Below are 57,671 nucleotides of genomic sequence, written 5' to 3'. Positions count from 1 at the left end.
CCGTTCGTGGTCAGGTCGGCGTTGGGCAGGAACTGCTCGATCTTCGAGACCGGGCCGTCCGGCCACCCCACCGTGAACGCCGCCAGGTAGTCCTGCGAGAACTCGGCGAAGAACGCCTTGTCGTCCCAGTACTCGGGGAACTTCGTGGTCGAGGCGTTGTCGGCGTCGTAGTGGTACACCGGGCCACCCATCGGCCCCTGACCACCCTGAGGGTCGAAATCGGTCAGCTCGGGCCAGGGCTGGTCGTCGGCGTCGTCCCCGTAATAGAGGTCGGCGTCCGTGGCCGGCGGCAGCGTGGCCAGGCCGGTGTTCCAGCGCGAGTTGTTCTCGGCACCGGCCGCACAGTCGAAGAACGCACCGGGCGTGGCGGTCTCGAAGTTCCACTCGTTGTAGTTCCTGCTGTCGGCCGTGCAGTACGGCCAGCCCGAGTTCATCGGCTGGTCGATACCCGTGGTGTTCCACTCGACGTAGCCCATCGGGCCCCGCTGGGCGTTGGCGACCCCGGCGTCCGGGCCGTAGTCACCCCACGAGACGCTGTTCGTGTCGGCGTCCACATCGATCCGGAACGGGTTGCGCACACCCTGCACGAAAATCTCCGGGCGGGTCTTCGCCGTCCCCTCCGGATAGAGATTGCCCTCCGGGATCGTGTACGAACCGTCGGCCGCGACCTTGATCCGCAGGATCTTGCCGCGCAGGTCGTTCGTGTTGCCCGCCCCGCGCCGGGAGTCGAAGCCCGGGTTGTATCCGGGCCGGTCGTTGTTCGGCGCGAAACCGTCGGCCCCCGGCGCGCTCGCCGGGGTGTTGTCGCCGGTGGCGAGGTAGACGTTGCCGTCACCGTCGAAGTCGACGTCACCGGCCACGTGGCAGCACTGGCCTCGCTGCGTCTCCACCTTGATGATGACCTGCTCGGACGCCAGATCCAGGGCCCCGTCGGCGTACTTGACCCGGGAGAGCTGGTTGTAGCCCTTCCACTGGTCCCAGTACGACGCGTCCTGCCCGGCCGGAACGGTGTTCGGTGACGAGCCCGTGGGGGTGGTCGCCGGGTACGGCGCGTCCATCTGCCGGGGCGCGTAGTAGAAGTAGACCCAGCCGTTCTCGGCGAAGTCCGGGTCCAGGGTGACGGTCTGGAGCCCGTCCTCGGAGTTGTTGTACACGTCGAACTTCCCGGCCTGGCTGGTCACGCCGGTCGCCGGGTCGGTCAGGCGCACCACCCCGTCGCGGGCCGTGGTCAGCACCTTTCCGTCGGGCAGCACGGCCATGTCGATCGGCTCACCCGTGTCCTTGGTCAGGGTGATCTTCTCGTAGTTGGCCCAGTTCAGCGGATCTTCGTCGCCCTCGGGCCCGGGGTGGGCGAAGGCGGCGGCCGGGGCCGCGACCAGGGCCCCGAAGGCCAGCACCAGCGCCAGGAAGAGCTTCAGCGGGCGCATCAGAGCTCCGCCAGGTGCTGCAGACCCAGCCGCGCGTGCTGCAGCGACTGCGCCGGCGCGGCGGTGCCACCGGGAGCCGTGTCCTGCTCGACCATCGGGTTACGGGTGTCGGTACGCCCGACCCGCCGGAAGAACCGCTTGTAGTCGATCTTCCCGGTGCCGAACGGCACGATGTCGTAGCCGTTCGTGACGTCCAGGTCGGGTTCGCCGTCCTTGGCGTGGAACAACGGGTACCGGGAGTTCGCCGAGAGCACCGTCGCGGCCGGGTCGAAGACGTCCTGGCGCTGCGAGCCGTCCGCCGCCGTGTAGGTCGTGAACTTGTACTGCGCCACGTGCGCCCAGAACACGTCCATCTCCAGGTGCACGTACTTCGGGTCGGTCACCTTCAGGAAGTACTCCAGGCGGCGGATCCCGCTGGAGCGCGTCGGGTTACCCGCCGCGTCGGCCGGGCCCTGGTCGAGCAGGAAGCTGTAGGCCACGTCGTGGTTGTGGGTGTAGAGCTTCAGCCCGGCCCGGCTCGCGATCTTCCCCAGGGCGTTCCACTTCTCCGCGGCCAGGTCCCAGTCGGCCTTGAAGGCGCTGTTGGTGGGGTCCGCACCGGTGCCGACGTGCTGCATGCCCAGGATGTTCGCGATCTCCAGGTGCAGCTTGAACTTCTCCTCGTCGGCCGCGGTGAGGGGCCAGGCCGGGATGAACCCGTGGTTGCCCTGCGCCCGCAGACCACTGTCGTCCAGCCATTTCCGCAGCTGCCGGGCCCCGGCGACGGACTCCAGCGAAGCGCCGCCCGGGGCGTTGGCGTGCTGCGTGTACCCGGCGAACTCGACCTGCCGGTAGCCGATCTTCGCCAGGGCCGCGAACACCTCCTGGAATCCGGACGGGCCCACGAACGCGCCCGGATCGCGGGAAATGGCGTCGCGGACCGTGTAGAGAATGATGCCGCGCTTGCCCTTCGGGATCTTGCCGGTGCTGCCCTTCACGGACGCCTCCGCGGAGCCGGTGGGTAGGGTCACGGCAGCCGCCGCGGCAGCCACGCCGGTACTCGCGGCGAAGAGCTGACGACGGTTCAGCCGCAGTGCTCTGGCCAGGGCGGATGCCTCGTTCTGCGATGGTGCGTCGAACATGCTGTTCTCCTAGACTGGAGCGGTCAGGGGGATCCTTCGGATGCGGCGGTGCTGCTTCTCCTCTCTGGCAGGGGTTCCCGCCGGTGTTCCAGCACCGGCGGGAACTCAGGCTGCGGTGCGGGCCCGGGTCGGCAGGGTCTGCCAGTGCGAGCTCGCGGCCGCCGATTCCGTCACGGCGGCCAGTACCTGCTGTACCTGGAGGCCGTCCTCGAACGACGGGGTGGGATCGGTGTCGTTCCCGAGATCGGTGAGCAGGTCGGCGATCTCGTGGGTGAAAGAGTGCTCGTAGCCGAGCAGGTGGCCGGGCGGCCACCACGCCCGCAGGTACGGATGCTCCGGCTCGGTCACGAGAATCCGGGTGAAGCCCCCGGTCTCGTTGCTGGACCGGCCGTCGTAGAGGTGCAGTTCGTTCATCGCCTCGAAGTCGAAGGCCAGGCTGCCGAGACTGCCGTTGATCTCGATCCGGATGGCGTTCTTGCGGCCACCGGCGAACCGAGTGGCCTCGAAGGACCCGAGCGCACCCCCGTGGAACCGACCGATGAACAGGGCCGCGTCGTCCACTGTTACTGCCCCCTTGCCACCCCCCGCACCGGCGGAGAGACCGGAGGACGAGGTGGGCAGCGGACGTTCCTTCACGAACGTCTCGGTGAGCCCGGAGACACCGGCCAGATGGTCACCCACGATGAACTGCGTGGCGTCGACGATGTGCGCGCCGATGTCGCCCAGCGCGCCGCTGCCGGCCCGCTCGGCCTGCAACCGCCAGACCAGCGGGAACTGCGGGTCGATGATCCAGTCCTGCAGGTACTGCGCCCGCACGTGCCGGATCTCGCCCAGGCGCCCCTCCCCCACCAGCTTGCGGGCCAGCGCGATCGCGGGCACCCGGCGGTAGTTGAAGCCCACCATCGAGCGCACGCCGTGCGTCCGGGCCTTCCGCGCCGCCCCGACCATCAGCTCGGCCTCGGCCACGGTGTTGGCCAGGGGCTTCTCGCAGAGCACGTGCTTGCCCGCAGCCAGGGCCGCGATCGCGATCTCGGCGTGGGTGTCGCCCGGTGAGCAGATGTCGATCAGCTGGATGTCGTCCCGCGCGATCAGCGCCCGCCAGTCGGTCTCCACGCCCTCCCAGCCGAGCCTGGTCGCTGCCGCCTGGGTGGCGTCCCGGTCGCGGCCGCAGATCGCGGTCATCCGGGCCTTCACCGGCAGGTCGAAGAAGTGACCGGCCGAGCGCCAGGCCTGGGAGTGCGCCGCGCCCATGAACGCGTACCCGATCATCCCGACGCCCATGGTCTTTTCCCCCATCAGGACTCGAATCCCAGCGGGAGGTAAGCGTCGACGTTCTGCTGGGTGACCGTCTCGCTGGTGAGCGTGATCGAGGCCGGCACCCCGAGCTCCACCAGGTCACTCAGCCCCTTGCCCTGCCCCACCAGCCGGGCGAGTTTCACCGCCGACGCGGCCATGCTCGGCGGGTAGGTCACGGTCGCCTTCATCACCCCGGAGTCGGCCTTGATCAGGTCCATCATGTTCTTCGACCCGGCACCCCCGACCATGATGAACTCGTCGCGCTTCGCCTGCTCGATCGCCGCCAGCACCCCCAGCCCCTGGTCGTCGTCGTGGTTCCAGAGCGCGTCGATCTTCGGTGCCGCCTGGAGCAGGTTGCTCGTGACCTGCTGCCCCGACTCCACCGTGAACTGCGCGCTGACCTGGTTCGAGACCTTGAAACCGGCAGTTCTGAGGGCCTCTTCGAAACCCTTGCTGCGGTCCTGGGTGAGCGGCAGGTCGGCGATGCCCTGCACCTCGGCGATCACCGGGTTCTTCACCCCCTTGGCCGTGAGTTGCTGGGCGACGTAGTAGCCCGCCGCCGCGCCCATGCCGTAGTTGTCGCCCCCGATCCAGGTGCGCGCACCCCGCGGCGAGGAGAACACCCGGTCCAGATTGATCACCTGGATCCCGGCCTCCATCGCCTTGATCCCCACCTCCGTCAGCGCGTTGCCGTCGAACGGAAGAATCACCAGCACATCGACTTTCCGGCTGATCAGCGTCTCCACCTGAGAGATCTGCTGATTCACGTCGTTGCTGCCCTCGACGGCCTGAAAGTCGACGTCCCGGTACTTCTTCGCCTCCTCCTCGGCCTTGGTGGTGATGGCCCCGATCCACCCGTGGTCGGCCGCGGGGGCACTGAACCCGATCACCACGTCCTTACCCGGTTCGTCGTTGCCACTACCGCTGTTGACCGGCGCCGTGGTCTTCGAGTCGGCCTCGGCGGGCTCGTTGCTCGTGCAGGCGGCCAGCAGCGCGCCCGCACCGAGCAGACCCGAGCCGACGAAGAGGCGTCTGCGGTCGAGAGCGAATCTGTCCATCGGGAACCTCCGGTTGTTTCCAATTGAGGACGAGGCCAAGAGTCGATCGGTCACGGAACTTTTCGTTTCCGCGGCAGATGTGCCGAGGCTTTTTGGCCTGTTATCGCCGCCCGGGGGCGGGTTCGCTCAGACCGTGTGCATTCCTTGCGCCCTACCCGCAACGAATGCACACGACATCTCCGATCCGAACTGGTGCGGGATCCGGGGGACACGGCCGCCTGAACCCGGGGCAGGCTGGTCTGCGTTGTGTACACCTGGTACATCCGGTACCGGATGTACCAGGTGTACACAACGCTTCGGCTGTCCTGCCGTGGCTCGCCGGGGCGAGGTCCCGAGGGATCGGGAACGGGCCGCGGAGCGGGTTGCCCGAGTCGGCGTACGTCCGTTTTCGCCGACACGGCACTAACTCTCGCGATTGGCCCGGCGCTGCAGCAGCACCGCGGCCACGATGATCAGGCCCTTGGCGATGTTCTGGGTCTCGGTCGCCAGGTTGTTGAGGATGAAGATGTTCGTGATGGTGGTGAACACCAGCACCCCGAGGACGGAGCCGATCAGCGTGCCGCGGCCCCCGCTGAGCAGTGTTCCGCCGATGATCACAGCCGCGATGGCGTCGAGCTCGTAAAGGTTCCCGTGGGTGCTGGAACCCGTGGTCGTGCGGGCCAGCAGCATGATCGCCGCTATGCCGCAGCAGGTTCCGGAGAGCACATAGAGCAGCGCGGTGTTCCGCCGGACGTCGATGCCCGCCAGCCGGGCCGCCTCGGCGTTGCCGCCGATCGCGAACACCCGCCGGCCGAACGTGGTGCGGTTCAGCAGCACCCAGCCGACGGCGGCAACGGCCGCGAGAAGGAGGACGAGGAGCGGGATACCGAGGACGTCGGTGGTCGCCAGATCCTTGATCGGCTGCTGGGTGACGATCTGGGTGCGGTTGTCGGCCAGGCGGGCCGCGAGGCCCCGGGCGGAGACCAGCATCGCCAGCGTGACGATGAAGGGCACCATCCGGCCGTAGGAGATCAGCAGGCCGTTGACCAGCCCGGCCCCGGCGCCGACCAGGATCGCGCAGAGCACCATCATTCCCGGCCCGTACGACTGGGTGGCCAGGGTGGTGGCCCAGACCGAGGCCAGGGCCACGATCGCACCGACCGAGAGGTCGATGCCCCCGCCGATGATGACGAAGGTGGCGCCGACCGTGACCACGCCGATCACCGACGAACTCACCAGGATGTTCTCGAGATTGTCGCCGGTCAGGAAGTTCTCGCTGGTGATCGCGCCGATGACCACGAGCACGGCCAGCACCGCCACCAGCCCGAGGTTGCGGATCTCGGTACCGCGCATCCGGGCCAGCACGGTCGGCCCGCCGGTCGTGACGGTCGGTGCGGCAGACTGTTCCACGCTCATCCCACGATTCCTTCCATCACCAGGTCGAGCACGCGGTGCTCGTCGAGTTCGCCGGCCGGGGCGGTGTGCACCACCCGGCCCTCCCGCATGACCAGCACCCGGTCGGCCAGACCGAGCACCTCCGGCACCTCGCTGGAGACGAGCAGCACGCCCATCCCCTGGTCCGCGAGCCGCCGGATCACGGCGTAGATCTCCGACCGGGCACCCACGTCCACGCCCCGCGTCGGTTCGTCGAGCAGCAGCAGCCGGGTGTCTCCGAGCAGCCAGCGGGCCAGCACCACCTTCTGCTGGTTACCGCCGGACAGGGTCCGCACGGTCCGGGTGACGTCACCCGGGCGCACCTCGAGCTCACCCGTGGCCTCCTGCGCCGTGGCCTTCTCACGCCGACGGTCCAGCCACCCCGGAACGACTTTCGTCATGCGCGGGAGCGAGGCCAGCGACACGTTGCGGACGATCGGCTCGCCGAGCAGCAACGCCTGGCTCTTGCGCTCCTCCGGGGCCAGACCCATTCCGGCCCTCACCGCTGCCCGCACCGAACCGGCCGGCAACGCGCGTCCACCCATCGTCACCGCACCGGACGTGCGCCGCCGGGCCCCGTAGATCGTCTCCAGCACCTCCGAGCGCCCGGCCCCGACCAGCCCGGCGATGCCGACGATCTCACCCGGCGCGACACTCAGCGAGACGCTCTCGAACTTCCCCTCCAGCGAGAGGTTCTCCACGTCGAGCAAGGCCTTTGCCGACCCGGTGCGCCGGGGCCGCGACGGGAACAGATACTCCACCGGCCGTCCCGTCATCAGCGAGACCAGCTGCTGCGTCGGGGTACCGGCGGCCGGGAGGCCACTGGCCAAGGTGCGTCCGTCCTTGAGCACCGTGACCTCGTCACCGATCTGCCGGATCTCTTCCAGGCGATGCGAGATATACACCACCGCAACCCCTTCGGCCACCAGATCGCGGATCACCCGGAACAGGTTCGCCACCTCGTCGTGGGCCAGCACGGCCGACGGCTCGTCCATCACGATGAGCCGCGCGTCCCGGGCCAGCGCCCGGGCCAGGCTGACGATCTGCTGCTGCGCGGCCGACAGCCGACCGACCTCGCGACTCACCGGAATCTCCGGATGGCCGAGCTTTTTCAGCACTTCCTGCGCCGCCTCGCCCTGGGCGGCGCGACGCACGAACCCGGCGGACGCGTTCTCGTGCCCGAGGTAGAGATTGTCGGCCACCGAGAGCCCGGGCACCAGGTCGAGCTCCTGGTAGATGGTCGCGATTCCCCGGTGGATGGCCGAGGACGGCGAGGAGAACCGCACCTCCTCCCCCTGCCAGCTCAGCGTTCCCGTATCCGGTGCGTGAGCGCCCGCGAGAACCTTGATCAGGGTTGATTTTCCGGCACCGTTCTGGCCCAGCAGGCAGTGCACCCGGCCGGCGGTGACATCGAGGTCCACACCGTCCAGGGCCCGCACACCGGGAAACTCCTTGACGATGCCACGCATCCTCAGAAGCACGTCGTCGTCCACAGTGGGGCCTCCTCGTCGAGGTCAGGTGTGGTGATGCGGCTTTCGTCCGCGATCAGGCAAAGTGTCCCCGGAGTTCTGGAACTCCGGGGAGAGACCGTCAGGTGGTGGCGAATACCGAGTCTGAGATGAGCCGCCCGGCACCGACAACTCCCGCGGTGCCGCCGAGCTCGGACAGGACGATGGGCAGATTGCCGGTGGCGAGCGGGAGTGAGCGGCGGTAGACGACGCTGCGGATCTCGGCGAGCAACGGATGACCGAGACCGGCCACGCCGCCCCCGATCACCACCAGGCCGGGGTTGAAGAAGCTGACGAGCGAGGCGAGGACTTTGCCGAGCCGGTTTCCACCGTCGCGGACCAGGCCGATACTGACCGGGTCACCCGCATCCGCGGCGGCACCGATATCCCTGGCAGACAGGACGTTCGAGGAAGCAAGGCGTTCGGCGAGCCAGTCCGAGCGACCACTGCGGGCGGCCGCCTCGGCATCCCGGGCGAGCGCCGCGCCGCCGAAGGCCGCCTCCAGGCAGCCGGTGTTGCCACAGGCGCAGACGTGCCCGTGCCCGTCCACCTGGATGTGCCCGATGTCGCCGGCCGAACCGTTGACGCCGCGGTAGATCTCACCGCCGACCACGATGCCGCAGCCGATGCCGGTGCCGATCTTGACGAAGAGCAGGTCTCGCACGCTGCGGGCGGTGCCGGAATGCAGCTCGCCGAGCGCCATCACGTTCACGTCGTTGTCCATCATGACCGGGGCGCCGAGCGCCGCACCGAGCATGTCGCGGATCGGGAAGTGACTCCAGCCGGGCATGATCGGCGGTGCGACCAGGGCTCCCTCGGCCTGGCTGACCGGGCCGGGCACGCCGACACCGACACCGGTGACGGGTTCGCCCCGGCCGACGCGCAGCTTGGCGACCAGGTCGATGACCTGCTCCAGCACCGGGCCCGGACCCCGACGCACATCGGTGTCGGCGCGGTCCTGACCGAGCAGGTTGAGTTCGCCGTCAAGTACCGCGACGTCGATGGAGGTGGCGCCGATGTCGATGCCGACGAAGCGCAGGTTACGGGAGAGGGCGACCATCTGCGAGCGCCGACCGCCGCGTGAGGCGGCCAGGCCGACGACATCGACGAATCCGAGGTCGGCGAGCCGCTCGACCTCGATGGCGACCTTGGACTTGGACAGTTCCACGGCGTCGCCGAGTTCGGCCCGGGACTGCGGGCCACTGTCGCGCAGCAGACGGAGAAGCCTTGCCTGGTGCCGGTTCTCCGGGCGGGTGCCGACGCGTGCCACGATGCCGACCTCCCCGTCCGTGTCCGGCCACTACCCCTGTGTAGTGCCTGTGAGGGACAGTAGTCAGGCTTTGTCCAGTTTGGGAAGAACTTCGGCCACAAAAAGCCAAAAGTCCGCCGAGCGGTCGTCCTCTTTTATTGGCGATCATGCGAAGCGTCCCCGGGAGTTATACAACTCCGGGGACACTTTGCCTGATCACGAAGGGTTGAGGCCTAGCGGACGCGGAACAGTCGGCGGACGTCGGCGGCCATGGTGACGGAGCCGGTCGCGAGCACTCCGCCGCCGATCATCCCGCCCTCCTCGGCCTTGCCCATGGCGTAGTCGAGGGCGTCGTCCAGGCGCTCGAAGGTGGTCACCCGGTCGTCGCCGAAGACGTCTTCGGCGATCTCGGCCAGGTCGTCCGGGGCCATGGCACGGGGCGAGGAGGTGCGGGTGATCACGACCTCCTCGAGGACCGGTTCCAGGGCACCGAGGATGGACTCGGCGTCCTTGTCCTCGAGCACGGCCACCACGCCGACCAGCCGGCTGAAACCGAAGGCCTCTTCCAGGCTGTCCGCGAGAACCTGGGCCCCGGCCGGGTTGTGGGCGGCGTCGATGAGCACGGTGGGGCTGCGGCGGACGACCTCGAGGCGGCCGGGCGAGTCGACGTCGGCGAACGCGGCACGCACCACGTCGATGTCGAGACCCGTTCCCTCGCGGGAGTTGTCGGTGGCGGACCAATCGCGGCCGTCGGAGAGCAGGAAGGCCTCGACCGCGACCAGTGCGGCCACGGCGTTCTGGGCCTGGTGGGCGCCGTGCAGGGGGATGAAGATGTCCGGGTAGACGGCGGCGGCGCCCTGGAGCGTCAGCAGCTGACCGCCGAGCGCGACCTCGCGCTGGCTCACCGAGAAGTTCTGGTTCTCGCGCAGAACGGTGGCCCCCACCTCGGCGGCGCGGGACATCAGGGGTTCCGTGGCGTCGTCGTGCTGCTCCGAGAGCACCGCGACCGCACCGGGTTTGATGATGCCCGACTTCTCGGTGGCGATCGTGGCCACGTCGTGCCCGAGCAGGCGCTCGTGGTCGATGCCGATCGGGGTGATCACGGCGACGCGGGCGTCGATGACGTTCGTCGCGTCCCACGAGCCTCCCAGCCCGACCTCGACCGCGGCGACGTCGACCGGGGTGTCGGCGAAGGCGGCGTAGGCCAGCGCGACGAGCACCTCGAAGTAGGTCATCCGCGGCTTGCCGGCCTCGGCGTTCCGGGTGTCGACCAGGTCGAGGTAGGGCTTGACCTCGTCGTAGACGTCGACGAAGCGCTGCTGGTCGATGATCTCGCCGTCGATGGCGATGCGCTCACGCACGTCTTGCAGGTGCGGGCTGGTGAACCGGCCCGTGCGCAGGTTGTGCTCGCGCAGCAGCCGTTCGATCATGCGGGTGGTGGAGCTCTTACCGTTGGTGCCGGTGACGTGCACGGCCTCGAACGCGCGCTGCGGATCGCCCAGCAGCTGCACCACGGCCTCGATGCGGTCGAGGCTCGGGATCAGGTCGTGCTCGGGCGCCCGGTCGAGAATCTCCCGGTACACCTGTGCCGCCTGCTGCGACAGCGCCCGCGCCGCCGCGATCTCCTTCTCGTCGTGCTGCGGGCCGCGACCCTCGACCCGCGCCATCAGCGCCTCACCTCGAACAGGAACATTCCCCGAGCCTATCCGCCGGGGTGGGTAAACCTCGCACCCCACCTCGCGGCTGTGCCTGGCGTGGCCGATGGCCGGTGTCGTGACATCGCTGTTCTTCACCGGAGACAGCGCGTACTGCGTGCACCACGGCGACGAGACCCGGACGCGGTCCTGGGTGTGCCGTATCGACCGGCAGACGGGGGAGCTCACCGGCGTCGTCTTCGACTGCGAGAAGAACGTGGAGGACTGCTCTTTCGACCCGTACTCCCGGCCGACCGGATGGCCCGGTACCTGGAGCGAACCCTGAAACCTGCCGTGGTCATGCAGACCTTCCCGGGGAAGGTCTGCATGACCACGGACGAAGTTACGAGGGTTCGTTACAGGCCGGCCTTCTCGTACTCCTCGTCGAGGATCTCCGAGGCCTCGGCGCTGGACAGGCCCTTCTCGATCGCCTGGTAGTAGACCTGCACCAGCTGGTCACCGCCCACCTGGGCGAAGGTCTCGTTCCAGACCTCGGCGTCCTGGCGCCAGTAGCCCACGGTCTGCACGCGGTCCAGCGGCCAGCCGTGCGTCTTGCGCATCAGCTTGCGGATCTCCCGGGACTGGGCCGCCTCGCCGGAGTACCAGACGTAACCCGGCCCCTGCGAGATCAGCTCGGGGAGCTTGGCCGCGATCAGCTCGACCAGGGCGCCGGGGGCGACCCCGTTACCGGTACCCACGCTGGCGTCCACCCCGGCGGCGTTGCCCTGGGTCTCCGGCAGGGCGGCGAGGTCGGCGACGTCGGCCGTCTCGACCATCGCGTAGACCCGCGGACCGTCGGCGGGGCACTCCTCGATGATGCGGGCCAGGGCCGGCAGGCCGGTGAGGTCGGCCGCGGCGAGGATCCACACGGCATCGGCCGGCGGCTCGTACCAGCAGCGCGGGCGGGTGATGAGGATGACGTCGCCGACGCAGGCGTTGACGGCCCACTCCCCCGCGACGCCACCCGGGTGCACGACAAAATCAATTGTCATCCGGGCGTTCTCACCGGGCTCGAAGGCACGGATGGTGTAGTTACGGCCCGGCGGGGCCACCTCCGGGTCGTGGTGACCCCAGACGCCGTCCTGCAGCGTGGTCGGGGCGGGCCGGTCCTGGCCGGGCCTCGGGAACCACAGCACCACGGCCTCGTCGGCCACACCCAGCGGCTCGTACCCGGGCATCTGCTCACCGCCGAGCACGATCCGCACCAGGTGCGGGCTCAGCCGCTGCGTAGCGACGACCTCGGCGTAGAGGGATCCGGAGGTGGCGTACGACATGGTTGTTCAGCTCCCGGCTCGGGCAAGGGGGACGGATCGCCGTCGAGGGCACCATTAATTTCTTAGGCGAGCCTTACCTTAGATGACCGGGCTGGAACGTTCCACCCTCGGTGCCGGGTTGTGACGCATCCCCCCGCACGGACGGCGCCCCGGTCTCGGGACGAGACCGGGGCGCCGCCGGAAGGACCGGGATCAGGTCAGGAGGTGACCTTGACCGTCAGCGAGGTGCCCTTGACCTTCTGCACCTCGATCTTCACCCCGGCCTTCGCGACCTTCACGCCGTGGTCCGGCACGACCGTGTCGTAGTAGTTCTTCGTGTCGTCGAAGAGCGGGTTGCCCTTCAGCCCCTTGATCGGGCTCTTCACCCCGTCGACGTGGAGCGTGAAACTGTCGGCCTTCTTCAGGCCGAACGGGGCGTCGTAGAGCTGTACCCGGGTGCGCCACGGCGTGCCCGTCACCTGGTACAGCGGCGCCGGGTGGGCGTCGACCGTCAGGTTGCGGCCCTCACCGGGGTGCACGCTGACGTTGTTGTCGGAGAACGACGTGTCCCAGTAGGTGACCAGCAGGCCTTCCTGGTACGGGAAGTGCTCCACGTAGTCGGGTTTCGTGGACGGCCAGCCGAAGTTGTACGGGCCGGTCCGGAGGTACTTGTCGTAGCTGACGTACGACCGGTGCGCCGCGATGTAGTAGTGGTCGTACTCGGCCACGTCGGTACCCGTCGTGCGCCGGAAACCGTTCGCGGTCCAGGCACTGTCGGCGGTCTCCGCGCCGTCCTCGAACACCGTCGTGCCCCCGGCGGCGACCTTGATGTCGTCGAGGAAGATGCCGGCGGGCAACGTGTCGTCGGCCCCCTGCGCCGCGGTGTCGGTGGAGTAGCGGAACCGCAGGCTCACCGTCTTGCCGGCGTAGGCCGACAGGTCGAAGGTGGCCGGCTGCCAGCCGTCACTCACCCCGTCGATGCCGTTACCCTCGGCGGCCTTGGTGATCGACCCGGCGATCGGCGTGAACCCGCTGCCGTCGTCGATGTCCACGTAGGCGTAGTCACAGGCGTCGGCACCGCAGTCCTCGATGTTCCAGTTGGCCTGGAAGGTCAGCTGGGGCGAACCGGCTGGCAGGGCCACCGAGCGGGTCAGCGTGTTGCTCAGGTCGTTACCGGTGTCGCTGTACCACTCGTACTCCCCGGACACGGGTTGCGCGAGCTCTTGCGTGACCTGTTTCTTCGGCAGCACCACCACCGTGGCCTGCGGTTTCTTGGTGTTGTACTCGGCCGGGCCGAGGTCGATGGTGCGCTTCTTCTTCTTGCCCGTGGTCGTGGCCGTCACGGCCTCGTAGTCCAGCCAGCCCAGCTGCAGCTTCTCCCAGGCGCCGATGTCACCGGGGCGGGTACCGAGCGCCTCGCCCTTGCCGTTGAGCCGGCTCTGGGCCATCAGCGACCAGTACTCGACCGGGCTGCTGCCGCCGTTGGCGATGTCGTAGTTGTCGGGCAGGCCCAGGTCGTGGCCGTACTCGTGGGCGAACACGCTCAGGCCACCGTTCTCCGGCTGCGTGGTGTAGTCACCCACCCAGAGGCCGGTGTCACCGATCTGCGTGCCGCCCAGCTTGTTGTTCGCCGGGCCGGTGGTGCCGGCACCGTTGGAGTAGGCGTACCAGCGGTGGCTCCAGATCGCGTCCTCACCCTGCTGCGGGTCACCGTCGGCCTGGTCGCCACCGGCGTGCACGATCTGGAAGTGGTCGATATAACCGTCCGGCTCGTTGAAGTTGCCGTCACCGTCGAAGTCGTACCGGTCCCACTGATCGAAACTGGCCACGGCCGACTTGATCTCGGCGGCGCTGACACCCTTGGCCTGCTGGTCGGCGACCCAGGCCTGAAGCGCGTCGGCAATCATCACCCAGGTGTTGCTGCACACGTTGCCGGCGCACGGGTAGCCGTTGGACCGGCCGTACCGGGCCTCGTTGTACGGCAGCTTCACCCAGTCGGTGACCGTGCCGTCGACGCTGTAGCGGCCCGAGCTCTGCGTCTCGTAGTAGGTCTTGAGCGACTCGACGCCCTTGCCCTCACCGAAGTACAGGTCCTCGTAGTGCTTCTTGCTGTAGTCCGCCTGCCAGACGGTGGAGTTGTCGTTCTTGGCGGGCCGGGGGATCTTGTTGTGCACCGGGCCCTCGAACGTGGTCGGGCCGGGAATGGTGGCGCTGGTGTCCTGGTCGGGATAACTCGGGTGCCGTTCGTTGCCGAACTCGGCCAGCACCACGAAGACCCGGTCGGTCTGCTCGCGGGCGAGCTCGACGTACCGGTCGTCCTTCTTCCCCTTCTTCCCCGCCAGCTTCACGACGCGGCTACCGTTCTTGGTGGTCACGGTCGCTTCGCCGTTGAGCACCTGGGTCACGGCCTCGTCGCGCAGGGCCCTGGCCTTGTCCTGCATCGGGCTGGACAGGTCGTCCGTGCCCTGAGCCGACTGATCCGCAGTCCCGATCGGGGCCTGCGTCAGCGGGGTTGATGCCACAGCCGTGCCGGGGAGCGCTAGTGCCGCGCCCGCCGCCACGGAGAGGGTCGCCAGACCCACCAGGACTTTTCGCACACAGACCTCCCAGTCCGCGGTGCCGCGGTACAGGTTGCCGCCGCACTCTGGGAGAAACCTAAGCGAATTCTGTGTCTGCGTTAAGGCCCTTTGGTCGATTTGTCTTTCTGGCAACATGAGGTTTCATGTCGGACTTACGGGGCAACGCACAACGGCCCGGCATCTGAGCGATGCCGGGCCGTTGCCGTTGTTACTCGTGTTTCTGGTGAGACGAAAGATCTTGCTCAGGAGGTGACTTTGATGGTCATCGCGTCCTTCTTCTGCTTCACGACCTCGATCTTCACCCCCGCGCCCCGCACCTTCACACCATGGTCGAGTTGAACCGGGTCGAAGTAGTTCTTGGTGTCATCGAACACCGGGTTGCCGGCCCGCTTCCCGATCTTCGTCTTCTCGCCCTCGACGTGCAGGCCGATCCCGTCCGTCTTCTTGAGGCTGAACGGAGCGTCGTAGATCTGGATCCGGGTGCGGAAGGGCTTTCCGTCACTGCGGTAGAGCGTCTCCGGATGGGCGTCGACGTTCAGGTTCAGCCCCTCCCCCGGGTGCTGACTGACATTGTTGTCGGTCTGCGAGGTATCCCAGTAGGAGACGAGAAGCCCTTCCTGGTAGGAGAAGTGCTCCACCTTGTCGGGCTGCTCGCTCTGCCACCCGAAGTTGTACGGGCCGGTCTCCAGGTAGCGGTCGTAGCTCACGTGCGAGCGGTACCCGGCGATGTAGTAGTTGTCGTACGCCTGTGTCTCCGTACCCGTCGTGCGCTGGAAACCGTAGGCCACCCAGCCGTTGTCGCCGGACTCCGCACCGTCCTCGAGAGCCTTCCCGATCGCGATGTCGTCGAGGAAGAGGCCGGCCGGGGCCTGCGGGTCGGTACCGGCCACGGCGCCGTCGGTCGAGTACCGGAACCGCAGGGCCACGTTCTTGCCGGCGTAGGCGCTCAGGTCGAACGTGGCCGGCTGCCAGCCCTTGCTGGCCCCGTCGATCGCGTTGCCCTCGGCCGCCTTCGTGATCGAGCCGGGCAGGGCCTTCCAGCCCTTGCCGTCACTCACCTCGACGTAGGCGTAGTCGCACGGGTCGTCGTCGCAGTCCTCGATGTTCCAGCTGGCCTGGAACGTCAGCTGCGGCTTGCCCGCGGGCACGGTGACCAGGCGGGCCAGGGTGTTCGTGATCGCGTCACCACTGCCGCTCCACCATTCGTACGAGCCGCTCCGGGGCTTCACCAGTTCGGTGGTGACCTGCTTCAACGGCAGGGCGACGATCGCCGCCTGGGTGCGGGCGGTGTTGTACTCCTCCGGCCCGAGCTCGACGATGCGGCTCTTGCGGCCCGTCGTCACGACCTCGTAGTCGAGCCAGCCGAGCATGAGCTTGTTCCAGGCGGCCAGGTCACCCGGCCGCTCACCGAGGGCCTCCCCGGCCGCCCCGAGCCGGCTCTGCGCCATGAGCGACCACCACTCCACGGCATTGCCCTGGCCACCGGCGGTGTCGTAGTCGTCCGGCAGGCCCAGGTCATGTCCGTACTCGTGGGCGAACACACTCAGGCCACCGTTCTCCGGCTGGATCGTGTAGTCACCCACCCAGATCCCGGTGTCACCGATCTGGGTTCCGCCGAGCGGGTTCTGCGGAGGGCCGGTGAGGCCGGCCAGGTTGTAGTTCGTGTACCAGCGGTGGCTCCAGATCGCGTCCTCACCCTGCTGCGGGTCACCGTCGGCCTGGTCGCCACCGGCGTGCACGATCTGGAAGTGGTCGATATAACCGTCCGGCTCGTTGAAGTTGCCGTCACCGTCGTGGTCGTAGCGGTCCCACTGGTCGAAACTGGCCACGTCCTGCTTGATCTGGGCATCGGTGCGGCCGGCGGCCTTTTGCTCGCCCACCCAGGACTTCAGGGCGTCGGACAGCAGCAGCCAGGTGTTGCTGCACACGTTGCCGGCGCACGGGTAACCGTTGGACCGGCCGTACCGGGCCTCGTTGTACGGCACCTTCACCCAGTCGGTGACCTCGCCGTCGACGCTGTAGCGGCCCGAGCTCTGCGTCTCGTAGTACGTCTTCAGCGACTCGGCCCCCTCACCGTCGCCGAAGTACAGGTCCTGGTAGTGCTTCCGGTCGTAGTCGGGCTGCCAGACGGTCGAGTTGTCGTCCGCCCCCGGCTCCGGGATCTGGTTGTGCTGCGGCCCCGGGAACACGGCCGGCCCGGGCGTGTCCGGGTCGGTGTCCTGGTCGGGATAGTTCGGGTGCCGCTGATCACCGAACTCGGCCAGCACCACGAAGATCCGGTCGGTCTGCTGACGGGCGAGCTCGACGTAGGTGCCGTCGTCCTTGTCCTTGGCACTGATCTTGCCACTCGTTCCGGCGGAGTCCGCCAGCTTCACCACCTTGCTGCCGTTGCGGTCCTCCACCTCGGCCTGGCCGTTCAGGACCTCGGTGAGCGCCCTCTGCCGCAAGGCGCGAGCCTTGTCCTGCATCGGGCTGCTCAGGTCGTCCTCGGAAGAGACGGCGCCGAGCGCGCCGTCGACCGGTGCCGCGGCCTGGATGCCCGGCCGCGGCTGGGCCGCGGCCACACCGGCCACTCCTGTCGCTGTCAGCGCGACGCAACCGGTGATCGAGAGGGTCGCCAGACCCATCAGGACTTTTCGCATGTATTCGGTCCCCCGTACGCGTGCCCCGTGAGCGCCTCGTCCCCAAAGTACGCAAGGCGCCCGGGCGATCATGCCCGACCACAACGTCCTCTGGTCGCCGGGAGCCGCGCATTGATACGTTCACCCGCCACCGGTCGCCGGGCAAACGACCGATGACCGGCCCGGCACCGTTTCGGCGGTGCGGACCGGTCATCGATACCTATCAGTCCGTGGTGACCTGGATCGTCATCGCGTCCTTCTTCTGCTTCAGCACCTCGATCCGCACCCCGGCGTCACGAACCGTGACACCGTGGTCGAGCTGCACCGGGTCGAAGTAGTTCTGGGTGTCGTCGAAGACCGGGTTGCCCGCGAGTTTCTTGATCTTCGTCTTCACGTCGTTGTTGTGCAGGGTGATGCTGTCGGTCTTCTCCAGGCCGAACGGTGCGTCGTAGATCTGGACGCGGGTGCGGAACGGGGTGCCGTTGCTCTGGTAGAGCGTCGCGGGATGCGCGTCGACGTAGAGGTTGCGGCCCCCTCCCGGGTGCTGGCTGACGTTGTTGTCCGAGTACGAGGTGTCCCAGTAGGAGACCAGCAGCCCCACCTGGTACGGGTAGTGCTCCACGTAATCGGGGTTGGTGGCGAGCTTGCTGAAGTTGTACGGGCCCGTCTTCAGGTACTGGTCGTAGCTGATGTACGAGCGGTGACCGGCGATGTAGTAGTTGTCGAACTCGGTGGTCACGGTGCCGTCGGTGCGGGTGAAACCGTTCGCGGCCCAAGCACTGTCGAGCGTCTCGGCACCGTCCTCGAACGCCCCGCCGACGGCGATGTCGTCGAGGAAGAGACCCGCCGGGGCGGCCGGGTCCTGGCCCTGCACCGCCGGGTCGGTGGCGTAGCGGAACCGCAGGCCCACCGTCGTCCCGGCGTAGGCCGACAGGTCGAAGGTCGCCGGCGTCCAGCCGTCGCTGACCCCGTCGATGGCGTTGCCCTCGCCGGCCGTGGTGATCGAGCCCGGAATGGCCTTCCAGCCACTGCCGTCGTCGACCTCGACGTAGGCGTAGTCACAGGCGTCCGGACCGCAGTCCTCGATGTTCCAGCTGGCCTGGAAGGTGAGCTCCGGCGATCCGGCCGGCACCGCGACGTCCCGCGACAGCGTGTACGTCTGCCCGTTGCCCGAGCCGCTCCACCACTCGTACTGCCCCGTCTTCGGCTGCACGAGCTCGTCGGTGACCTTCTTCTTCGGCAGCACCACGACCGCGGCCTGCGGCCGGCCGGTGTTGTACTCCTCCGGTCCCAGGTCGATGGTGGTGTCCGCCCCGCTGCCCGCGACCACCTCGTAGTCGAGCCAGCCGAGCTGGAGCTTCTGCCAGGCGCCGATGTCGCCCGGTCGCGTGCCGAGCGGCTCACCCTCGGCGTTCAGCCGGCTCTGGGCCATCAGCGACCAGTACTCCACCGCATTGCCCACGCCACCGGCGGTGTCGTAGTCGTCCGGCAGGCCCAGGTCATGACCGTACTCGTGGGCGAACACGCTCAGGCCGCCGTTCTCCGGCTGCATCGTGTAGTCGCCCACCCACAGGCCGGTGCTGCCGACCTGGGTACCGCCGAGCTTGTTGTCCGCCGGGCCGGTCTGGCCCGCCTGGGCCGAGTTCACGTACGAGCGGTGGCTCCAGATCGCGTCCTCGCCCTGCTGCGGGTCGCCGTCGGCCTCGTCACCGCCCGCGTGCACGATCTGGAAGTGGTCGACGTAGCCGTCCGGCTCGTTGAAGTTCCCGTCGCCGTCGAAGTCGTACCGGTCCCACTGATCGAAACTGGCAACCTCGTCCTTAATTTCGGAGTCACTGACCCCCTGGGCCTGCTGGTCGGTGATCCAGGCCCGGAGAGCGTCGCCGATCAGCACGCCGCTGTTGCTGCACACGTTGCCCGAGCACGGGTAGCCGCCCGAGCGGCCGTAGCGGGCCTCGTTGTACGGCACCTTCACCCAGTCGGTGACGGCCCCCTCGACGCTGTAGCGGCCCGAGCTCTGCGTCTCGTAGTACGTCTTCAGTGAATCGCCCTCACCGAAGTACAGGTCCTCGTAATGCTTCTGGTCGTAGTCGGCCTGCCAGACGGTCGAGTTGTCGTCCTTGGCCGGCTCCGGGATCGCGTTGTGCAGCGGGCCCTCGAAGGTCGTCGGCCCGGCGGTGTCCGGGTCGGTGTCCTGGTCGGGGTAGCTGGGGTGCCGCTGGTTGCCGAACTCGGCCAGCACCACGAAGATCCGGTCGGTCCGCTCCCGGCTCAGCTCGACGTAGGCGTCGTCCGCCGCCCCGGGCCGGCCGGTCAGCTTCACCACCTCGCTGCCGTTGCGCTTCTGAACCACCGCATCACCATTGAGGACGTCGGTGAGCGCCTCCTGTCGCAGAGCGCGCGCCTTGGTCTCGATCGGGCTGAGGAGGTCGTCCGATCCGGCGTTCTCGACCACTGCGGTACTGCTCGTTGTGGGCGCTGCGGTCGCTGTCATCGGTAGCAGGAGCCCGGCTCCCGCTGTCAGAGACAGGGTTGCCAGACCTACCAAGGCTTTTCGCACTCAGTCCTCCGGACCTTCAGGCCCGCGGTCGAACGCCACGGGATTGACAGGAAACCTAAAGGCTTGGGCGAAGCGGGCAAGCTACGCATTCATGACGTATGTGTTTCGCCATGAAAACGCCCAGCTCACCGGCCGGTGCGAGACATTTGCCATATGCGGTTCCCGCGGGCAACCTTTTGCCGACTCCCGCTGGACCGCACAAAGCGGCCGGCCCCTCGTGACGAGGGGCCGGCCGCTTGCTCGATCTTCTGCTTGACTCTTACCTGGTCAGGCCGACTTATCGCGCCGCTCACGCGGTTTGCGCACCGGCGCCTCGCGCGGCACCAGCGTCGGGATGACGTTCTCCAGCACCACCTCGCGGGTGACCACGCACCGGGCGACATCGTCGCGGCTCGGCACGTCGAACATCACCGGCAGCAGGACCTCTTCGACGATGGCCCGAAGACCTCGCGCACCGGTACCCCGCAGGATGGCCTGGTCGGCGATGGAGTCGAGAGCGTCTTCGGTGAACTCCAGCTCCACGCCGTCGATCTCGAACATGCGCTGGTACTGCTTCACCAGAGCGTTCTTCGGCCGGGTGAGGATGCGCACGAGCGCCTCCCGGTCGAGGTTCGAGACCGTGGTGATGACCGGCAGACGACCGATGAACTCCGGGATCAGCCCGAACTTCAGCAGGTCTTCCGGCATCACGTCGGCGTACGAGTCGTTGTTGGCCTTCGCCTCGTGCAGGGGGGCGCCGAACCCGATGCCCCGCTTACCGACCCGGGACTGGATGATCTGGTCCAGCCCGGCGAAGGCCCCACCGACGATGAAGAGCACGTTGGTGGTGTCGATCTGGATGAACTCCTGGTGCGGGTGCTTACGGCCACCCTGCGGCGGCACCGACGCGGTGGTGCCTTCCAGGATCTTCAGCAGCGCCTGCTGAACACCCTCGCCGGAGACGTCCCGCGTGATCGACGGGTTCTCCGACTTCCGGGCGATCTTGTCGACCTCGTCGATGTAGATGATCCCCGTCTCGGCCTTCTTGACGTCGTAGTCAGCCGCCTGGATGAGCTTCAGGAGGATGTTCTCGACGTCTTCACCGACGTAACCGGCCTCGGTGAGGGCGGTCGCGTCGGCGATGGCGAACGGGACGTTGAGCATCTTGGCCAGCGTCTGCGCCAGATAGGTCTTGCCGCAGCCGGTCGGGCCGATCAGGAGGATGTTCGACTTGGCGATCTCGACCGGCTCGTCGCCGCGCCGGCCGGGCTCGCCCGCCTGGATCCGCTTGTAGTGGTTGTACACCGCGACCGCGAGCGACTTCTTCGCCGGCGTCTGCCCGACCACGTACTGCTCCAGGAAATCAAAGATCTCCTTCGGCTTCGGCAACTCGACCAGACCGAGTTCACTGGCCTCGGCCAGCTCCTCCTCGATGATCTCATTGCACAGGTCGATGCACTCGTCGCAGATGTAGACGCCGGGCCCGGCGATGAGCTTCTTGACCTGCTTCTGGCTCTTTCCACAGAAAGAGCACTTCAGCAGGTCGCCACCGTCTCCGATGCGTGCCACGCGCAGTCCTTCCTCCGGGGGGCTTGCTGGCTCATCGACCGTCGGTTCCGACCGGCCCCAGCACCATTCAACGCCACTGGGACGCCGCTGTCAGCGGCACCCCCTGTTCGTTCGGCGTGTCAGGAGCCGGACGGGGCAGGCGCCGTGGACACCTGCGCGCCCTTACGGCTCGTGAGCACCTGGTCGATAAGCCCATATTCCAGGGCCTGCTGAGCGGTCAGGATCTTGTCCCGCTCGATGTCCTTCTGCACCTGCTCCGACGTCTTGTTGGAGTGCAGTGCGATGGTGTCTTCCAGCCAGGTGCGCATGCGCAGCACCTCGTTGGCCTGGATCTCGATGTCCGACGCCTGGCCGTAGTCGCCACCGGACATCGCGGGCTGGTGGATCAGCACCCGCGCGTTCGGCAGTGCCAGCCGCTTGCCCTTGGTACCGGCTGCGAGGAGCACGGCAGCGGCCGAGGCGGCCTGGCCGAGGCACACGGTCTGGATCTCCGGCTTCACGTACTGCATGGTGTCGTAGATTGCCGTAAGAGCCGTGAACGAGCCACCCGGGCTGTTGATGTAGAGGGTGATGTCACGATCCGGGTCCTGGCTCTCCAGCACGATCAGCTGCGACATCACGTCGTCGGCCGAGGCGTCGTCCACCTGCACGCCGAGGAAGATGATGCGGTCCTCGAACAGCTTGGTGTACGGGTCCATCCGCTTGAAGCCGTAGGCCGTGCGCTCCTCGAAGTTCGGGAGCACGTAGCGGCTGCTGGGCGCGGCGACCTGGCCGGCGCTGCGACCGGAACCCGGCAGGTGCAGACCTGCGTGGTGGTCGGGGTAGCTCATCGGGTCACTCCTGTACTTGCTGCGGGAAGACAAGGGTCGATGTCGGTCGGGACGGTTCGGGCTGCCTGACTACCTGGCTGCGTGAGCTGCACTGGCTGCAAGCGGGCGGGCCGGGGATCAGGCGCCGGTACCGCCGCCACCGCTGACGTCACGCGCGGAGCTGACCACGTGGTCGACGATGCCGTAGTCCTTGGCTTCCTGCGCGGTGAACCAGCGGTCGCGGTCGGAGTCCTTGGTGATGGTCTCGACCGTCTGACCGGTCTGCGCCGCGATCAGCTCGGCCATCTGCCGCTTGATGTGCAGGATCTGCTCGGCCTGGATCTTGATGTCCGTGGCCGAACCACCGATACCGCCCAGCGGCTGGTGCATCATCACGCGGGCGTGCGGGGTGGCGGAGCGCTTGCCCTTGGCCCCCGCCGTCAGCAGGAACTGACCCATCGAGGCCGCCAGGCCCATGGCGATGGTCGCCACGTCACAGGAGACGAACTGCATGGTGTCGTAGATCGCCATGCCGGCCGTCACCGAACCACCGGGCGAGTTGATGTAGAGGTAAATGTCTTTGTTGGGATCTTCGGCCGCCAGCAACAGCATCTGCGCGCAGATCGCGTTGGCGTTCTCGTCGCGCACCTCGGACCCGAGGAAGATGATGCGGTCCTTGAGCAGACGGTTGTAAACGTGGTCGTCATAGCCCATGCCGGGCGACGCTGAGCGGGCCACCGGCTGGTCGAACGAATTCGTAACCGGCGGGTTGTCCCCCGGAACGATCAAGTGGCTCACGATGTCGCTCCCCAAAACGTTGGCACCTGACCCCGGGTTACCGGGGCGTCCGGGTGGGCCACCCGGTGCATTGACCCTAACGCGAGCGCCTCCCGGTGATCCTCCCCTACCGACCGTTGTTCGCTGTTAGCGCACCAGAGGCCCCTGGGCATGACCCATATGGCCTCTGACCAGGCGACACGCGGGTTACCGACGGGGCAGCGCAAGGGCCGGACGGTCCAATCCGAGGGATCCGAACCGTCTTTCCTGGTCGTCCCGGCGGTATTGACCGGAGACGACACCGGGATTCGTACGCGGAAAGCAGAACCGGCACCCTGCCGGGCTCAATGCCTGCGGGGTGCCGGTTCCAGAAAATTCGATCAGAGGGTGGGCAGCGCAGCCGGGTCGCCCGACTTCTTGGCCGACTCGGTCGACTCGATCTCCTCGACCTCGTCCACCTCTTCGGCCTCGACCGCGTCGTCCTCACTGGCCGGGAAGAGAGCCGTCAGGTCGATCTCGTTGCCCGACTCGTCCTTCACCTGGGCGCGCTCGAGCACCTGGGCGAGGGCCTTGCGGCGGCCGACCTCGGCCACCATCGACGGCACCTGGCCGGCCTTGTCGACGGCCTGGATGAACTCGTTGGGCTCCATCCGGTACTGCTGGGCGCTCGCGAGGAGGTACTCGATCAGCTCCTGCTGACCGACCTGCACCTCTTCCTTCTCCGCGATCGCGTCGAGCAGGAGCTGCGCCTTGAACGCCTTGCGGGCCTCGACCTCGACCTCTTCGCCGTGCGGGTCGTCTTCGGCCTTGCCCTCCTGCTCGAGGTGCTGCTTGACCTCGGCCTTGATCACGCCGTCGGGGACGGGGATCTCAACGCCGTCGAGGAGCTTCTCCAGGAGGCGCTCGCGGGCCTGGATGCCCTGCTGGTACTTCGCCTCCTGCTCGGCCTGCTCGGAGAGGCTGGCGCGCAGCTCTTCCAGCGTGTCGAACTCGCTGGCCATCTGCGCGAACTCGTCGTCCGCCTCGGGCAGCTCGCGCTCCTTCACCGACTGCACGGTGACGGTGACGTGGGCCTCTTCACCGGCGCGCTCGCCACCGGCCAGCGGGGAGTTGAACGTGGTGGTCTCGCCGGCCGACAGGCCCGGGAGCACCTCGTCCATGCCGACGAGCATCTCGCCCGAGCCGACGCGGTAGGAGACGCCCTTGACGCTGTCGATCTCCTCGTCGGCGATCTTGGCGGCGATGTCGATGCTGAGGAAGTCGCCGTCGGCGGCCGGACGCTCGACCGTCACCAGCGAGCCGAAGCGCTCGCGCAGCGTCTCGAGGCGCTCGGCGACCTGCTCGTCGCCGACCTTCACGTCATCGACGGTGACCTCGACGGCGTCGAGGGCGGGCAGCTCGAACTCGGGCCGGACGTCGACCTCGGCGGTGAACTTCAGGTCGCCGCCCTCGGCCGGGTCGGGCACGGCAGTCACGTCGACCTCGGGCTGGCCGAGCGGACGGATCTCCGACTCCTCGACGGCCTGCGAGTAGAAACCGGGGAGCGCGTTGTTCACCGCGTCTTCGATCACGGCGCCGCGGCCGAACCGCTGGTCGATGATCCGCGGCGGAACCTTGCCCTTGCGGAAACCCGGAACGGTGACCTGGGACGCGATGTTCTTGTAGGCCGCGTCCATGCTCGGCTTGAGTTCGTCGAAGGGCACCTCGACGGTCAGCTTGACCCGGGTCGGGTTGAGGGTCTCGACGGCGCTCTTCACGAGGGGACTTCTCCTGGCCTTTGGACAACTGAGGACGATGGCCGCAATGCCGGTCCCGGTCCGGCAGCCGCGTTACGCGCGCCAGAGAGCAGATCGGCATCATGGCCCTCAGCACATCCTAGCCGCGCCAGGAAGACACGCATGACATGCCTGGCCCAGCCGCGTCACGTTTCCCCCGATCAGGGCCGTGACCGGCCCTGATCGTTCGCATATGGCCACATTTGTCGGGGTACCCGGATTCGAACCGGGGGCCTTCCGCTCCCAAAGCGGACGCGCTACCAAGCTGCGCCACACCCCGCCATCCCGCTCGGCCGGGCCGTTAGGTGTCCGGCCAACCGGGTGACAGGCAGTAGGCTACGACACGTAGGCCGAAGGGTTGGCACGGTTTCCGGTTTTCCCGGTATCGTACGGACCGCTCAGTCACTTGCGGGTGTAGCTCAATGGTAGAGCCCCAGCCTTCCAAGCTGGTCATGCCGGTTCGATCCCGGTCACCCGCTCAGAGCACGAAGGGCCAGGTCAGAGGCACATTGCCTCCGATCCTGGCCCTTCGTCGTGAGATGACAAACGGGGGCTGCGGGCCAGATGGGCCCCTTGCGGGCCATAAAGCCGACTTCACTCATCTCGTGCGATCAGACGCGCCGAGCCTGACTTCCACGAGCGATTGGTCTCGCCCGGCGCTGTCTCGCACCGGACGATTCGGTTTCGCGCTGACCGGCGGTCACGCCGTTCAGGCGCACTGACGGATACCGAGATCCCGGTCGATGGCGACCACGGCGAGCAAGTCCCGCGTTCCGCGGGATCTGGAGACAGGACCGATCGACTATTTACAGACGATTCGGTCGCGGATTTACAGCCACCACGTCCACCAGCTCTTCGCAGCCCTTGAAGTCGTCCGGATTCGCCGTGTACAGGGGTAACTCAACGCTGGCCGCCGTCGCCGCAATCATCAGGTCCGAGGATCGCTTACGCGGCCCACGTCCAGTCGCACGGACTGCTGCGCAGAGCTGGCCGTAGAGCCGGGCGGCCGCCTGATCGTACGGGAGCGGATCGAAAGTCGCCTCCACATGCTGCAATACAGCTACCCGCCCGGCCCGTTTCGCCGGATCGTCGGTGGCGTGCGGGCCGAACGACAGCTCCCCCAATGTCACCGCCGTAATCAGAATCAGGTCAGGCAGTTCCGCGGGATCGTAGAGCTTCAGGGCGGCAATGATGTTTGTGTCGACGACCGCAGACTCGTGCACAGTCACAGGCCCGTCCCCTCGTACGGATCGTCCAGGTCCTGACCGACGACGCGGTCCAGATCGGCTCGCAGTTCATCAGCGTCTACCGCAGGGGCGGTAGCAAAGACAGCGAAGACCTCTTCCCTGGGAACCGCCCGGCGCCGCCGGATCGGGACCATTCTGGCCAGCGGCTCACCATTGAGGGTCAGCGTGTAGGCATGGCCCTGCCGAAGGCCGCGCGTGATCATGCCCGAGTCCGCCACGAACTGGCGGACGCTGACATCCGTCGGTTGTTCCCTGGGAATGGCCATGACCAAATCCTACCTCGCCGTACCACGGCGTGGTACGGCGAGGTACGGCGTGGCTGACTCGGGTGCGCCGGGCCGCCCTTCAGTGCCCCCAGCCCCCACAACCACGTGCCAGATACGTGCCAGATGGGCAGGCCACCAGAGGGCACTCCAGGCCACTCGGTGCACCCGGCGAGACCGGGAATCGCCAGGTGAAGCCCCGTGGTGAGAGGGCTTCCAAGCTGGTCATGCCGGTTCGATCCCGGTCACCCGCTCAGAGCACGAAGGCCCTGGTCAGAGGCAAGTTCTCGGACCGGGGCCTTTGTCGTTCCGGTGCCGATCTCGGCCGCTGTGCGATCCGCATGCGTTTCCGGGAGTCCGGCCTGGAAAACGCCCATCAGCCACAACGCCGAGGTCAGAATCATCAGCGCGAGTACCAGGGCACCCGCCGAACGAGAACGATCCGCACGGGTCGAGCCCGGCCGGCCCCCACGAACATGCCGGCCATCGCGCCGATCACGAACATGGGGACGCCCATCACCAGCAATGGTGCCTACAGATCCTCGCTGAAACCGTTCGAAGCAGCGCAACCACGATCAGCCCGGCCAGACCGCCTCGAGCGGCTGAGCGCATCGTCAGAGGTCTCCCCATCCCACTTGGCCCGCACTCACGTCGCGATCAGTAGTGATAGCGAGCCTGCACAACCACCAAGGTCTCACCACGAACCGTGTAGACGAGCCGATGCTCATCGGTGATCCGCCGCGACCAGTACCCACTCAGGTTCTCGGTCAGCCGCTCTGGCTTCCCGATACCGTAACCAGGGTCTCGCAGCGCCTCTTCGATCATCCGGTTGATCCGCTTGTACATCTTGGGCTCGGCCGCCCACGACGTGTAGTCCTCCCAACCAGCTTTGTCGAAGGCAACTCTCACGAGGCCCGTTCCTCCGGCGAAACATCCGTTTCGCCGATCAGCGGGTACTCCTCGAAGTCGCCGGCCTCGACCCGAGCGACGCTGTCCTGCAGACGACGCGCGTTGGCAGGTGAGCGCAGCAGATAGCGCGTCTCCATCAGAGAACGCCACAGATGCTCGGGCACCAGAAATGCTGTGCCCGACTTCGACACGATCTCGACCGCTTCCTCATCGTCGTTGACCTGTTCGATCAGCGGGAAGAGACGTTTGCGGGCTTCGCTCGCAGACATAGCCATGGCATCCTCCTATAGTCGTACCGAACTATGGTACCAGTCAGGCTCCGGAGGCCTGAGCGGCGAAGGCCAACCAACGGTCTGGCGTGCCAGATACGTGCCAGATGGGGAGGCCACGCAGGGACACTCCAGGCCACTCGGGGCACCCGAAGAGGACGTGTACGCCCAGGTCGAGCCATAAAACCGAGAGCTTCCAAGCTGGTCATGCCGGTTCGATCCCGGTCACCCGCTCAAAGCGCAAAGGGCCTGGTCAGAGGAGTAACGCCCGCCAACCAGGCCCTTCCTGCCAGTGCTTGCCCGGGCCGCTCACGGGCCACCCGCCAAAACGCCCGAGCGGGGTCCGGACCAGATGAATGATCGGCCCGCGAATCAGGCGGGAGACGATCCATGCTGCTGGAAGGAGGCGCAGAGTTCGGCATCCAGCGCGGCCGCCGTACGGACCAGGAGCGGAACGGCCGGCGTCGCATCACCAGACTCCGAGCCCGAGGGTCGCGGCTACGTCAGCCCGGCGCGCCCAGTCAATTCTTTCTGGTTCATGCCAAGTTCGGGCCGACGATCGTGCACTAATCGTCCCCGCATCAGAGATGCTCGCGCCTCGTCGTCGCACTACTCGGTCGACTTAGGATGCCCCGTACCTGCGTGATATAGCCATAACGAGCGACGCTCGTCGTCAATCAGGTACCAAAGCCTTGCCCCAGAAGTAACTTCGTACTGCCAGACCTCCATCTGGACGCCCTTGTAGACGTGGGTCGCCTTGGCCCCTCGCAGTTGGTGCTGTCTCTCGGTGTGACGCCGAGGGTTCCCGGTAATCTGGACCCACGCTTCGTCCAAGGCGCTTAACGCCTCTCGCGCCAAGGCATCCCACCCCTTGCCGACACGAAGATTCGTCGTCCGCAGAACCCACGGGTTCGGGCGAGGAACCTCTTCCCCTCGCTTCATGCGCCAGGACGGCCAATCACGGAATCGACATCGTTCGAATCCTCTTCCGCCTCAGCATCACGCAACGCCTGAGCGTTATCCGGGTCAGCCCAGGCAATAGCGCTGGACTGCCATGCCGCCATGGACAGGAAGAAGGGACGCAGTTCCCCGGTATCGGCGCCTGCCCGAAGGTCGCCGAGCAACTCCTGAAGACACTTGACCTTCTCCTCGACCGGCAACCAGGCCACCCAGGGAAGCGATTCGGTCAGAGCATCGGCAGCCAGGTCGGGGCGCACAGCGGCCAACGCGGCCAGAGCTCGAGTCGCGACCTGCAGACCCCTCACTTCGCGCTCGTGCCGCTCACGGGTGGACAGATACAGATCGGCTGCGTCTCGCCGACCCAAAATCACGTCCCCCTCGGCCACGAGCTTCGTGACCTCAGTAGTTCGACGAGAGAAGTCGCTCAAGGGCACGGTAGTAACCATGGGATCCATCATCCACTGAACTACTACTGAAGTCCAGATCGGCACACGAACAGCCCACCCGTCCGTTCAAGTATCCGGCGAGCAACCTCACGATCCGGCGCCGTGCCAGATACGTGCCAGAGGTGCACCCGGCGAGACCGGGAATCGCCAGGTGAAGGCCCTGGTGAGAGGGGCTTCCACGCCGGTCATGCCGGTTCGATCCCGGCCACCCCACCGAGTGACGCTTCAGTGGCGGCCAGCGATCCCAGCTCGGCGAGGGCGCGAGTCTGAGCGGGCCGGGAAGGTTACGAGTGCAAGAGACCTGTGCGTCGATCCTGGGCAACCGGCGCCGATCGCCAGCTCCCACCTCGTCTTACGTCTCGTTGCCGCTTGGCCCGGAACCTCTCATCAGAAGCAGGGCCATCGTCCCTGGTCCACGTCGGCGCTCAGTTCGCCGGGCGCTTGACCAGCATCGACGTCGCCCGTGGGGCCCAGCATGTCGCAGCTCCTACACATCTTCCGACGGCCCCGCAGTCGCCGCGAAGTCACCCACGACAAGCCTCGGTCTACGTCGCCACCCCCAGCCGGACCGTTCGTCGATCCGGAAGAACTGTCCGATCAGGACACCATCGTCATCCACAGTGGCCTGCCACCATCTCTGATCGAGCAGCGCCAGTTCGGGGCCACGCTGCCGCTGTACCTGCTCCGGAAGCGCGCCCGCTCGATGGACGCACGGTCCTCGGGCCCCACGTAGCGCTCCACCCATCAACGATCGACCGGTGGAAGCTGCCGCCTTATCGCCAAGGCGCCGGGTCCGTCCTCGTCGTCGCGGTAGACATCGAGCCACAGGTCGCCCGGCAGGGCGGTCAGGCGCAGGAGAACGTCGCGGGTTAGCTCCGTGGCATTCTCACCGTCCCGGACATCGAGCATGCCCAGCCAATTGGCTGCGTAACCCTCGCGCTCGAGATCCCACAGCATCGCGGTGACCGGCTCGAGCTGGTGCAGTAACCGTTCCAGCATCTCCGGCAGTCGCACATCGTCCTCTGCTTCGACAGCACTGCTGAGAATCCACGCGGAATGCGTTCGCGTGCGCTCGGGGTTCCGCGATGAGATGACCGTCCCCGCCTCCAGAGGCCGGGTGGCCGGGATTCCGAGTCGCTCGGTCACCGCCGCAGCGGTGCCGCCGTGTTCATGGGTCAGTCGGAACGACACGATGCTTCTCACGCCGACGAATTCTTCTCGCCTGCCGCAATTCGCGCACTCGTGACACGAGCCCATCGAGCAACAAGCTGGGGAATCGGCCCTTGCCGCGCCTGATCCATACCGATAGTTATGAACCGTGACCGATCGGGCCCATGAGATCGAAGAAGCCCTCACATTCCTCGCCTCCGCCATACGAGAACACCTCACCCCCACCGAACGCGCCGTGGTCACCGCGGGGAACAAGGCCCTCCATGCTCTTGAACACGGCTGGGACGGGCTGAATCAGGGTTACGAGACCGCCGCCGAGTACCTCACCGAGACCGCCGGTGAACTTCAGGGCGTCCAGGACCAGATCAACAGCTGCATCGAAATCCTCCACCCGATACGCGACGACGCCGGTCTCCGTGCCGCCACCGAACGCCTCCGCACCGCAGCCGGCGCACTCGAGGCCGGCCTCGACGGCATCCTCACCCGCCTCGACGAGGCCCTTACTCTCCTCGAAACTACCGGTGAAGAACACCTCATCGGCATTCTTCAGGACCTGCTCGAACAGGTTCAGGAATCAGCCGAGGCGCTCGCCACCGTTGGGCAAGACCTCGCCGCCGAGATCGAAGAAGCGTCCGGTTCAGGGATCGAAGAGGGCCCGCTCGGCACCCGGACCTCTCCCGACCAGCGCGACGGGCCTCAAGATTTCACGTAACGGCACCAAACAGCACTATCCCCCTGAGCGGAGAACATCATGACTGACGAGCCAGGTTCCCCCTTCACGAAAATTGAACGCGAAACCCTCTGGAATGCAGTGGAAGGAACCCATCTGATCGAGATCCGCAACGATGCTCCGGATCCCGGATATTCCCTGGACACCTACCGCTCGGAAGTAGGCCGGGCCATGAAAAGGCTGGCCGACGCCGGGCTGATCACTCCCTTCCTCGGTGCCTGGGGTGAAGAGGCAACCAGGACCATCGGCATCGGTGAAGCCATGGCCAGGATCAGCGACGGAACTGCCTGGGACCCGGACCAGGCAGAGCTCATCAGTATCGAGGCAACTGAGGAGGGGCGCTCCGTGGCGATGTCGCTGTAGAGCGAGCACGGCACACCCCCAAGCAGCTCTGGACCAGGTTGCACGACCCCACCGACAGCCTGACCTGAGACCTCACCCGAACCGCCGCACCGTCGGCCACCCCGCGGCCGTAGCATCCCATCCGGGCTTGCTGTAGGTCACGAAACGGATCCAGGCACTGTGTATCTCGGCCTCCAGACGGGCCGGCCCACCTTCCGGGCCGAGCAGGCCCCGATCGCCGCGCAGGTCTTCGGCACTGGCGCGGGCGAAGGCGAACGGCAGGTCGACCCCGTGCGCCGCGCCGAGGGTTTCGCCGATCGCCGGGGACGGCCAGGTGAACTCGTACTCGAACGTGGAATTTCGGGCTGCTACGGACGCTGCACTCAAGGCCCGGGTTCCCTCCCGGAACACTGCCTCGGTGAGGATCGCCGATCTCAGCTCGTCCCAGTTCGTGTGCGGGAAGTCGGCCGGCCCGGAGCCTCCAGGTGAGGCGGCCGCGGCGACGGCCCGTGCTTCCGCCTCACCGCCGGGGACGGGCGCTGTGTAGAGATTGCCCTCGTGGGTGGTCGCTCCCAGGAGAAGCGCGGCCGGTATTCCCCTTCCGGCGCCGATGGTGACGGCGGGCTGCTCGTCCAGCACCGGCGCGAACGGGGCGATGCCGGCCAGTGGGTGACGGACGCCGGGCAGTCGCAGGTCGAGGCCGGTCAGGCAGGACAGGGAATCGACCAGGGTGGCGTCGTCGAGCATAGCGAAATCATCTGCGGTGGGCCGAATCCCGAGGTGGGACGCTACACGCTCGGTGACCATCCAGGCCTGCGCGGGCAGCAGGGCGCCCAGGCCGCTGCCGCTGGCCACGATCGCCTGTCCGAAAGTCCCGGCGAAGCTCTGGTCGGCGAGCGCTGCGGCCACGATCATCGCGCCGGCCGACTGACCGGCGAGTGTCACCCGTCCCGGATCGCCGCCGAAGGCACCGATCTCACGCTGCACCCAGTGCAGGGCGGCCAGGACGTCGAGGAGCCCTCGATTGGCCGGTGCGTCGGGAAGATGGAGCCATCCCGGTACCCCGAGCCGGTAGTTGACGGTCACGCACACGATCCCGGCGCAGGCGAAGGCCGCGCCGTCGTAGAGCGAGGCCGCGGTGGAGCCGGCGACGAATGCTCCACCGTGCACGAACACGAGCACCGGGAGTGGCTCGTGGGAGGAGACCGACGGCGTCCATACATTGACCGTCAGCGGGAGGTCCCCCGCTACCCAGCCAGGGCCGAAGAACGGGGTCAGGTCGAGGGAGTCGAAGGCACCACCCCGGTCGGGCTGGGGCGAGGTCGGGCCGAAAACCGTCGCGTCGCGCTCGCCGCTCCAGGCCGGGAACGGGATCGGTGCGGCGAACCGGTCGGCGCCGGAGCTGTTTGCCGCGTAGGGAATTCCCCGGAACGCGAGGACTCCGCCGGCGGCGGTGCCCCGGACCCGGCCGAGGGTGGTCGGTACTGAGCTCATGACGAGATCCTGTCCTGAGGGGTGGTGTCCGGCACCGAGCAGATCAGTGCCGGACACCACCGATCGCATCAGTGCCGGGCGAGGTGCGCCACGAGCAGATGGGGGTCTTTCTGCGTGGTGTAGGCGGCGCTGGGCACATAGACCGTGGCGCCACGGATGTCGGGTTGGAGAGGCCGTCGCCCTTCGTGAGCAGGGTCGTCTTCGTGCCCTGGCCGCTGACCAGCACGACCTGGTTGCCCGGGTTGATCGTGGCCAGGAACTGGTTGCCCCGGCCGAATCAATGACGAAGTGGTGGGCTCAGGCGCCGGCGAGCGGGGCCCAGTGGTCGAGGGCGAAACCGTCGCCCTCGGCCCGGACGGTGAAGGCGCCCTGGCCGGTGAAGTGGGCCGGGAACATCAGGGTTCCGTTGGCTGCGGCCTCGGTGAACACCCGTCGGCGGGTCTCGACGGCGAGGTCCGGGTCCTGGCAGAAGCAGCTGTTCACGGCCGGTTCGCCGACCTGGAGCGGGGTGTGCAGGATGTCGCCGATGAACAGCACCTCCTCGCTCCCGGCGGTCAGGCGCAGGATCGAGGAGCCGGGGGTGTGGCCGGGAGCGGCTTCCAGGACGAGGTTCTCGTCGATCCGCTCGGTGCCGCTCCACTCCTTGACCTGTCCAGCGGCCAGGATCGGGGCGATGCTGTCCTCCCACATGTTCTGCGCGGCCGGGCCGAGCACGCTGGGGTGCCCGTTGGCCGGGTTCCAGAACTCCAGGTCCTCGGAAGTCATGTAATAGGCGGCGTTCGGGAAGGTGGAGGTCCAGACCCGGTCGCGCAGCACGGTGTTCCAGCCGGTGTGGTCGGGGTGGATGTGGGTGTTCACCACCACGTCGACGTCCTCGGGCCGCACCCCGGCGGCGGCCAGCCGGTTCAGGAAGTCGCTGTCGAGGTGCGACCACATCGGCACGTAGGGGCGTTCCTTGTCGTTGCCGACGCCGGTGTCGACGAGGACGACCTTTCCGGCACTGCGGATGACCCAGGTCTGCATCGCGACCCGGTGGGTGTGCTCGTGCACCGATTCGCCACCCGGGATGAGGAACTCGGGCGCGTTCCAGATGCCCGGCTTCTCCCACATGTGCGGCTGCGAGTTGGGAAAGAACTGCGAGGGCGTCATGTACAGGTCACCGGCGCTCTCGATCACGCGGGTGACGGTGACGTCACCGAAAACTAGCTGGTGGACGTCGGTCACGGCGGGGTTGGGCACGAAAGTCTCCTGAGGGCCGGGTCAGCGGAAGTTCCGCGATGACGACTGATGACGACTCTGCGGCCCCCGGGCGGTCGGCAGCCAGACCGGCGTGTGGGTACCCCTGGCGGGGATAGGCAACCGGGCCCGGCGGGAGCGATGCTGGTGCCATGAGCCATGACTCCCAGGGATCGCTCGGCGACGCGTTGCGGGCCTGGCGCTCCCGTGTCAGCCCGGAGGACATCGGGCTGCCCACCTACGGGGAGCGCCGCCGGGTGGCCGGGCTGCGCCGTGAGGAACTGGCCCTGCTCGCCGGGGTCAGCGCGTCGTACTACACCCGTCTGGAGCAGGGGCAGTCGCGGAACGCGTCCCCGGAGGTGCTCGACGCGATCGCCGCGGCTCTACGCCTCACCGACGCCGAACGTCAGCATCTGGGCGCCCTGGCCGCGGGTACCCGGCGCCGCGCCACACCGAAGCGGCCCCCGGCCGAGCACGTGGACCCGGCCCTGGCCGACCTGCTGGCGGTGCTCGGTGACGTGCCCGCGATCGTGCTCGGCCGGCGCAGCGACGTGCTGGCGTGGAACGCGATGGGCCATGCCCTGCTGGCCGGGGACGTACCGCTGACCGCCCCGCAGACGCCCGGATCCCGCCCGAACATGGTCGAGCTGATCTTCACCGACCCGCACCACCGGGAGCTCTACACTTGCTGGCCGGCCAAGGCCCGGGCCGTGGTGGGGAACCTGCGGGTGGTGGCGGGGCAGCATCCGGACGACCCGCTGCTCGCCTCGCTGGTCGGCAACCTGTCGATGTCCAGCCCGGACTTCGCCCGGCTGTGGGCCGATCACCGCGTGCAGCCGTGCGCCACGGCCGACTACGAGCTGCAGCACCCGCTGGTCGGCGCGCTGACGGTCACCCAGCAGTCGTTGCGGTCCCTGCAGTCGCCCGACCAGGTCCTCGTCACGTGCACCGCCCCGGCCGGGTCACCCTCGGCCGAGGCCCTGACCCTCCTCGCCCAGCTGGTGCACACCGGCGGTCACCAGACGCCGGCCACCCGTCCGGCCCCGGCCCGCCCCTGACCGGGTCACCGGCCCGGCAGCATCGACAGGGCCTGCGAACGCTGAGCGACCAGGTCGGCATAGGTGCCGTCGCGCTCGGCCCAGCGGTGCCTGAGCACGCCCTTCACGAGGGCCTCGGGCGGCGTGGGCTCGGCGGCGAGCAGCTCGATCACCTCGTCCGCGAAATCGTTGACCCGCAGGGCCTGCGGCATCTGCTGCTCCTGCTCGGGCGTCGTCGTCACGAGCGGCGGGACCAGCTCGACCACGTCGACACCGGTACCGTCCAGCTGCGCCCGCAGGGCCTCGGAGTACGCGTGCACCGCGGCCTTGGAAGCCGCGTAGGTCGGCATCGGGGGGAAGGGCAGGAACCCGATCCCCGAGCTGACCGTGACGAATGTGCCCGCACCCCGACCGATCAGGTGCGGGGTGAAGGCATCGAGAACGCGGATGGTGCCGTACAGGTTGGTCTCGATGGTGGTCGTGGCCGTCTCGAAGTGGGCCGGATCGCGAAGATCCTCGATCAGCAGCACGCCCGACATCGTGACCACCACGTCGAGGTCGGGATGCCCGGCCAGCACGGCGTCGCGGGCCCGCGTGACCGACGCCGGATCGGTCACGTCGATCTCGACCGTGCCGAACCCCTCCGAGGCCAGCTCGGCCAGCCTCTGCGCGCGCCGGCCCCCGATGACCACGGTGCTGCCGGCCGCCCGGAACCGCCGGGCCAGCTCCAGGCCGATGCCAGAGGTGCCGCCCACCATGAGAACTGTGCGAGATGTGATGTCCATGCCCTGATCCTCGGTCTCCACCGCGCCGGGTGGGATGGCCCCGCTGAGACCGGGGAGTGGCAGACCCTCCCCAGTGGCTATCGCTGAGGAGGGAAGCCGTTCGCCGTCAGTCCGGCGCGCTCAATCGATCAAACTCTCCGCAGCGGCTACCCCGGAGAAACTCCCGCCAAGCCGCTTCCGAGCAGAGAATTAGGCCGCTGTTCGGAAGCTTCGAATCGCGCATCGCGAGGCGGCCAGGATCGACACGACCTATCTGAAGGCACCCGTTGAGTCCCGAAGCCGATGCTTTCTGCCAGCGCACGTTCTCTGCAGGAGAATCACACATGCGTCTACTCCATCCCGGGCCGTGACAAGTCAGGACCAGCCTCAGGGTACGAGAGGATGACGATGACGCCTATCCCTGGTTACACATGAGTACGGCGCGCTCAAGAAGCGAAGTGGTCGAATTCACCGTTGCGCACGCCGGCCAGAAATGCTCGCCATTCCTCCGAGTTGTAAAGGATATATCCCCCGTCCGGGTCTTTGGACTGACGGACCGCGATCAGGCCGTCGGGGGCCGCAGCCACCTCGAGGCAACCGTTGACAGCCGAGAAAGATGACTTCAGCCAAGACATCTCGGTTACGTTAAGTCCGGACAAGAGACTGCTCCCGCTTCCAGGTAGTGAGACCCCAGAAAGCGCGGAGGCCTCGCCAGCGCGGTCACACTACACCCGGGCCAGACTCAAACACCCACACACGGGCGCGCCATGTGGAGCGATTCATTGAACAACTCAAGAGTATTGACCCGCATGTGCCCGCAGAACCTCGATGCTCTCGGTTGCGTTCAGGGCAGCACCACGAAGGAACGCAAAAATGCGGCGATGCCTGGCTACGACCTCGTCCTCCTCAAGGATTGACTGCCCTTGAAGGGTGTCAAGATAGACCAGATCCGAGAGCTCTCCCTGCGGAAGGGTCAGAATGGTGAACGGCCCCTGCCCGCCACTAGCCCCAGCGGCGGTGGGCAGCAGCAGAATCTGCACTCGCTGCTCCTCAGCCGCTGCAACCAAGAAGACCAGTTGCTCGCGCATGACACTGGAGTCGCCGACCGGACGCCGCAGCACTGCCTCGTCGAGTATCAAGGTATGCCGTGAGCGCTCGCGCTCCCAGAGCCGGTCCCGGCGGATCCGGCGAACCTTCAGCTTCTCCCCGATGAATTGGTCATCCGGCGGATCCGGCCAGTACAACTGGACCACCTCACGGTAGTAGGCCTGCCCGTAGGCCTCCGTCTGGAAGATCGCAGGAATCGCACCGTTCTCAAATTGATGAACAGAGACGGCCGCTTCTTCGTAACCGATGTAGGAGCCGTACGTTTCATCAACACTCGCATACGACTCCCACCATCCCTGCCTGCGGGCAAGGGCCACGAGCGAGGCGAGCTCCTCGATCCTGGTCTCGTCCTGCACCCCGTAATACCGGCAGAGCTCCCTCACGTCCCGCGCCCGAGGAATTCGTACGCCGGTTTCGATACGCGAGATGGTTGCGGCGGAGACCTCCAGTACAGCGGCAGCATCTTCCAGAGTGCGCCCGGCTCCCGTTCGCAGTCGCCGCAACGTGTTCGCCAGCTCCACCTTGCTGACCAAAGGATTGGCGTGAGCACTCAAGAGTTCCAGCTCCCTACACGGAACGTAGCCAAAGCCACTCTTCGTGTGCGCAACTTGCGTTTGGTGTGTCTTCAGTCGGCAATCTTCCGGTTTGCACCTTGCTCTCCGCAAGACTACAACGCACTATGTGAATTAGCGGGGTATCGGTAGATCTGGGCCATCAGCGTCCACTGCACGATTGACTCCAGCACCCCGCCTTCGAGGGAGGTGGTGCGCGGCCCGAGCGGCCGAGATGGACTGCCCGGCGCCGGTTCACGACCGACCGACGCCTTGGGGCCCTCAAACAAAGCGCTGGGCCCGAAGGTGCTGCAACACCTGGGCCCAGCTGAACTCCACTGGGGAGCACGCAATGTCTAACTGTACTCCAGTCCTCTCAACTGAACAGAGGCTGATATCGACGAAAGGGACTGATCTTTACCGGTTCAGTTCCCGGGCCGACACGTTGAGACCGATCCGGAGGGGTGCCCGATGAGTAACCTCTTCCTGGTCTGTCTGCTGCTCGGCGGGGTCGCGTGTGTGATGTGGCGCGAATTCCTCTATCTCCTGATGGTTCTCGGTGTCGCCATGTTCTGTATGGCGTTCATCTTCATTGCCCTGGGCGTGCAGTCCGTGGCCCAGGCGTCCTGAGGGATGGCCTTCATGGGTGGGCGACCGCCCATGAAGGCGCTCACCCGCTCGGGGGCCGCTGGGCCTGGATCTTGTGTTCGGCGTCCTGGAATCCCAGGGACCGGTACATCCCGATCGCGTGGTAACCGGGATCGGCGACGATCACCAGCGTTTCGGCGTCCAGACGGGAGAGGCCCCACTCGCCCAGGCGGTGAACCAGGGTGGAGGCCAGGCCACGGCGGCGATAGGCCGGGTGGGTCTCGACGTTCTGGAAGCGGGCCACGCCGCTGCCGTCGGTGAACAATCCTGCACCACAGCGCATCTCGCCGTCGATGAAGGCGCCGAACCAGGCGCCGTGGCCGGCCTGCGTCATCTGGCGGTACTCCGCGGCCTTGCGGTGGACGAACTCGGTGTGGCCGTCGGCCGACGACTCCTCGAGCGACAGCCGCAGCAGCGCCATGCTGTGCCAGTCGTCGGAGCTCTCGAGCGGGCGGATCAGCAGATCGGCGGGTGCCGGCGGGATCAGCTCCGTGGCGGTCAGCACGGCGTCGGCCACCACCTCCAGACCGAGCGCGGCGGCTCCCTCCGGGTCCGGGACGGCGCCGTCCACCCCGTCGAGGCCGAGGGCGATGTGGTCGGCGCCGGGGAACTCCCGCTCGAACTCCGCCACCCAGCCGGGCCACTCCCCCGTCCCGGGCCGCTCCCGCAGCAGCAGGAAATTCCCCCACCAGTAGCCGGGGTTCTCCGGCGTGCGCACGACCAGGTGGGAGCCGCGGTCGGAGACCTGCGACCCACCCAGGCAGCGCAACATCAGATCGGTACGGAATCCGAGAGATGCGACGTGGTTCACGCCTCGAAGCCTAGGCGTCACCTCGTCAAGGGCCGGGGCCGGATCCTGCGCCGCCCACGACGCCAGCAGTTTCAGGCCGTCCTCCGCCTTCGTGCCCGGGATCGGTGTGTAGCTGAGAATGGACAGCTCGCCGCCGTCCGGCGGACCAGGATCTCGAGCTGACGATCGAGGACGCCGATGTGTGGAGGGCGCATTCGCTTCTCGCCCCGGAAGAGATGGACGTCCTGGGCGGCCCACGCGGTGCGGAAGTCCTGGCTGCGGGCCGGGGCAGTTCAGCGGACGACGCGCGTAGGGTCAGAACATCCCGAGGTACTCGCGCTGCTCCCAGTCCGAGACGTGCATCAGGTAGCGGTCGAACTCGCTGCGCTTGATCGCGCTGTACCAGCTGATCACGTCGGCCCCGAAGGCCTCGGCGAAGACCTCGTCCTGCTCCAGCGCGTCCACCGCCTCGCCGAGGGAACGGGGCAGGCGCGGGGCCTCGTTCTCGTACGGATTGCCGGTCGGGGCCCGCAGTTCCAGATTCCGCTCCAGTCCGTCCATCCCACTCACCAGCTGCGAGGCGATGTACAGGTAGGGGTTGGCCGAGGGCTCGCCGGAACGGTTCTCCAGCCGGGTCGCCGGATCGCCCGGCCCACCGACCGCGCGCACCATGGCGCCCTTGTTGTCGATGCCCCAGGCCACCCGGTCGGGCGCCAGCGAATAGGCCTGGTACCGCTTGTACCCGTTGACCGTCGGGGTGCTGAACGCGGCCGCCGCCCGGGCGTGGGTGAGAATGCCCTCCAGGTAGTTCTCCGCCACCGGCGACAACGTCCCCGTGCCGTTCGGCGGGACGAACACCGGTTCGCCGGAGACCGCCGAGGTCAGTGACTGGTGCAGATGCCATCCGGTGGAGGCGGTTTCCGCGCCCTGCGGCCGGGACATGAAGGTGGCCTCGTACCCGAGCCGGCGCGAGATCTGCCGGACGGCACTGCGGCACAGCACCACCGCGTCGGCGGTGAGCGCGGCGTCGGCGGCGTCCATCGTCAGTTCCAGCTGGCTCGGCCCGAACTCCAGCTCCAGGGAGCGCAGCGGCAGGTCGAGCGCCGTCAGACCGCGGTAGAGCGCCTGCACCAGGTCGTCCAGGCCGTCCAGAGCCTCCTCGTGCAGCAGCTGGGCGCCCGGGGTGGTCGGGTGCATCGTGCGCGGGTGGCCGGGAGCTCCCGGCCGGCCGATGTTCTCGGCGGCGAACGGAGCCTCGTCGGCCCGGAAGACGTGGAACTCCAGCTCGGCGCCCACCGTCATCCGGTAGCCCGCGTGCTCCAGCTTCTTCAGGGAGCGGCGCAGCAGGTCACGGGTGCTGAACGCGACCTCGGAGCCGTCCGGGAAGCGCAGGTCGCAGAGGATCCAGCCGGTGCGCGGCGCCCAGGGCAGCACCCGGAACGTGGTCGGGTCGGGCACCAGGACGATGTCACCGGCACCCGAGAAACGCTCCAGTCCCAGCCCGGCCCCCTCGGTGAAGACCGGGAACACCGACTTGCCCGAGGTGTCTTTCAGCAGCAGGGAACTGGGCGCGGTGACGCCCGAGCGCATGGCCGAGGCCACGTTCGAGCGGGTGATCGTCTTGCCACGCAGCAGACCGTGCTGGTCGACGAAGGCGAACCGGACCATCTCCAGGCCGATCTCGTCCATCACCCGGCGCATCTGGGCCGAGGCCGCGTACTGCGCGTCGGTCCACAGGTCGTGGCGGTCGATGAAACCGCCGCGGTCCTTGGCCAGCATCGGCCGGGCGTTCTGACCTCCACCGGCCTCGGCCACATCGCGCCGGTCCTGGTTGCGCAACGAGGGATCAAAAGTGAGCTGACCGGCATCCTCAAGCATCGGCGTTCTCCTGCGACGTGACCGGCGCCCGGGTGGCGGCCCACGGGGACGCCTGACGGCGCTTGTCCTCGGCGGAGAGCCAGTCGCCCTGCCAGTTCTCGTTGGTGGCGAGGGTGTCGACGGCGAGGGGGCCGGTGAAGGTGGCGGCCTCGGTCTCGTCCAGCGGGTGGGCGGGCAGCTTGCCACCCGCGGCGAACGCCTCAATCGCCTTGAGCAGCATGCGGCGATTCGCGGTGACGGCGCGGTCGGAGACGCCCAGGCGCTCCACCGTGCGGTCCTGGATCGGGCCCATGCTCTCGACCGCCCACTGGTCGTGAACGTTGATGTCCAGGCCCATCCCGGTGTACGTGACGTTCTTCTGCTCGACCGGGTCGAAACCCCAGTTGTTGGAACGGTTGCGCAGCGGCCGGTAGTCGGGCAGCGAGACCTCCTTGAGGCGCTGCTGGAGCAGCGTGTCCTTGTCGGTGGTCTCGGCGTAGTCGTACCAGATCATGAACCAGTAGTGGTTCTCGTCATCGATCGGCACGTGCCACTGGGCGAACACCTTGGTCTGGCCGAAGGGCACCACAAAGGCGTTGGGGAACATCAAATTGGTGACGCGCACATGCTTCAGTTCCTCGGTCAGCCGGCGCACCGCGAACACCCGCAGGCCGTGCTCGGCGCTCTCCACCTCGATGTCGGGGCGGAAGTTGTCACCGACGAGCTTGGACAGCTTCTGGCCGGTGCCCTCGACCTCCTCGCTGAACTGCTGACCGTAGGTCTCGCGGGGGTCTTCCTCGATGAAGCGGTGCAGGAAGGAGACGTGACTGGGGTCGATGCCACCCTCGACGCCCTGCAGCCAGTTGCACTCCCACAGACCCTTGAAGGCGAAGGTGTACTCGTCCGGGGCCTTGAAGCAGTCGTAGTCGGGGAACGGGGGCGGGTCACCGGCGCCGAGGTAGGCGAAGATGATGCCGTTCTTCTCCACGCACGGATAGCTGGCGATGCGGATCTTGTCGGCGAACCGGCTGTGCTCGGGTTCGGCCGGCTGATCGACGCACTGGCCCTGGGAGTCGTAGAGCCAGCCGTGGTAGAGGCAGCGCAGTCCACCGTCCTCCAGCCGACCGTAGGACAGGTCGACGCCGCGGTGCGCGCAGAACCGGCTGATCAGGCCCCAGGTACCGCCGGGCTTGCGGAAGAGCACCAGGTCTTCGCTGAACATCCGCACGGCCTTGACCGGCTTCTCCTGCGACATCTCCGAGACCAGGGCCGCCGGCTGCCAGTACGCCCGCATCAGCCCACCGAGCGGGGTACCCGGCCCGGTCTGGGTCAGCTTCTCGTTGTCCTCGCGCTTGAGCACTGACGCTCCTCCGGATAGCGGCTCAGAATGGATCCCAACTTAGCATTGATGGATCCCATCTAGCGGAATTCATAGCCAGAACTATTGGAACGGGGTCCATCTGTGGGTGTTCTGCTAGCGTTTTGGCTTCACAGGCGCCGCAGTAGGCGCGCAACGTCGCGCCGGACCGCGCGTGAGGGGAGAACCGCGATCATGGTGGACGCCGCCGATCTGACCAGCACGGAGAAATCGGGCAACGCCCTGGTGGACGATGTCGCGGCCCGGATCCGCGAACGCATCATGTCGGGCGAGATCCCGATCGGCGCCCAGCTGCGACAGGCCGAGCTGGCCGGCGATTTCGGCGTGAGCCGCACCCCGATCCGCGAGGCCCTGCGCCAGTTGCAGAGCGGTGGCCTGATCGAGGTACTGCCCAATCGTGGCGCTGTGGTGCGAGTTCCGGCCCCCTGGGAGGTGCGCGAGGCCTATGAGGTGCGCGCCGAGCTGGAGTCCCTGGCCGCCACCCGCGCGGTCAGCCGCATCACCCAGGCCGAGCTGGACGAGCTGCGCCAGGCGAATCAGTCGATGTTCGACCACTCCTCGGCCCTGTCCCGCGGTGAGAACCCGGCCTCGGCCGATCGCCCGGCGAACGACGTGTTCCACACCCTGATCCTGACCATCGCCGCGAACGCCCGCCTGGCCAAGGCGGTGAACGACATCAACGAGACCTTCCCGCGCAACGTCTCGTCGGCGCTGATCGTGAACGACGCCCGGCAGCGCGAGGAGAACCACCGCGAGCACGAGCGCATCATCGCCGCGCTGGTGGCGGGCGACACCGAGACCGCCGGCCGGGAGATGCGCGACCACGTACTCAAAGCCGGTGAGCACCTGGCGCACTGGTACGAGCGGCGTTCGTCCACGGTCTTCCGCGGCTGACCCTTACCGCAATGGATCCAATCTGTTAGCTTCGGGATGCATCACTCGCTGCGTCCCCGGAGCTGTCATGACTCATGTCAATATCCCCCTCGACGTCACCGATCTGGCCGAGAAGCCGCTCGGGCCTCCCAGTGCCGAACCGCTGAGCGGGGAGATCCGGGTGCGCAGCCGGGTCGACTTCGCCACCGAGGACCGCAAGGTGGTCTCCGGGATCTGGGAGAGCGACCCGGGTACGTCCCGCTGGGAGTTCCTGACCCGCGGCGAGATCATCCACGTGATCGCCGGGCACATGACCGTTGTCGAGGACGGTGGCGAGCCGGCCGAGATCACCGCGGGCACCACGGCCTACTTCCCGATCGGCTGGGTCGGCACCTGGACCGTGCATGAGCCCGTACGAAAGGTTTTCGTGGTCTACAAGCCGTGAGTCCTCTTCTGGTGCACGGCGCACACCGTGGACCTGTCCAGTGCGGCCGGGCCGGTACAGAACCCCGTTCGTGATCATGCAAAACCTCCCCGAAGAGTTCTAGAACTCCGGGGAGGTTTTGCATGATCACGGCGGTTTGTTGAGGGGGTCAGAGGTCGAGGACCAGCAGGCCTGATGCTCTCGACACACAGACCATCAGGCAGTCACCCGCTTCTTTCTCGGTCTTGGTCAGCACGTAGTCGCGGTGCTCGACAGTGCCGGACACCACGCGGGTCTCGCAGGTTCCGCAGATGCCTTCCTCGCAGTCCCGCAGGATGTCGGCGCCCGCCTCGTCGGTGAGCACGTCGAGCAGGGACCGGCCGGCGTCGACCTTGAGCTCCTGCCCGGACGTGGCCAGTCGCACCGTGAAGGCGCCGGTCTCGGCCTCCCCGGCGGCGACCGGGGCGCTGAAGTACTCGGACCGCAGATCGTCGCCACGCCCCTGCGCCTCGAGAACCTCACGGACACCGTCCATCAGGCGCGCGGGACCGCAGGTGTACACGAGCGTCCTGTCCGCGAGCGAGCCCAGAAGATCTGCGAGCAGGGGACGCTCGGGGGCATCAGCGGGCAGGAGACGCACCTGGTTGCCGTACCCGGCGAGACGGTCGCGGAAGGGCATGGCCGACAGCGTGCGCCCGAAGTACAGCAGTTCCCAGTCGGTCGCCTTCTCCAGCATCGGCAGCAGCGGGGTGATGCCGATACCGCCCGCGACGAAGAGGTAACGGTCAGAGTCTTCGAGAACGAAGTGGTTGCGCGGGCCGCGCACCTGCACGGTCCAGCCCGGGCGCAGCATGTCGTGGATCCAGGCCGATCCGCCCTTCCCCGGTGTCTCCCGGCGCACGGCCACCGTCAGCGAACCGGAATCCCCGCCACAGATGGAGAACTGGCGGGTGGTGCCGTCACCGACCATCACGTCGAGGTGGGCGCCGGGCTCCCAGACCGCAGCGGCCTCCAGCGGTTCGAGCTCGACGAGCATGACCTCGTCCGCCGCAATGCGCATACCCCGCACGAGATACGGGGAGAACGTCTCGTCCACGTCGATTCCTTCGGTCTCGGACAACAGGGGTCCCCGGCCGGCCCGCTCGAGTCGAGCGGGCCGGCGTCCCCCATGTGGTAGATGTCAGTGGCAGCAGGTGTCGCCCTCGGACGAACCGCTGTGGCTCATCGGGGCCGGCAGGTCGAGCGAGGGGTTGCGGTCGAAGAAGCCGTCCGGCTCCAGGCGCATGCCGATGCGGTGCACCGGCATGATCGGCCACTCCTCCGGGCGGGGCGTGTGGTGCACGCCGATGACCGGCCAGAGCACGAGTTCCGCGCCGTCGAGGGAACGGTCGGCCTGCTGGAAGGTCTGGATGCCGTCGGCACCCAGGTCGGCCTGGTTGGGGTACTCCCCCGCGATGAACCGCTCGCTGCCGTCGAAGACCGTGGCCCACAGGTGCTGGGCCACGAACGGCGCCTTGCGCTCGACGATGCTGCCCGGCTTGGCGTAGAGCCGCGCGGTGTTCTGGATCGACACCCGGTACGCCGTCTTGTCACCGAAACGGTTGACCGTGTCGTCACTCTCGACCAGCCAGTGGGTGGCGGCGGCCGGGTTGGCGCGGCGCGCGGCGGCCTTCTCCGTCAGCAGCGGGGTGCGGACGGTCTTGCAGGCGTTGCCGTACGGGTTGAGCGCCTCGTCCTCCTCGATCTCCGAGTGCACCTCGTACAGCCGGTTGACGGGGCCGTCGACGCCCATGTCCAGGCGCATACCGAAGTAGTGCTGGTGGTTCGGGGCCTGCACGTTCGGGCTGACCAGGCGCCCGTAGGCCGGCTTCTCGCCGTCGGCGATACCGGACACCGACATGACGCCGGTGAGCTTGATCTCCAGCTCGATCATGCCGTCCTGGTAGAACGACCAGTAGAAGCCGTAGTCGTAATTCGCGACCGTGGCGAAGAACGAGACCACCATGCGCCGGGCGCGACGCACGTCGGCCTCCCCGGTGCGGGTGTTCACGTGCTTCCAGAGGATCGAGTAGTCCTCCTCGTGCATGCAGATGGCGTTCTTGATGGTGCGGGCCTCACCGTGCCCGTTCACCACCGCCGCGTCGTAGTAACGGATCTCGCCCAGGCAGTCGCAGCCCAGTTCGAGCGAGGCGGTGAGCGGGCCGGCGCCGTACTCGCCCCAGTCGAAGAAGTTCTTGCGGTAGGCCGTCGGGTCGGGGTCGAGGTAGGGCACGTACATCTCGTTGACCGCGGCGCGCTTCATCACCGGGCGGACCCGGCCGTGGTCGTTGTAGGTGACGTCGTGCAGCACCATGCCCTCGCGGTGCGTGAAACCGACGCGGAACGACCAGTTCTGCCAGGTGACGAGCTGCCCGTCCTGGGCGAAACCGGGCCCGTCGGGCTGGGTGATCTCCAGCGCCGAGACCTCGCGGTCCGGGCCCCAGGTGCCTGAGCGGTAGTTGCCGGTCTCGGAGGCCATCGGCAGCACCCCGTGGTCTTCGATCGAGATGACCTTCAGCGTCTCCAGGTCGACGATCGGCACCAGGCCGGCCACCGGGCGGGCGTAGCCGTTGTCGTCCTCGGTCTCGCGGTGCCACACCGTGCCCCACGAAAGGCGGCGGTCTTCGAGGCCTTCGGGCTCGAAGCCGGTGATCGACTCGGGATCGACCCAGACCAGCGAGACGTCGTGGATGCCGCGCTTGGCCAGAGCGTCTTTCATGCCCTGGTCTTCCCGGCAGGCCTGCGCGACCATCCGGGCCTCCTCGCTGGAGACACCGGGACGCTTGGCGTCGACGTCCCGCCAGGCCGAGATCGAGGCCTCCCGGTCCGATCCCGCCGTCCAGGCCGCCACCTCCCAGGCCGCGTGCGCGTCGGGGTTCATCACCACGGTGCGCACCGGGCGGCCCTGACCGGGGGCGAGCGCGCGGGCGAGGGCCTCGTCCACCGCGATGCCCCAGAAGCGGGGGTTCTCACCGATCCGCTCGTCGGCGCGGACCAGGGCGATCACCGCGGCGATCTCGTCCTCGGTGAGGGGGTCGTTCCAGTGGCGGGTCACGTGGGCTCCTGACTCGAAGGCAGACGGCGCTGGACGCCGATGAATTCCAGATCCGGGCGTGCTCTTCCGAGCACCAGGTCGGCGAGGGCCGCGCCGATGGCGGGACCGAACTTGAAGCCGTGCCCCGAACAGGCGGCCGCGACGGTCACGGCCGGGGCCCAGGGAAGCGCGCCGATCACGAACCGCTTGTCGGCCGTCATCGTGTACAGGCAGCTCGCCGCCTCGATCACCTCGGGCCGGACACCGGGCACGTAACTCGTCATCAGGCCGACGAGTTCGGCGATCTCCGGCGGGGTCGCGGGGGCCGGGGGCCGGTCCGGGTCCCAGACCGGGCCCAGGTCGATGCCGGCCTTGAAACCGTTGCCGGCGGCGTCGGGGATGCCGAAGACCAGGCCCTGCGGGCGGTCCACGGAGAAACAGCCGAGCTGCGGCGGCATCCCGGCCTCCTGACCGGCGGCCAGGGTGACCGTGACGATGCGCCAGACCTCGAACAGGTGCGCCAGCTCGGGCACGAGCCGCCCCGACCACGAACCACCCGTCAGCACCAGCCGGTTGCAGCGGATCTCGCGCTCACCGGTGGTGACGACACAGACGTCGCCCTCCTGGCGCCAGGACAGCAGGCTCTCCCCGAACGACAGGGTGGCGCCGTGCGCCCGGGCCCCGGCCCGGGCCACGCCGAGGGCCGCGGAGGCCTCGAGCACGCCGGCGGCCGGGTCGTACACCGCGCCGTACCCGTCCGGGGCGCGAAAGCCCGGCATCCGGGCGGCCATCTCGGCGCGGTCCGTGATCACCACGGTGTCGGGGCCCTGCATGCTCGTCGTGCCGTCGTAGGCGTAGAGGCCGCCGGTGCGGTGCACCAGCGTCGTGCCGCTCGCAGCCTCCCAGCGGGCCCAGCCCTCGAATGCCTGATCGACCAGGGGGTTCCAGACCGGGTTGGGGTAGGCCCGGCGGATCATCCGGGTGCGCCCGTGGGACGACCCCCGGGAGTGCCCCGGCGCGAACTGTTCCAGGCCGAGCACGTCGACCCCCTGACGGCTCAGTTCGTAGACCGTTGCGGAACCGTGGATTCCGAGCCCCGCAACGACGACATCGACGTCTACCATCAGTTCTCCCCCGCGATCTCGGTGACCGCCGCGACCAGGGCCGCGACGTCCGACTCGTCGTTGTAGACGTGCGCGGAGGCGCGCACCACGGCCTCCACACCCCGGGATCCCAGATCCCACTGGGCGTGGGAGGCCGGCACGGACACGGTGCGCACGTTGCGTAGCGCCAGCAGCTCGTTCACGCGACGCGGCGCCTGGCCGTCGACCGTGAAGGTCACGATGGCCGACGGGGAGGCCGGCGGATCCTGCACCGTCACCCGCGGGATCTGGCCCAGCGCCGCGCGCAACTGGTCGGCGACCGCGCGCAGACAGGTCTCGGTCGGCCTGCCCCCCCGCTCCAGTGCCTCGGCGAGCGCCACCCCGAGCCCGACCCGGCCGGCGATCGACGCCTCCCAGGTCTCGAAGCGCCGGGCGCTGTCCTTGAGTTCCCAGCTGGTGGACGAGGTCCACACCGCACCTCGCACGTCGGGTGCGGTGGGGGCCAGGGAGGCGGTGAGTTCGTTACTGACGTAGGCGAACCCGGTGCCCCGCGGGGCCCGGAGGAACTTGCGGCCGGTGGTGACCAGCGCGTCGCAGCCGACGGCCGCGACGTCGACCGCCACGTGGCCCACCGACTGGGTGGCGTCGAGCACGTAGCGGGCGCCGTAACGCTTCGTCAGGGTGCCGATCTCGGCGACCGGCTCGACCAGGCCGGAGGAGGTGGGGATGTGGGCGACGCAGACGACGGCCGGGCCGCCGGCAGCCAGTTCGGCGTCGAGTGCGGTGAGGTCGACGGCACCGGAGGGCCCGTTGGGCACGATCACCAGCTCGATGTCGTGCTCGCGGCCCAGGCTCATCAGGTGCAGCGCGTGGCTGACGTAGGTGGAGCGGCTGACCAGCAGGCGCTGGCGTGATTCCAGGCGCAGCGCGTCGATGATCGTGCGCAGGCCGGTGCTGGCGCTGTCGAAGAGGGCGATCTCGCCGGGGGTGGCGCCGATGAGCCGCGCGGCGTCGTCGTAGACCGCCTCGACCCGGTCGAGGACCTGGTGCGCGGCCTCGTACCCGCCACGCTGTTCCTCCAGGCGCAGGTGGTCGACCACGGCCTGCACCACCGAGGCCGTGGGCAGTGCGGCCCCGGCGGCGTTGAAGTGGTGCGCGAGCGTCGCACCCGGCGTACGGGCGCGCTCGGCGGCCACGTCGATGCCCGGGCCGTGCACCTGTAGCACGGACGGTCCCGCCTCGAGCGAGCTCTCCACACCAACCGCCTCTACGTCGACTTCGGATCCAAAGCTAACATGTTTGGATCCATTTTTGGAACGAGCAGAGGCTCGGGCGAGGTGCCCCGCGTGCGTCGTAGTGAATACGATTCTAAAGGAAATGGATCCAATCTGAATAGACGTGGATGGGTTCGCCTCCAAAACCCAGCGTGATCATGCAGAGTGTCCCCGGAGTTCTAGAACTCTCGGGGACACTCTGCATGATCACGGGGGTACTTCTTACAGGGCGATGACCACGGCCTTCGTCTCGGTGAAGCCGAGGAGTGCCTCGTCGCCGAGGTCGCGGCCGATGCCGGAGTCCTTCACCCCGCCGAAGCCCAGGGCCGGGTCGAAGATGTTGTAGGTGTTCACCCAGATCGTGCCGGCGTCGATCGCGGCGGCGACGCGGTGGGCGCGGCGCAGGTCGTTGGTCCAGATGCCGCCGGCCAGGCCGTAGCTGGAGTCGTTGGCGATCGCGATCGCCTCAGTCTCGTCCTCGAACCCGATCACCCCGACGACCGGGCCGAAGATCTCCTCCCGGGCGATCACCATGTCGTTGCGCACCCCGGTGAACAGCGTGGGCTCGACGTAGTAGCCCGGGCCCGAGGGGGTTCCACCACCGGTGACGAGCTGGGCACCGTCGGCGCGGCCCTTCTCGATGTAGCCCAGCACCTGCTCGCGCTGCTCCGCCGAGACCAGCGGGCCGACCGAGACCCCGCCGGCCAGACCGTCACCCATCGGCACCTTGGCGACCGCCGCGGTGAGCCGCCCGGTCATCTCCGCCAGGATCGAGTTCTGCACCAGCAGACGGCTTCCCGCGGTGCACATCTGACCGGAGTGGCCGAACGACGCGCGCATGGCGGTGGTGACGGCCGCGTCCAGGTCAGCATCTTCGAAGACGATGTTCGCGCTCTTGCCGCCCAGTTCGAGCGTCACCCGCTTGAAACTGTCGGCGGCGGCCCGGCCGACGATCCGGCCGACCTCGGTGCTCCCGGTGAACGACACCTTGGCCACCCCCGGGTGGGCCGTCAGCGCGGCCCCCACCCGGCCGTCACCGGTGAGCACGCTGACCACCCCGTCGGGTACGCCCGCCTCGCGCATGACGGCGGCCAGCCGCAGCATCGTGAGCGGCGTCTGCTCGGCCGGTTTCACCACGATCGAGCAACCGGCGGCGAGCGCGGGGGCGATCTTGAACGAACCGGTCATGATCGGGAAATTCCAGGGCAGGATCAGCGCGGCGACCCCGACCGGGTTCAGCGTGGTGTACACGTGATGCGCCTCACCGATCGGGACCGTGCTGCCCGCCAGGCGCGACGGCGCTCCCGCGAAGTGCCGGAAAGTGCGCGCGGCGTTGGCGGTGTCGGCCCGCGAGCGCTCGATCGGCTTGCCGTTGTCCCGGGTCTCGAGGATCGCCAGGTCTTCGAGCTGGTCCTCGATCAGGTCGGCGATCCGGTTCATCACGCGGGCCCGCTCGAGCGGGTCCAGGCCGGTCCAGGAGCGCTCGGCCAGCGCCCGGCGGCCGGCCGCGACGGCGACGTCGACGTCCTCGGGGGTGGCCTGGGCGACCTGGGTCAGGATCTGCTCGGTGGCGGGGTCGGTGACGTCGAACAGCTCCCGTCCCTGCGCCACCCACTCCCCTGCCAGCAGGAACGGGCTGACCTCGGGCAGCGCGGGCAGACCCTCGCGCAGCGTCTGGGACACATGAACTCCTCTGGGCGGGGTCGGTGGGACTAGCTGGATCCTAACAAAACAACTTTGGATCCAAATAGTTGTCCTAAATGGGAACCCGTTCTGCCCCGGTGCCGTCGTGAAACCAATCGGGCCAATGGTAGATTTCGGGCTTTCGACGTGGACCTCCCGCACGCATAAGCCTGTACCCCAGGCTCTTTCGCGTTGCCCGGAGAACCCTGACCTTCCACCGAGGACACGAGTCTTGACGAGAAATACCGCTGGGCGACGACGCCTCGCCGTGCTGGCCGCCGGAGCCGTGACGGCTGCGGCCGCCGTGACCACCGGCTATCTGACCTGGCCCGGCGCATCATCGCCCGCCGGCCCGACCGCCGGGGCCGACGACACGATCGTCGGCCGGGACGACCCGGCCGACCGGTCCGACCTGCTGGTCTCGAAGAAGACGACGCAGAGGGCGGGCGACCCGATCCCGGGCAGCTACCTGGTGCGTCTGGCCGACCGGCCCGGGCTGCGCACGACCCGGCAGATCGAGAAGGCCGCCGATCGCCTGGCCGGTCAGGTCGGTGGTGAGGTCACGTACGTCTACACCGCCGCTCTGCACGGTTTCGCGGTGAAGACCTCCCACGCCAAGGCCCTGGCCGCAGCCCCCGAGGTGGCGAGCGTGTCGCAGGACGTGGTGGTGGCGGGCCTGGAGACGCAGGAGACCCGGACCCAGTCCCCCGCGCCCTGGCACCTCGACCGGATCGACCAGCCCGGCCTGCCGCTGAGCGGCAGCTACGACGCCGACGACGACGGTTCCGGCGCGAACATCTTCGTGCTGGACACCGGCGTCCGCACCACGCACCAGGAATTCGGCGGCCGCGCCGTGCCCGACGGCCCGACCCCGGCCGACTCCGGCGACTGCGCCGGTCACGGCACCGCCGTCGCCGGCGCCGCGGCGGGTTCCACCTACGGGGTGGCCAAGAAGGCGAAGATCCACGCCATCCGGGTGCTCGGCTGCAGCAGCACCGGCCCGATGACGAGCGGTCTGCAGGCCATCGACTGGATCACGAAGAACGCCCCGCGGCCCACCGTCGTCAACCTCTCCTGGGGCACCAGCGCGCAGGACGAGCTGGACAACGCCATCCGCGCGTCGATCAAGGCCGGTATCACCTACGTGATCGCGGCCGGGAACAGCAACGCGGACGCCTGCAACAGCTCCCCGGGGCGGGTGCGGGAGGCGATCACGGTCGGCGCCAGCGACCAGAACGACAACCGGGCCGGTTTCTCCGAGTACGGCGAGTGCGTGGACCTGTTCGCCCCCGGCACCGACGTCGCCACCTCCGCCTGGGACAGCGACACCGCGGTCACCTCGGCGAGCGGCACGTCGCTGGCTTCCCCGATCGTGGCCGGCGCCGCCGCCCTGTACCTGTCGCAGCATCCCTCGGCCACCCCGGCCCAGGTGAGCGCCGCCCTCAGCGCCTGTGCCGACCAGGACATCCTCGGCGACCCGGGCGCCGGTTCACCGAACCGGCTGCTGAACAGCCGTTGCGGAACGTCGGGCCTGACCCTGGGCAACCCGGGCCACCAGACCAGCGGGATCGGCCAGGACGTCACCCTGCCGGCGATCACGACGCAGGGCGCGACGGGCACCGTCAGCTTCCGGGCCACCGGCCTGCCGGCCGGGATCACGATCAACGCCACCACCGGCGTCCTGTCCGGGACCGTGAAGGCTTCCGCGCAGAGCGGTCTGGTGCGGATCAGCGCCACCGACAGTGCGGGCACGGTCGCGACGACCTTCCAGTGGGACCTCATCATCGGGATCGGCCACCTGACCGGCGTCCAGGGGCTCTGCGCGGACAGCAACAGCAGCGGGACCACGGACGGCAACAGCATCCAGATCTGGGAGTGCAACCAGAAGTGGATGGCCGCCACCGACGGCACCATCTCGTTCTACGACCGGGACAACAGCAAGTGCCTCAGCGCCCGCGGCGCCACCTCGGACGCCGGGAAGCTGATCGTGATCGGCACCTGTGACGGTGGTACCGATCAGATCTGGAAGGCCTCGGCGGCGGGCCAGCTGGTCAACCCGGCCACCGGTGAGTGCCTCACCGCTCCCAAGACCGACTGGGGTACGCAGCTCACCCGGGCCGCCTGCTCGGACGCGGCCGGGCAGCAGTGGAAACTGCCGACCGGGATCCCCGACTCGGTGACGCTCAACGCACCGGGTGACCAGCTGACCGTCGCCGGGCGCGCCGTCAGCCTGCGCGTGCGGGCGACCAGCACGAGCACCTCGACGACGTTCACCTACGCGGCCACCGGGCTGCCGAAGGGCCTCGCGATCAGCCGCACCTCCGGGCTGATCACCGGCACCTCGGACACCCACCAGGCCACCACCACCGTGAACGTCACGGCGACCGGCAGCACCGGCGTCACGGCCACGAAGGCGTTCTCCTGGAAGGTCACCGACGGGCTCATCAGCGGCCCTTCGGGCTGGTGCGCGGACGACTACTACGGCAAGACCGACGCCGGTAACCCGATCGTGGTGTGGCGCTGCGACGCCACGAGCAACACCCAGCTCTGGACCGTCGGCGACGACGGCACGCTCGAGCTCAAGGGTGTCTGCATGACGGCGGACGGCACCAAGGTCGTCGTGGGCGGGTGCGCCACGGCCGCCTCGTGGACGCAGAAGGGCGCGGCCCTGGCCGAGAAGGCCTCGGGTCTCTGCCTGACCGCTCCGGCACTGGACTACGAGAAGCAGTTCAGCCTGGCCCCGTGTGACGGTGGCGCCCTCCAGCAGTGGAAGCTGCCGACGACGCCGGACTCGACGCCCTCCCCGTCCCCGACGGTGACACCCACCGCCGGGCCGACCGCGTCGCCGACCCCCGACCCGACGCCCACCAGCACCCCGACCCCCACCACCCCGGTGCCCACCGCGTCGCCCGTGGTGAGCGGGAGCATCCCGCACCCGAGCGGTAGCTGGTGCGTCGACAACCGCAGCGGCGCGATCGGACTGTGGGACTGCAACCAGACCCCGGCCCAGACGTTCACCGTGCTCAAGAGCGGACGCCTGGCCCAGTCGGACCTGTGCGTCACCCCGACCCTGAGCAACACCCGGGTCGGCATGGTCGCCTGCTCCGACACCGACGCCTCCCAGATCTGGCAGCAGGCGACGGACGGCACCGTGCTCAACCCCACGTCGGGCCTGTGCCTGACGGCCACCGGGTTCGGCTACACCTCGCCGTTCACGCTGCTGAAGTGCAGCGGGAGCAGCGAACAGCTCTGGGCGCTGCCCACCGCCTGACCCCCGCCCCCTCTTTTCGTGATCATGCGAACCTTCCCCGGGGAAGGTTCGCATGATCACGATGATGTGCTTGGGGACGTCGTTGTCAGTCCGGCGCGCTCGTCGCCTTCCCGGTCGTGTACGTGACCTGGGTGAGATGTCTTTCACCGTGGGCCAGTTCGGCAATCAGACCGATGGCGTCGGGGGCCGCCTGCCAGTGCACGGTCAGGCAGCGGGAGCCGGTGGCCCGGGCGTAACGGTCACCGAGGCGGCCCAGGGCGTCCCCGACGGCGGCGGCCATCACCTGGTCGGCCGGCGCGTCGTCCGTGGGGGTGTCCAGGTTCAGCATCACGGTGCAACGGGGTCGGGCATCGGGGTCGGCTTCGCGCAGGACGTCCAGCAGCGCCCGGGCACTCTCCACCTCGCCGCGGTAGACCCGGGCGAACGACTCGGTGGCCTCGGGACGGATGCGTTCGTACTCGAGCATCCCGGTCACGTGGATCACCAGGTCGAGGCGCCCGCGGTCGGCCAGCACGGTCTTCACCAGGCGCGCGGCGGTGGTGGCGTCCCAGACCTCGAGCAGGTGGTGCACCACGTCGGCGCCGGAGCGCTCCAGGTCGTCGAGCAACTGGCCCACCTCCTGCCCGGCCAGGGACCGGCGGGCCTGGAGATCGAGCGGCTCGGGCAGGAGGTCCCCGAACCGGGCCAGTGCCGCGTGCAATTCGGCGAGGCCCGGCGCCCGCCGCGAACCGGCGGTGGACGGGGCCCGGTTGGCCGGGCTCACGGATCCCGCGCCCACCGGCATCTCAGCCGCCCGGCCCACCGACGCCCCGGCCGCGTGACCCACGGGTGCCGAGACTCCGGTCCCCGGGCCCACCGAGACCGATACCGCGCTCGCCGGGTCAGGAGCCACCGCGCCCGCCAGGTCGACCCGGCACCCCGCCGCCGCCAACTCGCGCACCAGATCTGCTGCGGCGCCGTGAAAACCACCGGTCACCAGGACAACCCGGCCCGGCTCCAGGCCGGCGGCCGCGAGAAGGCCGGCGGTGCCGGCCGGACCGGATCCGTCAGCGGCACCAGCGGGAACGCCACCACCCGCCGGACCGGTGGCGCCGACCGAGCCCGATCCGTCTACCGGGCCGAGGCCACCTTCGACGCCGGGGCGCCGGACCCGGACGACATCGCCCGATCCACCTACCGGGCCCGAGCCACCCACCGAAGCGGCGTCGCTCGTGGAACCGGGTGCGTTCCGGAAACTGGCGGCCGGTTCGCCGGCCAGGGGCTGGGGTGTCATCTCGGCGCGGAACCACCGCCCGCCCCAGCGCGTGACCTCGGCCGGGCCGGGGTGCAGCAGGTGCGTGACGACGTCGGTGGGCAGAGGGGCGCCGGGTGAGCGGTCGGTGATGTCGAGGAGCCGGACCGAGATGCCGTCGGGTTCCGGCGCCCAGGTCTCCCGGACGGCCCGCAGCAGACCGGCCACCCCGTCGGAACCCGCCTCCCCTCCGGTCAGCGCCACGAGGTGCCGTACCCCGGACTTCAGCGCCCGCGTGACCAGGGCGAACACGTCGGGCAGGGCGGCTGGGGCGCCCGGGGAGAGGGCTCCGGCCAGGAGGATGCCGTCGACGTCCACCGTTGTCTCGGGAAGCACCGCACCGGTGACCCGCACGACCAGCCCCTGCCCCCGCAACCGGCCGGCGAGCTCCTCGACCTCGGGACCGTCGCCGACCAGGAGCCACGCGCCGTCCGGGGCCGGGAGGTCCGCGGCCGGGCGTTCGCCGAGCAGCCTCAGGGTTCGCACCCGGCGCACCGGGCCGGACGCGGTGGGGGCCGGGTCGTCGTCGCGCAGGTAGGCGAGCATCACCTCGCGCTGCCCGGCCAGCATCTCCTCACTGACCCGCAGGTATTCGGCCATGAGCTCGTCCCGGACGCATCCCGGCGTCGTGCGCGACCGCGAGTCGCTCATGCACCCTCCTTCGGGTTCAAGGCTGGGCTGGACCTGGCCGGGATTTCCCCACGAGACGGTACCGGGAACCGGTTCCGGACATCAGGCCAAACGCGCGAAAGATACCGGTATGACGTTTTACCCACGTCCGGAAGGTCTAGTCACGGGATCCGTTGATAGATAAGTTGGATCCACATTCCCGGAGGAGATACGTGGACACTCAATCCGCCGCTCGCGACCGTGAGCGCGACACAGGCAGCGTCACCGCTGCCCGGGCCGACGCCCGCGCGCAGGGCGACCAGCAGTCCGAGTGGATGCCGTACCTACCGGCCTCGAGCACGCCGCACCCGCCCGAGGGGGTGGACCCGTCGACGCTGACCTGGGCCGAGACCGTGGCCCCGGGTGGCTACACGCACAAGGTGCTGGCCCGCGGCACGCGCATCCGCCTGGACGACCCGACCGGCGACGCCTGCGCCCACGTACTGCTGTTCAACGCCCTGGAGCAGGTGGAACGGCTGAACGTGGCCGACACCCGCAAGATCCCCTGGCAGGCCTACCTGAGCGACGGTCACCCGCTGCTGAGCGGTGACGGGCGGGTGCTCGCGACCGTCGACCGGGACACCTCGCACCGGCACGACACCTTCTGCGGCACCAGCAGCGACGCCTGGAACCAGCACAAGTACGGTGACGCCCGGCCGGAGGGCCCGACCCCGTCGGGCCAGGCCCTGTTCACCCTGGCCGCCGCGAAACACGGACTGGGACCGCGCGATCTGGTGCCGGCCGTGTCGTTCTTCCAGGGCGTGACGGTGGAGCCGGACGGATCGTTCACCTGGCTGGGCTCGGCCGGGCCCGCCGGCGTAGACCTGATTGCCGAACTGCCCCTCACCGTGCTGATCGCCAACGTGGCCCATCCGCTGGACCCGCGCGAGCGGTACCAGGTCGGGCCGCTGCGCGTGCACGCCTGGACGAGCTCGCCGACCGGTCCGGGCGACCGCGCCTACGAGGCCTCGCCCGAACGAGAACGCGCCTACCTCAACACGATCGACTACGCCCAGGCCCGGGGGTTGTGATGGTTTCCAGTACGGTTCCCGTGGGTTTCTCGTACGGTCCGGACTCGGTCCTGGACTGGTCCCAGCCCCTGGTCGAGGGCGAGATCGTGCTCGACGAGCAGATCGCCGCGCGCGGTGCCTGGTCGGCGATCGTGAAGGCGGGCGACGTGCTCACGCTCGTCGACGTCGGCGGCAACCAGTCCGGCGACTGCCTGATCTACTCGGCGGCCGACACCGCCGAGCACTACAGCGTGCCCGACACCCTGCACTGGCAGGGAAATGCTTACGTGCGCACCGGAACCGTGCTGCGCAGCCAGTTCGGCAACCCGCTGATGACGGTCGTCGCGAACGAGGTGGAGCGGCAGGACACGATCGGCGGCGCCTGCAGCAAGGAGTCGAACACGCTGCGGTACGGCCACCACACGCAGTTCGAGCACGGCTGCCGGGAGAACTTCCTGGCCGAGGGCATCCGGCACGGTCTGGGCGCGGGCGACCTGGTGTCCAACCTGAACTTCTTCATGAATGTTCCGGTGGAGGCCGACGGTGCCCTCGGCATCGTCGACGGCCTGTCCGCCCCCGGCCGGCGGGTCGCCCTGCGCGCCGATGTCGACTCCCTGGTGCTGATCTCGAACTGCCCCCAGATGAACAACCCCTGCAATGAGTTCAACCCGACGCCCCTGCGCGCCGTCGTCACCCGGAGCACACATTGAGGACGCCGGTGGTCACCCGGGTAGCGACGGCGTTCCGGTCGATCACGGAGTCGGCCCACCCGGCGATCTGGATCGCCCTCCGGCCCGAGACCGAGGCACTGGCCGAGGCGCAGGAGATCGACCGGCGCGTGGCCGCCGGTGCGCACCTGCCCCTGGCCGGGCTGGTCGCGGCGGTGAAGGACAACATCGACGTGGCCGGGCTGCCCACCACGGCCGGCGCCCGCTCCTACGCCTACGAACCGGCCGCGGACGCGACGGCGGTGGCCCGGCTGCGCGCCGCCGGGGCGGTGGTGATCGGCAAGACCAACCTCGACCAGTTCGCCACCGGCCTCGTCGGCACCCGCAGCCCGTTCGGCGCGGTACCGAACGCCTTCTCCGCGCAGCACATCTCGGGAGGATCGAGC

At 68.2% G+C, this 57,671-nt stretch carries 48 protein-coding genes and 2 tRNA genes (2 of these 50 only partly in view); 12 read left to right on the top strand and 38 right to left on the bottom strand.

Going from position 1 to position 57,671, the window contains the following annotated elements:
* The 8 genes from LR393_RS02175 to LR393_RS02140 form a co-directional block, all read right to left on the bottom strand.
* Positions 1–1,427, bottom strand: partial view of a PQQ-dependent sugar dehydrogenase gene (locus LR393_RS02175; protein WP_231481174.1) — the 5' portion only. 1,621 nt of this gene lie to the left of the window's left edge; the window shows 1,427 of its 3,048 coding nt (coding positions 1–1,427); the start codon lies at positions 1,425–1,427; the stop codon falls past the left edge of the window.
* Positions 1,427–2,548 (bottom strand): sugar phosphate isomerase/epimerase family protein, encoded by a 1,122-nt coding sequence (locus tag LR393_RS02170; RefSeq protein WP_231481172.1) that lies wholly within the window; start codon positions 2,546–2,548, stop codon positions 1,427–1,429. Before LR393_RS02170 ends, LR393_RS02175 begins: the two co-directional genes overlap by 1 nt.
* Positions 2,549–2,653: 105 nt before the next feature.
* Positions 2,654–3,844, bottom strand: coding sequence for a Gfo/Idh/MocA family protein (locus tag LR393_RS02165; RefSeq protein WP_231481170.1), 1,191 nt, complete (start codon positions 3,842–3,844; stop codon positions 2,654–2,656).
* On the bottom strand, positions 3,844–4,902 hold the full coding sequence (locus LR393_RS02160; protein ID WP_231481168.1) for a substrate-binding domain-containing protein: 1,059 nt from the start codon (positions 4,900–4,902) through the stop codon (positions 3,844–3,846). The genes LR393_RS02165 and LR393_RS02160 overlap by 1 nt, the downstream gene beginning before the upstream one ends.
* 402 nt (positions 4,903–5,304) lie before the next feature.
* Complete coding sequence (locus LR393_RS02155; protein WP_231481166.1) at positions 5,305–6,297, bottom strand: ABC transporter permease; 993 nt, start codon at positions 6,295–6,297, stop codon at positions 5,305–5,307.
* Entirely contained in the window at positions 6,294–7,784 is a 1,491-nt protein-coding gene (locus LR393_RS02150; RefSeq protein ID WP_269326567.1) for a sugar ABC transporter ATP-binding protein, read from the bottom strand. The genes LR393_RS02155 and LR393_RS02150 overlap by 4 nt, the downstream gene beginning before the upstream one ends.
* Before the next feature lie 121 nt (positions 7,785–7,905).
* Positions 7,906–9,093, bottom strand: a complete 1,188-nt coding sequence (locus LR393_RS02145; RefSeq protein ID WP_231481163.1) for an ROK family transcriptional regulator — start codon at positions 9,091–9,093, stop codon at positions 7,906–7,908.
* Between the two features lie 212 nt (positions 9,094–9,305).
* Entirely contained in the window at positions 9,306–10,739 is a 1,434-nt protein-coding gene (locus LR393_RS02140) for a bifunctional folylpolyglutamate synthase/dihydrofolate synthase (protein WP_231481160.1), read from the bottom strand.
* A gap of 94 nt (positions 10,740–10,833) precedes the next feature.
* Here LR393_RS02140 and LR393_RS02135 point away from each other — a divergent pair, with 94 nt between their 5' ends.
* The gene (locus tag LR393_RS02135; protein ID WP_231481159.1) at positions 10,834–11,052 is read left to right on the top strand and encodes a hypothetical protein; all 219 of its coding nucleotides are present in this window, start codon (positions 10,834–10,836) and stop codon (positions 11,050–11,052) included.
* 70 nt (positions 11,053–11,122) lie between these two features.
* Here LR393_RS02135 and LR393_RS02130 read toward each other — a convergent pair whose 3' ends face one another.
* The 9 genes from LR393_RS02130 to LR393_RS02090 form a co-directional block, all read right to left on the bottom strand.
* On the bottom strand, positions 11,123–12,040 hold the full coding sequence (locus LR393_RS02130; RefSeq protein WP_231481156.1) for a siderophore-interacting protein: 918 nt from the start codon (positions 12,038–12,040) through the stop codon (positions 11,123–11,125).
* A gap of 197 nt (positions 12,041–12,237) precedes the next feature.
* Complete coding sequence (locus LR393_RS02125) at positions 12,238–14,616, bottom strand: immune inhibitor A domain-containing protein (protein ID WP_231481154.1); 2,379 nt, start codon at positions 14,614–14,616, stop codon at positions 12,238–12,240.
* A 224-nt stretch (positions 14,617–14,840) separates the two neighbouring features.
* Positions 14,841–17,240, bottom strand: coding sequence for an immune inhibitor A domain-containing protein (locus LR393_RS02120; RefSeq protein ID WP_231481152.1), 2,400 nt, complete (start codon positions 17,238–17,240; stop codon positions 14,841–14,843).
* A 202-nt stretch (positions 17,241–17,442) separates the two neighbouring features.
* Positions 17,443–19,713: an immune inhibitor A domain-containing protein gene (locus tag LR393_RS02115; protein ID WP_231481150.1), complete on the bottom strand. Its 2,271-nt coding sequence runs from the start codon at positions 19,711–19,713 to the stop codon at positions 17,443–17,445.
* 333 nt (positions 19,714–20,046) lie between these two features.
* Positions 20,047–21,327, bottom strand: a complete 1,281-nt coding sequence (gene clpX / locus LR393_RS02110) for an ATP-dependent Clp protease ATP-binding subunit ClpX (protein WP_231481148.1) — start codon at positions 21,325–21,327, stop codon at positions 20,047–20,049.
* Between the two features lie 119 nt (positions 21,328–21,446).
* Positions 21,447–22,157: an ATP-dependent Clp protease proteolytic subunit gene (locus LR393_RS02105; RefSeq protein ID WP_231481146.1), complete on the bottom strand. Its 711-nt coding sequence runs from the start codon at positions 22,155–22,157 to the stop codon at positions 21,447–21,449.
* Between the two features lie 117 nt (positions 22,158–22,274).
* A complete protein-coding gene (locus tag LR393_RS02100; RefSeq protein WP_231481419.1) occupies positions 22,275–22,850 on the bottom strand; it encodes an ATP-dependent Clp protease proteolytic subunit in 576 nt (191 codons plus the stop codon).
* Between the two features lie 443 nt (positions 22,851–23,293).
* Positions 23,294–24,670, bottom strand: coding sequence for a trigger factor (gene tig, locus LR393_RS02095; RefSeq protein WP_231481144.1), 1,377 nt, complete (start codon positions 24,668–24,670; stop codon positions 23,294–23,296).
* A gap of 224 nt (positions 24,671–24,894) precedes the next feature.
* Positions 24,895–24,968: transfer RNA gene (locus LR393_RS02090), tRNA-Pro, on the bottom strand.
* Between the two features lie 128 nt (positions 24,969–25,096).
* Here LR393_RS02090 and LR393_RS02085 point away from each other — a divergent pair.
* A tRNA-Gly gene (locus tag LR393_RS02085) sits at positions 25,097–25,167 on the top strand.
* Between the two features lie 327 nt (positions 25,168–25,494).
* Here the strand turns inward: LR393_RS02085 and LR393_RS02080 are convergent.
* The 6 genes from LR393_RS02080 to LR393_RS02055 form a co-directional block, all read right to left on the bottom strand.
* The gene (locus LR393_RS02080; protein WP_231481142.1) at positions 25,495–25,917 is read right to left on the bottom strand and encodes a type II toxin-antitoxin system VapC family toxin; all 423 of its coding nucleotides are present in this window, start codon (positions 25,915–25,917) and stop codon (positions 25,495–25,497) included.
* The gene (locus LR393_RS02075; protein ID WP_231481140.1) at positions 25,914–26,201 is read right to left on the bottom strand and encodes a hypothetical protein; all 288 of its coding nucleotides are present in this window, start codon (positions 26,199–26,201) and stop codon (positions 25,914–25,916) included. Before LR393_RS02075 ends, LR393_RS02080 begins: the two co-directional genes overlap by 4 nt.
* 654 nt (positions 26,202–26,855) lie before the next feature.
* Positions 26,856–27,107, bottom strand: coding sequence for a Txe/YoeB family addiction module toxin (locus tag LR393_RS02070; protein WP_231481138.1), 252 nt, complete (start codon positions 27,105–27,107; stop codon positions 26,856–26,858).
* Positions 27,104–27,382: a type II toxin-antitoxin system Phd/YefM family antitoxin gene (locus LR393_RS02065; protein WP_231481136.1), complete on the bottom strand. Its 279-nt coding sequence runs from the start codon at positions 27,380–27,382 to the stop codon at positions 27,104–27,106. The genes LR393_RS02070 and LR393_RS02065 overlap by 4 nt, the downstream gene beginning before the upstream one ends.
* A gap of 932 nt (positions 27,383–28,314) precedes the next feature.
* A complete protein-coding gene (locus LR393_RS02060; protein ID WP_231481135.1) occupies positions 28,315–28,764 on the bottom strand; it encodes a hypothetical protein in 450 nt (149 codons plus the stop codon).
* A gap of 762 nt (positions 28,765–29,526) precedes the next feature.
* Positions 29,527–29,985 (bottom strand): DUF4279 domain-containing protein, encoded by a 459-nt coding sequence (locus LR393_RS02055; protein ID WP_231481134.1) that lies wholly within the window; start codon positions 29,983–29,985, stop codon positions 29,527–29,529.
* Positions 29,986–30,100: 115 nt separating this feature from the next.
* Here LR393_RS02055 and LR393_RS02050 point away from each other — a divergent pair, with 115 nt between their 5' ends.
* Both LR393_RS02050 and LR393_RS02045 read left to right on the top strand, forming a co-directional pair.
* Positions 30,101–30,664 (top strand): hypothetical protein, encoded by a 564-nt coding sequence (locus tag LR393_RS02050; protein ID WP_231481133.1) that lies wholly within the window; start codon positions 30,101–30,103, stop codon positions 30,662–30,664.
* A gap of 39 nt (positions 30,665–30,703) precedes the next feature.
* Positions 30,704–31,045, top strand: coding sequence for a hypothetical protein (locus LR393_RS02045; protein WP_231481132.1), 342 nt, complete (start codon positions 30,704–30,706; stop codon positions 31,043–31,045).
* 72 nt (positions 31,046–31,117) lie between these two features.
* On the opposite strand, the gene LR393_RS02040 is transcribed toward LR393_RS02045, so the two are convergent.
* On the bottom strand, positions 31,118–32,518 hold the full coding sequence (locus LR393_RS02040) for a carboxylesterase/lipase family protein (RefSeq protein ID WP_231481131.1): 1,401 nt from the start codon (positions 32,516–32,518) through the stop codon (positions 31,118–31,120).
* Positions 32,519–32,815: 297 nt separating this feature from the next.
* Positions 32,816–33,757 carry an MBL fold metallo-hydrolase gene (locus LR393_RS02035; RefSeq protein WP_231481130.1) on the bottom strand — a complete coding sequence of 314 codons (942 nt, stop codon included), beginning with the start codon at positions 33,755–33,757 and terminating at the stop codon, positions 32,816–32,818.
* Between the two features lie 149 nt (positions 33,758–33,906).
* Between LR393_RS02035 and LR393_RS02030 the strand changes: the two genes are divergently transcribed.
* Complete coding sequence (locus LR393_RS02030; protein ID WP_231481129.1) at positions 33,907–34,812, top strand: helix-turn-helix domain-containing protein; 906 nt, start codon at positions 33,907–33,909, stop codon at positions 34,810–34,812.
* A 5-nt stretch (positions 34,813–34,817) separates the two neighbouring features.
* Here LR393_RS02030 and LR393_RS02025 read toward each other — a convergent pair whose 3' ends face one another.
* The 4 genes from LR393_RS02025 to LR393_RS02015 form a co-directional block, all read right to left on the bottom strand.
* The gene (locus LR393_RS02025) at positions 34,818–35,576 is read right to left on the bottom strand and encodes an SDR family oxidoreductase (protein ID WP_231481128.1); all 759 of its coding nucleotides are present in this window, start codon (positions 35,574–35,576) and stop codon (positions 34,818–34,820) included.
* Positions 35,577–35,682: 106 nt separating this feature from the next.
* Positions 35,683–35,901, bottom strand: coding sequence for a DUF397 domain-containing protein (locus tag LR393_RS36870; protein ID WP_407937281.1), 219 nt, complete (start codon positions 35,899–35,901; stop codon positions 35,683–35,685).
* A gap of 100 nt (positions 35,902–36,001) precedes the next feature.
* Positions 36,002–36,190 (bottom strand): DUF397 domain-containing protein, encoded by a 189-nt coding sequence (locus tag LR393_RS02020; protein WP_231481127.1) that lies wholly within the window; start codon positions 36,188–36,190, stop codon positions 36,002–36,004.
* A gap of 156 nt (positions 36,191–36,346) precedes the next feature.
* Positions 36,347–37,216, bottom strand: a complete 870-nt coding sequence (locus LR393_RS02015) for a helix-turn-helix domain-containing protein (RefSeq protein WP_231481126.1) — start codon at positions 37,214–37,216, stop codon at positions 36,347–36,349.
* Between the two features lie 468 nt (positions 37,217–37,684).
* Here LR393_RS02015 and LR393_RS02010 point away from each other — a divergent pair, with 468 nt between their 5' ends.
* Positions 37,685–37,843, top strand: a complete 159-nt coding sequence (locus LR393_RS02010) for a hypothetical protein (RefSeq protein WP_231481125.1) — start codon at positions 37,685–37,687, stop codon at positions 37,841–37,843.
* Between the two features lie 40 nt (positions 37,844–37,883).
* Here the strand turns inward: LR393_RS02010 and LR393_RS36100 are convergent, their stop codons facing one another.
* The 3 genes from LR393_RS36100 to LR393_RS01995 form a co-directional block, all read right to left on the bottom strand.
* Positions 37,884–38,672, bottom strand: a complete 789-nt coding sequence (locus tag LR393_RS36100) for a GNAT family N-acetyltransferase (RefSeq protein ID WP_231481124.1) — start codon at positions 38,670–38,672, stop codon at positions 37,884–37,886.
* A gap of 294 nt (positions 38,673–38,966) precedes the next feature.
* Positions 38,967–40,529 (bottom strand): glutamine synthetase family protein, encoded by a 1,563-nt coding sequence (locus LR393_RS02000; RefSeq protein WP_231481123.1) that lies wholly within the window; start codon positions 40,527–40,529, stop codon positions 38,967–38,969.
* Positions 40,522–41,868 carry an aromatic ring-hydroxylating dioxygenase subunit alpha gene (locus LR393_RS01995; protein ID WP_231481122.1) on the bottom strand — a complete coding sequence of 449 codons (1,347 nt, stop codon included), beginning with the start codon at positions 41,866–41,868 and terminating at the stop codon, positions 40,522–40,524. The genes LR393_RS02000 and LR393_RS01995 overlap by 8 nt, the downstream gene beginning before the upstream one ends.
* Positions 41,869–42,060: 192 nt before the next feature.
* On the opposite strand from LR393_RS01995, the gene LR393_RS01990 reads away from it, so the two are divergent.
* Both LR393_RS01990 and LR393_RS01985 read left to right on the top strand, forming a co-directional pair.
* Positions 42,061–42,780 carry a GntR family transcriptional regulator gene (locus LR393_RS01990; protein ID WP_231481121.1) on the top strand — a complete coding sequence of 240 codons (720 nt, stop codon included), beginning with the start codon at positions 42,061–42,063 and terminating at the stop codon, positions 42,778–42,780.
* A 67-nt stretch (positions 42,781–42,847) separates the two neighbouring features.
* Positions 42,848–43,204 (top strand): cupin domain-containing protein, encoded by a 357-nt coding sequence (locus LR393_RS01985; protein ID WP_231481120.1) that lies wholly within the window; start codon positions 42,848–42,850, stop codon positions 43,202–43,204.
* Between the two features lie 148 nt (positions 43,205–43,352).
* Here LR393_RS01985 and LR393_RS01980 read toward each other — a convergent pair whose 3' ends face one another.
* From LR393_RS01980 to LR393_RS01960, 5 genes are all read right to left on the bottom strand, one after another.
* Positions 43,353–44,303, bottom strand: coding sequence for a PDR/VanB family oxidoreductase (locus LR393_RS01980; protein WP_231481119.1), 951 nt, complete (start codon positions 44,301–44,303; stop codon positions 43,353–43,355).
* 60 nt (positions 44,304–44,363) lie between these two features.
* Entirely contained in the window at positions 44,364–46,277 is a 1,914-nt protein-coding gene (locus LR393_RS01975; RefSeq protein ID WP_231481118.1) for a primary-amine oxidase, read from the bottom strand.
* Positions 46,274–47,380, bottom strand: a complete 1,107-nt coding sequence (locus tag LR393_RS01970) for an FAD-dependent oxidoreductase (protein WP_231481117.1) — start codon at positions 47,378–47,380, stop codon at positions 46,274–46,276. The genes LR393_RS01975 and LR393_RS01970 overlap by 4 nt, the downstream gene beginning before the upstream one ends.
* A complete protein-coding gene (locus LR393_RS01965; protein ID WP_231481116.1) occupies positions 47,380–48,615 on the bottom strand; it encodes an aminotransferase class V-fold PLP-dependent enzyme in 1,236 nt (411 codons plus the stop codon). The genes LR393_RS01970 and LR393_RS01965 overlap by 1 nt, the downstream gene beginning before the upstream one ends.
* Before the next feature lie 240 nt (positions 48,616–48,855).
* Positions 48,856–50,316, bottom strand: coding sequence for an aldehyde dehydrogenase family protein (locus tag LR393_RS01960; RefSeq protein ID WP_231481115.1), 1,461 nt, complete (start codon positions 50,314–50,316; stop codon positions 48,856–48,858).
* A gap of 232 nt (positions 50,317–50,548) precedes the next feature.
* On the opposite strand from LR393_RS01960, the gene LR393_RS01955 reads away from it, so the two are divergent.
* A complete protein-coding gene (locus LR393_RS01955; RefSeq protein ID WP_231481114.1) occupies positions 50,549–53,587 on the top strand; it encodes a ricin-type beta-trefoil lectin domain protein in 3,039 nt (1,012 codons plus the stop codon).
* An 85-nt stretch (positions 53,588–53,672) separates the two neighbouring features.
* On the opposite strand, the gene LR393_RS01950 is transcribed toward LR393_RS01955, so the two are convergent.
* Positions 53,673–55,529, bottom strand: coding sequence for a KR domain-containing protein (locus tag LR393_RS01950; protein ID WP_231481113.1), 1,857 nt, complete (start codon positions 55,527–55,529; stop codon positions 53,673–53,675).
* Between the two features lie 191 nt (positions 55,530–55,720).
* Between LR393_RS01950 and LR393_RS01945 the strand changes: the two genes are divergently transcribed.
* The 3 genes in view from LR393_RS01945 to LR393_RS01935 are tightly spaced (at most 8 nt apart) and all read left to right on the top strand, a layout consistent with a single transcriptional unit that may run on beyond the window.
* Positions 55,721–56,578 (top strand): urea amidolyase associated protein UAAP1, encoded by an 858-nt coding sequence (locus LR393_RS01945; protein ID WP_231481112.1) that lies wholly within the window; start codon positions 55,721–55,723, stop codon positions 56,576–56,578.
* Positions 56,578–57,267, top strand: coding sequence for an urea amidolyase associated protein UAAP2 (locus tag LR393_RS01940; protein ID WP_345718778.1), 690 nt, complete (start codon positions 56,578–56,580; stop codon positions 57,265–57,267). Before LR393_RS01945 ends, LR393_RS01940 begins: the two co-directional genes overlap by 1 nt.
* Positions 57,268–57,275: 8 nt before the next feature.
* Positions 57,276–57,671: the start of an allophanate hydrolase gene (locus tag LR393_RS01935; RefSeq protein WP_231481110.1), read on the top strand. It continues 1,422 nt past the right edge of the window; only the first 396 of its 1,818 coding nucleotides appear in the window; its start codon is at positions 57,276–57,278; its stop codon lies off the right edge, out of view.

It is taken from the genome of Kineosporia mesophila (assembly GCF_021129235.1).
GTDB lineage: Bacteria > Actinomycetota > Actinomycetes > Actinomycetales > Kineosporiaceae > Kineosporia > Kineosporia mesophila.
Note: the sequence above shows the minus strand (reverse complement) of the source record. Positions and strands in the feature narration are given on the sequence as shown.

Excerpts from the sequence above, each read along its gene's own strand:
- LR393_RS02020 (WP_231481127.1), bottom strand. The coding sequence starts at position 36,190 with ATGTCTTGGCTGAAGTCATCTTTCTCGGCTGTCAACGGTTGCCTCGAG.
- LR393_RS02045 (WP_231481132.1), top strand. The coding sequence starts at position 30,704 with ATGACTGACGAGCCAGGTTCCCCCTTCACGAAAATTGAACGCGAAACC.
- LR393_RS02100 (WP_231481419.1), bottom strand. The coding sequence starts at position 22,850 with ATGGGCTATGACGACCACGTTTACAACCGTCTGCTCAAGGACCGCATC.
- LR393_RS01940 (WP_345718778.1), top strand. The coding sequence starts at position 56,578 with ATGGTTTCCAGTACGGTTCCCGTGGGTTTCTCGTACGGTCCGGACTCG.
- LR393_RS02075 (WP_231481140.1), bottom strand. The coding sequence starts at position 26,201 with ATGGCCATTCCCAGGGAACAACCGACGGATGTCAGCGTCCGCCAGTTC.
- LR393_RS02030 (WP_231481129.1), top strand. The coding sequence starts at position 33,907 with ATGAGCCATGACTCCCAGGGATCGCTCGGCGACGCGTTGCGGGCCTGG.
- LR393_RS01970 (WP_231481117.1), bottom strand. The coding sequence starts at position 47,380 with ATGGTAGACGTCGATGTCGTCGTTGCGGGGCTCGGAATCCACGGTTCC.
- LR393_RS02105 (WP_231481146.1), bottom strand. The coding sequence starts at position 22,157 with ATGAGCTACCCCGACCACCACGCAGGTCTGCACCTGCCGGGTTCCGGT.
- LR393_RS01985 (WP_231481120.1), top strand. The coding sequence starts at position 42,848 with ATGACTCATGTCAATATCCCCCTCGACGTCACCGATCTGGCCGAGAAG.
- LR393_RS02170 (WP_231481172.1), bottom strand. The coding sequence starts at position 2,548 with ATGTTCGACGCACCATCGCAGAACGAGGCATCCGCCCTGGCCAGAGCA.
- LR393_RS36870 (WP_407937281.1), bottom strand. The coding sequence starts at position 35,901 with ATGTGTGATTCTCCTGCAGAGAACGTGCGCTGGCAGAAAGCATCGGCT.
- LR393_RS02000 (WP_231481123.1), bottom strand. The coding sequence starts at position 40,529 with ATGCTTGAGGATGCCGGTCAGCTCACTTTTGATCCCTCGTTGCGCAAC.
- LR393_RS01990 (WP_231481121.1), top strand. The coding sequence starts at position 42,061 with ATGGTGGACGCCGCCGATCTGACCAGCACGGAGAAATCGGGCAACGCC.
- LR393_RS02040 (WP_231481131.1), bottom strand. The coding sequence starts at position 32,518 with ATGAGCTCAGTACCGACCACCCTCGGCCGGGTCCGGGGCACCGCCGCC.
- LR393_RS02165 (WP_231481170.1), bottom strand. The coding sequence starts at position 3,844 with ATGGGGGAAAAGACCATGGGCGTCGGGATGATCGGGTACGCGTTCATG.
- LR393_RS02140 (WP_231481160.1), bottom strand. The coding sequence starts at position 10,739 with ATGGCGCGGGTCGAGGGTCGCGGCCCGCAGCACGACGAGAAGGAGATC.
- LR393_RS02135 (WP_231481159.1), top strand. The coding sequence starts at position 10,834 with ATGGCCGGTGTCGTGACATCGCTGTTCTTCACCGGAGACAGCGCGTAC.
- LR393_RS02115 (WP_231481150.1), bottom strand. The coding sequence starts at position 19,713 with ATGACAGCGACCGCAGCGCCCACAACGAGCAGTACCGCAGTGGTCGAG.
- LR393_RS02130 (WP_231481156.1), bottom strand. The coding sequence starts at position 12,040 with ATGTCGTACGCCACCTCCGGATCCCTCTACGCCGAGGTCGTCGCTACG.
- LR393_RS02025 (WP_231481128.1), bottom strand. The coding sequence starts at position 35,576 with ATGGACATCACATCTCGCACAGTTCTCATGGTGGGCGGCACCTCTGGC.
- LR393_RS02160 (WP_231481168.1), bottom strand. The coding sequence starts at position 4,902 with ATGGACAGATTCGCTCTCGACCGCAGACGCCTCTTCGTCGGCTCGGGT.
- LR393_RS02120 (WP_231481152.1), bottom strand. The coding sequence starts at position 17,240 with ATGCGAAAAGTCCTGATGGGTCTGGCGACCCTCTCGATCACCGGTTGC.
- LR393_RS02150 (WP_269326567.1), bottom strand. The coding sequence starts at position 7,784 with ATGCGTGGCATCGTCAAGGAGTTTCCCGGTGTGCGGGCCCTGGACGGT.
- LR393_RS02065 (WP_231481136.1), bottom strand. The coding sequence starts at position 27,382 with ATGGCTATGTCTGCGAGCGAAGCCCGCAAACGTCTCTTCCCGCTGATC.
- LR393_RS02155 (WP_231481166.1), bottom strand. The coding sequence starts at position 6,297 with ATGAGCGTGGAACAGTCTGCCGCACCGACCGTCACGACCGGCGGGCCG.
- LR393_RS02010 (WP_231481125.1), top strand. The coding sequence starts at position 37,685 with ATGAGTAACCTCTTCCTGGTCTGTCTGCTGCTCGGCGGGGTCGCGTGT.
- LR393_RS01950 (WP_231481113.1), bottom strand. The coding sequence starts at position 55,529 with ATGAGCGACTCGCGGTCGCGCACGACGCCGGGATGCGTCCGGGACGAG.